Genomic DNA, 56199 nt, shown 5'->3' with positions numbered 1-56199 from the left:
GTCGGGCTGGCGCGCGCGCTGCTGCGCCCGGCCCGCCTGCTCCTGCTGGACGAGCCGACCGCCCACCTGGACGGGCCGCTGGCCGCCCGGCTGCTCGACCGGCTCGCGGCCGACGAGCGCGGGGTGCTGCTGGTCACCCACTCCGCGGACGCGCTGGGGCCGGGCTGGCGGGTGGTCCACCTCGCGACGCACCCGGCACGGGAGGCGCCCGCGGCCGGCTGAGCGCCGCCGCGGCGGTGTGGGCGTTGGCGCGCGCGCATCGGTCGGGATGGCACGCAATCCCGCGTGCCCGACCCCCGCCGTTATCCCCAACACTGTGCCGCTGACAGCGGCCGGCGACGCCCGGCAGGAAGAGCAGCGGCGACGACGGGGGACCCGATCCGCCGGGCGGGCGGCGCGCAGCCGGTGGGCCGGGGTGCGACCGGGCGGGCCCGGTCGCCGGCAGCGGCTGCGACCACCGCGTTCGGTTCGCCGGTCCCCCTGCACGCGAGCACCCCACGGCGGCCGTCCGGGCCGCTACATTGCTGCGACCGGCGCAGGACTGTGACCGAGATCTCCCCGAGGCGCGACGCCGGCGGCGCCCCGGGCAGGCGGGACCACGGGGGAGGTGTCGAGGTCCCGGCCGGACCGGTGGCGGCTCCGCCCGTCGCCCGCCGCCGCTGCCACCCGGCGCCGGCGGGGACAGGCGGCCGGCCACCGCGGGAGGCGAGACCAGCCGCTCGGACTCGGCTGGACCCGACGGCGCGGGCACGACCGGGTGGCCGCGCGACACGACTCCACGGGGAGCAGACGTGAAGACCCGCAGCGCAGTACTCCACACCCAGCCCGGCCGGTACGAGGTCACCGAGGTCGACCTCGACGAACCCCGCGAGGGCGAGCTGCTCGTCAGGATGGCCGCCGTCGGGCTGTGCCACACCGACGACCACGACGTCCCGCCCGGCAGCGCCCCGCCTCTCCGGCTGCCGCTCGCCGGTGGCCACGAGGGCGCCGGGGTCGTCGTCGGCGTGGGCCCCCACACGCCCGGCTGGGCGGAGGGCGACCACGTGGTGCTCAGCTTCGTCGCGGTCTGCGGGCGGTGCCGGATGTGCTCGACCGGGCACCAGAACCTGTGCGACCTCGGCGCGCGGCTGTTCTCCGGCGCCCGGATCGAGGACCCGACCAGCTTCCGGATGTCCTACCAGGGCAGGCCCGTGGGGCAGGCCTACGGCCTCGCCGCGCTCAGCGAGCACACCGTCGTCGACGCCCGGTCGGCGGTGAGGATCGACCCGGAGCTGCCGCTGGACAAGGCCGCGCTGGTCGCGTGCGGCGTCCCCACCGGCTGGGGATCGGTCACCAACATGTCCGACGCCCGGGCCGGGGACGTGGTCGTCGTCATGGGCATCGGCGGGGTCGGGATCAACAGCGTGCAGGCCGCCCGGGCCATCGGCGCCCGCGCGGTCATCGCCGTCGACCCGGTGGAGTTCAAGCGGGAGACGGCCAAGCAGCTGGGCGCGACCCACACCGCCGCGACCATGGCCGAGGCCGCCGAGCTCGCCCGGTCCCTGACCGACGGCCAGGGCGCCGACGCGGCCGTCGTGGCGGTCGGCGTCGTCACCGGCGACCACATCGCCGAGGCGGTGAACTCCATCCGCAAGGCCGGCACGGTCGTGGTCACCGGTACCGGGAGCATGCGGCAGGGCGGTGGCGTGCCCTTCAACCACACCATGTTCACGGTGTTCCAGAAGCGCCTGCAGGGCGCCCTCTTCGGCGGGTGCAACCCCCGCTGGGACATCCCCAGCCTGCTGGGCCAGTACACCGCCGGCACGCTCAAGCTCGACGAGCTCGTCACGCGGACCTACTCGCTGGACCAGGTCGCCGAGGGCTTCGACGACATGAAGGCCGGCCGGAACATCCGGGGGGTCGTCCTCTTCGACTGAACCCGAGCACCCCGGCCGGCCCGGCGTCGCACGCCCGGCCGGCCGGGGCGGTCAGCCCGCCGCGATCCGGCGGCAGTCGGGGCACGGGTGGGCCGAGCCCAGCCCGCGCGGCCCGGCCCAGGCGCCCCGGACGACGCCGACCGGCACGCCGCAGACCCCGAGCCAGGGCGCCGGGCCGTCGGCGATGTCGCGGGGGACGGCGTGCGCCCGCCCGGTCTCCTGGTCCCGCCCGGCCACGTGGTCGCTGCCCGCCATGGCACCAGCATGACCGGCGCGGCCGCCGGTGCGGGGCCGGCCGCGGGTGCGGCCCCGCGGATCCGGAACGGCTCAGGGGCCCCTTGATCGGCCCGCACCCCGCGGGCAGGCTGTGATGCACGACACAGCCGGGTCTCGGGAGGTCACCGTGCAGGCACGAGTAGGGGACAGGATCGTCGTCCGCTCCACCCACCAGGGGGAGCCCGAGCGCACCGGTGAGGTGCTCGAGGTCCGCGGCGACCAGGGCGGCCCGCCCTACGTCGTCCGCTGGGACCCCGACGGGCACACCGGGGTGTTCTTCCCGGCGGGCACCTGCACCGTGGTCCCCGCGCCGGCGGCGAGGGGCTGAGGCGGGTGGCCAAGGACACCGGGACGGCCCCGGCCCCGCGAGCGGCCGGCGAAGTGCGCAACGTGGCCCTGGTGGGCCACGCCGGCGCGGGCAAGACCACCCTGGCCGAGGCGCTGCTGGTGGCCACCGGCGCGCTGCCCCGCGCCGGCCGGGTGGAGGACGGCACGACCTGCCTCGACAGCGAGGAGGTGGAGATCCGCCAGCAGCGCTCGGTGTCGCTGGGGGTGGCCACCGTCGAGCACGCCGGGCACCGGCTGACCCTGCTGGACACCCCGGGCTCCCCTGACTTCGTCGGCGAGCTGCGCGCCGGGTTGCGGGCGGCCGACGCGGCGCTGTTCGTCGTCTCCGCCGTCAACGGCGTCGACGCGACGACCGTGCAGCTCTGGGAGGAGTGCGCGGCGGTCGGCATGCCCCGGGCGGTGGTCATCACCCAGCTCGACCGGCCGCGCGCGGACCTCGACGAGGCGGTGCGGTCCTGCCGCACGCAGCTGGGGGAGGGGGTGCTCCCGCTGCAGGTCCCGCAGCGGGGTGCGGACGGCGCGGTCACCGGCCTGCTGTCCCTGCTGGAGCCGCACGTCGAGGCCGGCGGGCCCGACGCCGACCGGCTCCGCGCCGAGCTGATCGAGGGGATCATCGGCGAGAGCGAGGACGAGACCCTCATGGACCGCTACCTCGCCGGCGAGGAGCTCGCCGTCGGGGACCTGGTCGCCGACCTGGAGACCGCCGTCGCCCGCGGCCACTTCCACCCGATCCTGTGCACGGCGCCGCTGACCGGCGTCGGGATCCCCGAGCTGCTCGACCTGCTGGTGGCCGCGTTCCCGTGCCCCATGGAGCACGGTTGCCCGCCGGTGACCCGGCCCGACGGGTCCCCGGCGCCGGTGCTGGCCTGCGACGCCGACGGCCCGCTGGTCGCCGAGGTCGTCAAGACCACCACCGACCCCTACCTGGGGCGGGTCTCCCTGGTGCGGGTGTTCTCCGGCACCCTCCGCCCGGACACCGCCATCCACGTCTCCGGCCACGGCATGGCCGAGCGCGGCCACCCCGACCACGACGTCGACGAGCGCATCGGCGCGGTCTCCTCCCCGCTGGGCCCCACCCTGCGCCCGGTCGCGGCCTGCCCGGCCGGCGACGTCTGCGCGGTGACCCGGCTGGCGTCGGCCGAGACCGGCGACACGCTCTCCTCGCCCGACGACCCCCGCCTGGTCCCGCCGTGGGACCTGCCCGTGCCGCAGCTGCCCGTGGCCGTCGAGGCCTCCTCCCGCGCCGACGAGGACCGGCTGGCCACCGCGCTGGGCCGCCTGGTCGCCGAGGACCCGACGGTCCGGCTCGACCGGCGGGCCGACACCGGCCAGCTGCTGCTCTGGTGCGTGGGCGAGGCCCACGCCGAGGTGCTGCTCGAGCGGCTGCGCACCCGGCACGGCGTCTCGGTCACCACCGTGCCGGTCAAGGTGCCGATGGTCGAGACCCTCGCCGCGCCGGCCCACGTCACCGGCCGGCACGTCAAGCAGTCCGGCGGCCACGGCCAGTACGCGGTCGTGGTGGTCGACGTCGAGCCCGGGGAGCCCGGCTCCGGGATCGTCTTCGAGCAGCGCATCGTCGGTGGCACCGTGCCCAGCCAGTTCCACGGCAGCGTGGAGAAGGGCGTGCGCAGCCAGGCCGCGCGCGGCATCGAGGGCGAGCGGCCGCTGGTCGACCTCAAGGTCACCCTCGTCGACGGCAAGGCGCACTCGGTCGACTCCTCCGACGCCGCCTTCCAGGCCGCGGGGGCGCTCGCCCTCCGGGAGGCCGCGGCCGCCGCCGGCACCAAGGTGCTCGAGCCCTGGTGCGAGGTGGAGGTCGTGGTGCCGGGGGAGTACGTCGGCGCGGTGATGAGCGACCTGTCGGCGCGGCGGGCCCGCGTCACCGGCAGCGAGGCCGACCCGGAGCGCGACCGGACGACGGTGCGGGCCGAGGTGCCCGAGGTGGAGCTGCTCGCCTACGCCGGTGCGCTGCGCTCGGTGTCGCACGGCACCGGCAGCTTCAGCCGCCGGGCCCTGGGCTACGAGCCGGCGCCGGCCTCGCTCACCGCGGTGCCGGCCTGAGCCCTCCACGGTGACCCACCCGGAGGGGGCGGGCGGCCGGTGCGCCGCCGGGGGAGGCCGCGGCGCGGGACACTAGCCTGCACCAGCGGTGTCCAGCGGGTGCGGAGGTGTCGTGACGTCGTCCCAGGGGTCGTCGGCGGCGGCCCGTCCCACCGCGGCGGGCAGGCCCCCGGCCGACCGCAACGACCTGCCCGACCGCGTCTGGACGCTGCCCAACGCCCTCTCGGTGCTGCGCCTGCTCGGCGTGCCGGTGTTCCTGTGGCTCCTGCTCGGCCCCGAGGCCGACGGCTGGGCGGTGGCGGTCCTGGCCGTCGCGGGCCTCACCGACTGGGCCGACGGCAAGCTGGCCCGGACGCTGGGCCAGTCCAGCCGGCTCGGGGCCCTGCTCGACCCGGCCGCCGACCGGCTCTACATCGTCGCCACGCTGCTCGCCTTCGCGCTGCGCGACGTGGTGCCGCTGTGGGTCGTCCTGGTCCTCCTCGGCCGGGAGGTCGTCCTCGGGATCGCGCTGCTGGTGCTGCGCCGGCACGGCTGGCCCCCGCTGCAGGTCCACTACCTGGGCAAGGCGGCCACGTTCATCCTGCTCTACGCCTTCCCGCTGCTGCTCCTGGCCGAGGGGGACGGGCCCGTGGTCGCCGTGGCCCAGCCGGTGGCCTGGGCGCTGACCATCTGGGGCGGGGCGCTCTACGTCCTGGCCGGCGCCTTCTACGTCGTCCAGACCGTGCGCCTCGTGCGGCCGAGCGGCGTCCGGCCGGGCGACGCGGGAGCCGCACCGTGAGGACCCTGCCGCGCGGCGGCGGCCCCCGCTCGATGGGTGCCTCGCTGCTCGACCAGGTGCTCGCCGAGACGCTCGACCCCGCCTACGAGCAGGCCGCGCGCGCCCGTGCCGAGCGGGCGGCGGCCGGCGTCCCGGAGTCACCGCGCCGGCGGTGGGCGGGGCAGGTGGCCGTCGCCCTCACCCTGGCGGTCGCCGGCCTGCTGGCCGGCGTCACCTACAACGAGGCGGCGGCCGGGGAACCGGCCCGCGCCGAGATCCGCGCGGCCCTCGTCGACGACATCATGGCGGCGACGGAGACCACCGACCGGCTGGCCGCCGACGTGGAGCAGCTGCGCGCCGACGTCGCCGCCGCGCGCGCCGAGGCGCTGGCCGCCTCGGCGGTCGGCCAGCGGGTGCTGGCGGACCTCGAGGCCGCCGAGGTGGCGGCCGCGGCCACCGCGGTGGAGGGGCCCGGGCTGCTGGTGACGCTGGCCGACGCCGAGCCCGACGCCGACAGCGACCCGGTCGGCGGCGGAGACGTCGACCCCCGCGGCCAGGTGCGCGACGGCGACCTGCAGCTGGTCGTGAACGCCCTCTGGGCCGCCGGCGCCGAGGCGGTGGCGATCAACGGGCAGCGGCTGGGGCCGACGACGGCCATCCGGTTCGCCGGGGAGGCGGTGCTGGTGGACTTCCGCCCGGTCACCAACCCCTACCTGGTGAGCGCCGTCGGCGACCCCGCGACGCTGCGCTCGGACTTCCTCGCCAGCCCGGAGGTCGCCTCCCTGGCCGTCATCTCGCAGTCCTTCGGGCTGCGCTTCGAGTTCGCCCAGGAGGACGAGCTGACCCTGCCCGCCGGGAGTCCGCCGGAGCTCCGGTCCGCCACCCCCCTCGCCGAGGAGCCGGCCGGGGGTGGCGGGTGATCCCGGTCCTCGGGCTGGCCCTGGGGATCGTCCTGGGCATCGTCTTCGACCCGACCGTCCCGCTGTGGCTGCAGCCCTACCTGCCCATCGCCGTGGTGGCCGCCCTCGACGCCGTCTTCGGCGGCGCCCGGGCCCGCCTCGACGGCATCTTCGACGCCAAGGTGTTCGTGATCTCGTTCGTGTCCAACGTGGTCGTCGCCGCGCTGATCGTCTTCCTCGGCGACCAGCTCGGGGTCGGCGCGCAGCTGTCCACCGCGGTCGTCGTCGTCCTCGGCATCCGCATCTTCGGCAACGCCGCGGCCATCCGCCGGCACCTCTTCCGCGCATGACCGGGCGACCGCGGCCCGGAGCCGCCCCCGACGACGGCGCGGAGGAGCCGGCGGCCGACGCCGTCCCGGCCGGGGGCGCCGTCCCGGAGGAGCACGCCGGTCCGGTTTCGGATGAGCACGCCGTCCCGGCTCCGGACGAGCCCGGGCGGCCGGCGCAGCACCCCGGCGGGCGGCCCTCCCGGCGCCGGCGCGACCCGCTGGCCGCGGTCCTCATCGGCGTGCTCACCCTGCTGCTGGGCTTCGCCTTCGCCGTGCAGGTGCGCAACACCGGGACCGACGAGGACCTCGCCGGCGCCCGCGAGGAGGACCTGGTCACCATCCTCGACGAGCTCGACGCCGAGGAGGCCCGGCTCTCGGCGCAGATCGCCTCCCAGCGCGCCGCCCTGCGGGAGCTCACCAGCTCCGGCGACCAGGACGCCGCCGCCCTGGCCGCCGCCCGGGAGCGGGTGGAGGCGCTGGGCATCCTCAACGGCACCGTCGCCGCCGAGGGGCCGGGGCTGCTCATGACGATCCGCGATCCCGACGGCGCGCTGCGGGTGGCCGACCTGCTCGACGCGATCCAGGAACTGCGCGGCGCCGGGGCCGAGACGATGCAGATCGACGGCGTCCGGGTGGGGGTCTCCACCCCCGTCACCGGCGAGCCCGGGGACCTCCGGGTCGACGGGCGGCCGGTGGACAGCCCCTACGAGTTCGTCGTCATCGGCTCCCCGCAGGACCTGCAGACCGCCCTGGCCATCCCCGGCGGGGTGGTCGACCGGGTCGGCCGCCAGGGCGGCAGCGTGGACACGGCCACCGCCGAGCGCGTCGTGGTGGACGCGTTGCGGCCGCTCGACGTCCCTCAATACGCTCAGCCGGCGGACGGCGAGGACTGACCCGCCCGGCGACGACAGCCCCCCGACCACCGCACCCCACGACCGACTGGAGACGACGCCGCATGGCCACCCCCGACGACCGCCGCTACACCGAGCAGCACGAGTGGGCCCAGCTGCAGGAGGGCGGGGTCGTCCGGGTCGGGATCACCGACCACGCCCAGGACGCCCTCGGCGACATCGTGTTCGTCCAGCTGCCGGAGGTCGGCGCCGACGTCGCCCCCGGCGCCCCGATCGGGGAGGTGGAGAGCACCAAGTCGGTGTCGGACGTCTACTCGCCCGTCGCCGGCGTCGTCACCGCGGTCAACGAGGCGCTGACCGACGCGCCGGAGACGATCAACGCCGACCCCTACGGCGCCGGCTGGCTGGTGGAGGTGCGCGTGGAGGACGCCGCGGACCCGACCGGGGAACTGCTCGACGCCGCGGCTTACCAGGCCCTCGTCGACGCGTCCTGACCTCCGCGGTCGGTGCTCGCCGGGGCCGCCGACCCCGCTCACTATGCTCGGGGGCGAGGCGTCGCGGCGCCCCTCCGGGGGCCCGTCCCTCACCCTGTACGTCCGGTTGACCCTCGGGTCGGCCGCTGGTTCCATGACCCACGGCCCGCCGTGCCCCGCACGGCGGCCGACCCGAGGCGGGCCGTCCGGCCCGTCGTCCGCCGGCCGCCCGCGGCTGCCCCAGCCCGCGGCGGTGCCCTTCCTGCACCGGAGGAGACAGACGTGCACTGCACTCGTTGTGGCCACAACAACCCCGAGGGCAGTCGCTTCTGCGCGCAGTGCGGCGCGGCGCTGTCCCAGGAGCGGATCGGCGAGTCCACCAGCGTGATCCCCAAGGTGGGCGGCGAGGACTCCGCCGAGACCCCGGAGGTCTCGGAATCCGACGCGCACGCCGGTGCGGTCGAGTCCCTGCCCGCGGGCTCGGCGCTGCTCGTGGTCAAGCGCGGCCCGAACGCCGGCAGCCGGTTCCTCCTGGACCAGGACGTGACGACCGCCGGCCGGCACCCCGACAGCGACATCTTCCTCGACGACGTCACCGTCAGCCGGCGGCACGTGGAGTTCCACCGCGAGGGCGGCGGCTTCTCGGTGCACGACGTCGGCAGCCTGAACGGCACCTACGTCAACCGCGAGCCGGTGGACGTCGCCAGCCTGGCCGGCGGCGACGAGGTGCAGATCGGCAAGTTCCGCCTGGTGTACCTGACCGGTCCCCGCACGGGCGAGCCCGCACCCCGCTCGTGAGCGGCACGGGCGGTACCCGTCGGGCCCCGGTGCCGACGGCGGGATGAGCGTGGTGGCCTCGCGCGCCAGCGCGTTCGGGGACGCCGACGACCAGCGCAGCCCTCGCCTGACCATCGGCGAGGTGCTCGCCGTCCTGCGGGACGACTTCCCCGACGTCACGATCAGCAAGATCCGGTATCTCGAGACCGAGGACCTCGTGCACCCGGAGCGGACGCCCTCGGGCTACCGCAAGTTCTCCGCGGCCGACGTCGCCCGGCTCCGCTACGTGCTCACCGCCCAGCGGGACCACTACCTCCCGCTGCGGGTGATCAAGGAGCACCTGGAGGCCATCGACCGGGGGGAGCCGCTGCCCGGCGCCCCGCCGGCCCCGCCGGCCGTCGAGGGCGGCGAGCAGCCGGTGGCCAGCCTGCCGCCGGACGAGTTCGCCCGGACGGCGGGCCTGGAGCCGCAGCAGCTGGCCGACTGCGTGCAGTTCGGCCTGCTGGCGACCGACGCCGACGGCCGCCACCCGGCCGCCGACCTGCCCATCGCCCGGGCCGCGGCGGGCCTGGCCCGGCACGGCATCGAGCCGCGGCACCTGCGCGTCTACCAGAACGGCGCCGAGCGGGAGGCCGGCCTGGTCGAGCAGCTCGTGGCGCCGGTGCTGCGGGCCCGCTCGGAGGAGGCGCGCACCCGGGCCACGGAGAAGCTGCGCGAGCTCGCGGCGCTGTCGGCGCAGCTGCACGGCGCGTTGCTCGAGGCGCGCCTCCGGGATCTCCTGCGCCCCTGACTCGGGCGTACCGTGGTCGGCGTCGGGTCCAGGAGGGGCCCGACCGTCCAGCAGCCGCCGCACACCGATCCGTCCGCCCACCCGGGCCGCAGCTGAGGGGGCCGCACCGTGCAGGAGCTCAGAGTCGTCGGGGTCCGGGTCGAGCTGCCCGGCAACCAGCCCATCCTGCTGCTCAAGGAGACGCAGGGGGAGCGGTACCTGCCGATCTGGATCGGCGCGGTCGAGGCCGCCGCCATCGCCTTCGAGCAGCAGGGCGTGCGCCCGGCGCGGCCGATGACCCACGACCTGCTCCGCGAGGTGGTGCGCACGCTGGGCGCCACGCTCGAGGCGGTCAACATCACCGAGATGCGCGACGGCATCTACATCGCCGAGCTGGTCTTCGGCGACGACCGGGTCGTCAGCGCCCGCCCCTCGGACGCCGTCGCGCTGGCCGTGCGCACCGGGACGCCCATCTTCGGCGCCGAGGCGCTGCTCGACGAGGTCGGCATCGAGATCCCCGACGAGCAGGAGGACGAGGTCGAGAAGTTCCGGGAGTTCCTCGACCAGATCTCCCCGGAGGACTTCGGCGCCGGATCCGGCTCGGGCGGCTGACCCCCTCCGCACCGCCCACCCCCTCCGCACCACGGGCCCGTCGGCACCGTCTCCCCGGTGCCGGCGGGCCCGTCGGCTGCCGATACCACCCCGGTGGGTGAGTGCTGCGACACGCCGCCCCGCTCAGTTGACCGGCCCAGGGGCCCGGCTTACGGTCGGCGAACAACACCGGTGTGACACCTGGGACGTCGGGTGACCCACATCGCTGGTCACCGGGGCGACCGCCGCGGGACGCAGAGGAGGACGCTGACGTGAGCGACCAGAGCAACGGCTCCCAGGGTCAGCTCTTCAGCGACGCCGCCGTGGGGGCACCGTCCTACGACGAGGTCGAGAGCGACCTCGTGGGGTACCGCGGCCCGACGGCGTGCGCCGCTGCCGGCATCACCTACCGACAGCTCGACTACTGGGCCCGTACCGGCCTGGTCGCGCCGTCCGTCCGCAGCGCCACCGGCTCGGGCACCCAGCGGCTGTACTCGTTCCGCGACATCCTCGTGCTCAAGGTCGTCAAGCGGCTGCTCGACACCGGGGTCTCGCTGCAGAACATCCGCAAGGCGGTCGACCACCTGCGCAACCGCGGGATCAAGGACCTCGCCAACGTCACGCTCTTCTCCGACGGGGCCACGGTCTACGAGTGCACCTCCGCCGAGGAGGTCGTCGACCTGCTCGCCGGCGGCCAGGGCGTGTTCGGCATCGCCGTCTCCGGCGCGCTGCGCGAGCTGTCGGGGGAGCTGGCCGAGCTGCCCGCCGAGCGGCTCGACGGCGTCACCGTGCGCCCGGCCGACGACGAGCTGTCCCGCCGGCGCCGCCGCCGCGCCGCCGTCTGAGCTGTGTGACCGGTCGGCCCGGAGCCGTCCCCGGGTGTCGATCACGGGCGTGTGGCCGGCTCGAACGGCGGGTCGGCGCGTGCCGGCTGCACGACGGCCATGATCGACAGGGCGCGAGCCGGTGATCGACACGGCGCGGGACCACCTGATCGGTGGGGTCGGGTGCACCGTCGACGGCGCCGGGACGACGTGCCGGCCGGTTGCCCACGGCACGATGGCGGGCCGCTGGTAGCGTCGCGGTAATGGTGGACCGTGTCGCTGGCCCCCTCCCCGCGCTCTCCTCGCTGGACCCCGCCGGGTCCTTCGCCGGCCGGCACATCGGCCCGCGACCCGCGGACACCGAGGCGATGCTCGCCGTCGTCGGGCACCCGTCGTTGCAGTCGCTGGTCGATGCCACCCTCCCCGAGGGCGTGCACGACCGCAGCCCCCTGGAGCTCACCCCGGCCGCCGACGAGGCCGCCGTGCTCGCCGCGCTGCGCGAGCGGGCCGAGGACAACGAGGTCTTCACCTCGATGATCGGCCTCGGCTACTCCGGCACCGTGACCCCCGCGGTGATCCGCCGCTGCATCCTCGAGAACCCCGCCTGGTACACCGCCTACACCCCGTACCAGCCCGAGATCAGCCAGGGCCGGCTCGAGGCGCTGCTCAACTTCCAGACGATGGTCGCCGACCTCACCGGGCTCCCCGTCGCGGGCGCCTCCATGCTCGACGAGGCGACCGCCGCCGCGGAGGCGATGACGCTGGTGCGCCGCGCGGGCCGGGCCCGGGCCGAGGCGGTCTTCGTCGTCGACGAGGACACGCTGCCGCAGACCCTCGCGGTGCTGCGGACCCGCGCCGAACCGCTCGGCATCCGGCTGCACGTGGCCGACCTCTCCGGCGGCTGGCCCGAGGACCTGCCCGAGGCCGGCGCCTTCGGCGTCCTGCTGTCCTACCCGGGGGCCGGCGGCGCCGTGCGCGACCACCGGGCCCTGGCCGCGGCGGCGCACGAGGCCGGCGCCGCGGTGGTCGTGGCCGCCGACCTGCTCGCCCTCACGCTGCTGGAGGCACCGGGCGAGTGGGGCGCCGACGTCGCCTGCGGCACCACCCAGCGCTTCGGCGTGCCCCTGGGCTACGGCGGGCCGCACGCCGGCTACCTGTCGGTCCGCGAGGGCCTGGCCCGGCAGCTGCCCGGCCGGCTGGTCGGCGTCTCGGTCGACGCCGACGGCGCCCCGGCCTACCGGCTGGCCCTGCAGACCCGGGAGCAGCACATCCGCCGGGAGAAGGCGACCAGCAACATCTGCACCGCGCAGGTGCTGCTGGCGGTCATGGCCGGCGCCTACGCCGTCTACCACGGCCCCGAGGGGCTCACCGCCATCGCCGCCCGGGTGCACCGCAGCGCGCAGGTGCTGGCCGGCTGGCTGCGGGCCGGCGGGGTGGAGGTCCTCCACGACCGGTTCTTCGACACCGTGCTGGCCCGGGTGCCCGGCCGCGCCGGCGAGGTGGTCGCCGCGGCCGCGCAGCGGCGCATCAACCTGCGGCTGGTGGACGACGACACCGTCGCCGTGGCCTGCGACGAGCGGACCACCCCCGCCCACCTGCGGGCGGTCGCCGAGGCCTTCGGCGTCCCGGCCGACGGCACCGGCGAGGGCCGGGCGGTCCTCGCCGACGCGGGGCCGGCCGCCTTCCCGGCCGACCTGCACCGGCGGACGCCGTTCCTCACCCACCCCGTCTTCTCGGCGCACCGCTCCGAGACCGCGCTGATGCGCTACCTGCGGGCGCTGGCCGACAAGGACCTCGCGCTCGACCGCACGATGATCCCGCTGGGCTCGTGCACGATGAAGCTCAACTCCGCCGTGGAGATGGCGGCGATCACCTGGCCGGAGTTCGCCGACATCCACCCCTTCGCCCCCGCCGAGCAGGCGCGCGGGTACCGGCGGCTGATCGACGAGCTCTGCGCGGACCTCGCGGAGGTCACCGGGTACGCGGCGGTGAGCGTGCAGCCCAACGCGGGGTCGCAGGGGGAGTTCGCCGGGCTGATGGCGATCCGCGGCTACCACCGCTCGCGCGGCGCGACCGGGCGTGACGTCTGCCTGATCCCCAGCTCGGCGCACGGGACCAACGCCGCCAGCGCCGTCATGGCCGGCATGCGCGTGGTCGTGGTCGCCTGCGACGCCGCCGGCAACGTCGACGTGGCCGACCTGCGGGCCAGGATCGACCAGCACGCCGACCGGCTGGCGGCCATCATGATCACCTACCCGTCCACCCACGGGGTCTTCGAGACCGAGATCCAGGCGATCTGCGCCGCGGTGCACGACGCCGGCGGGCAGGTCTACGTCGACGGGGCGAACCTCAACGCGATGGTGGGCCTGGCCCGCCCCGGCCGGTTCGGGTCCGACGTCAGCCACCTCAACCTGCACAAGACCTTCTGCATCCCGCACGGCGGCGGCGGGCCCGGCGTCGGCCCGGTCGGCGTCGCCGAGCACCTCGTGCCGTTCCTGCCCGGGCACCCGCTGGCCGACACCGGCAGCGGGGGCGCGCCGGTCTCCGGCGCCCCGTGGGGGTCGGCCGGCATCCTGCCCATCTCCTGGGCCTACCTGCGGCTGATGGGGCCGGACGGGCTGACCCGGGCCACCGAGCACGCCGTCCTCGCGGCCAACTACGTCGCCGCCCGGCTGCGCGACCACTACCCGGTGCTCTACACCGGCGCCGGCGGGCTGGTCGCCCACGAGTGCATCCTCGACATCCGCCCGCTCACCAAGGCCACCGGCATCACGAACGACGACATCGCCAAGCGGCTGGTCGACTACGGCTTCCACGCCCCGACGATGAGCTTCCCGGTCGCCGGGACCCTCATGGTCGAGCCGACCGAGAGCGAGGACCTGGCGGAGCTCGACCGCTTCGTCGACGCCATGGTGGCCATCCGGGCCGAGATCGAGAAGGTCGCGACGGGGGAGTTCGACCGCACCGACAACCCGCTGCGCAACGCCCCGCACACGCTGGCCATGGTGGCGGGGGAGTGGGGGCGGCCCTACAGCCGGGACGTCGCCGTCCACCCCGTCCCCGCGCTGCGGGGGCGCGGGTACCTCTCCCCGGTGCGCCGCATCGACCAGGCCTACGGGGACCGCAACCTGGTCTGCTCGTGCCCGCCGATCGAGGCCTTCGCCGAGCCGGCCGCCGGCGAGGGCGCACCCGACGGCGGCGCACCCGACGACCTCGGCACGGTCGCCGACGCGGTGCCCGCGGGCGCCCGGGCCTGAGCCCGGCCCAACCGCCGCTCCCACGACGGACCCGCCGCCGCCTGCCGGCGCCGGGCCCGTCGTCACGCCGTCCCTCGAACCGTTATCCCCAACTTGCGGCCGACATCGCGCAGCTGGTGACGACAGGTGCGGAGAAGCAGCGACGTCGGGAGGCGCCGGCGCGTCAGAGGGCGCGGCGGCCGGCCCCGGTGGCGAAGCCCAGCCAGCTGTGCCGGTTGCCGGCCCAGCACCAGCCGACCTTGGGCGCCCCGCGGCGGGCGGCGCCGTCCCGGCCGGTGCCGTTGCTCAGCCACAGCGCCGGTGTCCGGGGGTCGAGCGAGCCGTCGGGGCGCCGGCGACGGGAGCCCAGGGTCATGAAGCAGGCGTTGCGCGCCAGCACCTCCGGGCACTGCAGCAGCCAGGTCAGCCCCTCGGCGAGGGTCAGCGGGGTACGCCCGGCCGCGGCGATGCGCGGCAGCGCCTCCACCGGTCGCAGGCCGAGCAGGTCGTCGCCACGGGCCGGGTCTTCCACCAGGTAGGCCGGGCCGGCTGGCAGGGTGACGTCGGCGGCCGGGGCGAACTCGTCGACGTCGGTCATGTCGGTGACGACGAAGGCGCGGGAGCCCTCGCGCTCGACCAGCGGGGTCAGGGCGGAGGGGGCGACGGGGACGACGAGCAGGCCGGCCGGGGCGCCGGCGACGGTGGCCCGCAGCCGCTCGGCGGGGACGCCGGCGAGCTCGGCGGCACCGAGGGCGACGAGGCGCTCGGCCTGGACGGCGGGGCTGGGCAGGGTCGGCAGCACGGGACCTCCGGAGGGGGCGGAGCAGCGGCCCGTGGTCAACGCCCACCGACGCACCGTCGTTCCCTGTACCGTTATCCCTAACAATGTCTAAAACAGATCGGTTCGAGAACGTGCCATGACAGGGAAGGGGCCTCGTCAGATCTTGCGGAGCAAGACCCGCCGGACCGAGTGGTCGGCGGACTTCTGCAGCACCAGCCGGGCGCGGGAGCGGGTCGGGGCGATGTTCGACCGCAGGTTGGGGCCGTTGACCGCCGCCCAGATGGACAGCGCCGTCGCGCGGGCCTCCTCGTCGGTGAGGTCGGCGTAGCGGTGGAAGTAGGCGGTCGAGTCGCGGAAGGCGGTCCGGCGCAGGGCCAGGAACCGCTCGACGTACCACTCCCGGATGTCGGACTCGGCGGCGTCGACGTAGACGGAGAAGTCGAAGAAGTCCGAGAGGAAGACCTCCGGGGCGTGCCCGTCGGGGAGGCGGCCGGCCTGGAGGACGTTGAGCCCTTCCAGGACGAGGATGTCGGGCCGGTCGACCACCTGGCGGGCCCCGGGGACGACATCGTAGGACTGGTGGTCGTACAGCGGGGCGCTGACCTCGCCGCGGCCGGACTTGACCGCGGCGAGGAACCGCAGGAGGGCGCGGCGGTCGTAGCTCTCCGGGAAGCCCTTGCGGCCCAGCAGGCCGCGGGCCTCCAGCTCGGCGTTGGGCAGCAGGAACCCGTCGGTCGTGACGAGGTCGACGCGGGGGGCGTCCGGGCCGGCGGCCAGGAGCGTCTGCAGCAGCCGGCTGGTGGTGCTCTTGCCGACGGCGACGCTGCCGGCCACGGCGATCACGTAGGGGACCTTGGCCGTGCCGTCGCCGAGGAAGGCGCTGCGGGCCGCCCACAGCCGGCGGCTGGCCTCCACGTGCAGCCGCAGCAGCTCAGCCAGGGGCAGGTACACCGTGGCGACCTCGTCGAGGTCGATCCGGTCGCCGAGGGTGGCCAGGGCGCGCAGCTCGGCCTCGTCCAGCGGCAGGGTCGAGCCGGCCGCGAGCGCTCGCCACGAGCCGCGGTCGAAGACCGCGTAGGGCGAGACCTGGGTGCGTGTCCCTGCCGTCACGGCCCCCATCGTGCCGTCCGGGGTGCGGTGGTCACCCGGCCGGGGGCCCCGGGGCCGCCTGCCGGGCCGGGGAGCGGCCGGCGGCGTCTAGGGTGCCGGTGTGGTGCACCAGCCCGGGCTGCTCGACCGCATCGAGCGGTACTTCGCCGCCGCGCCGCTGGCCGACGCCCGGATCGAGACGGTGGGTTCCCTCGACGTCCCGGTCGGCAGCCCCGCCTGGCCCTACCCCGCGCGCCCCCGCCCCGAGGCCACGGTGACGGCGGCCGACGTGCGGGCCGCGGCCGAGCTGCAGGAGCGCGCCGGGCTCCCGGTGGCGGTGGAGTGGGTGTGCGAGTGCGCGCCCACGGCGGCCGCCGCGGTCCGGGCCGCCGGGCTGACCGTGGAGGAGGCGCCGCTGCTGGTCAGCGTGGACCCCGTCGAGCTGCTGCTCCCGGCCGGGGTGCGGCTGTACGTGATCGGCGCCGACGACCCGCAGCTGGCCCGCTACCAGCACCTGTCGGCCATCGCCTTCGCCCACCCCGGACCGGACGGGGAGGCCGACGGGGCGCTCCCCGGCCCGCCGGAGTCGGCCCGCACCGCCGCCCTGCGCGAGCGGATCGCCACCGGCCGCACCGTCCTGATGGTGGCCGTGGAGCACGGCGAGCCGGTCGCCATCGGGTCGCACCACCCCCTGGAGGTCGACGGCGGGGAGGTCAGCGAGATCGTCGGGGTGGCGACGATGCCGCGGTTCCGCGGTCGCGGGCTCGGGGCGGGGCTCGCCTCGGCCCTCGTGGCGCACGCCCGCGAGACCGCGGACCTGGTGTTCCTCGTGGCGGGGGACGACGACGTGGCCCGGGTCTACGAGCGGGTGGGGTTCGCCCGGCTGGCGACCGTCGGCCTCGCCGACCGGGCCCCCTCCGGGACCGGAGGCTGAGCGCCGCTCAGGCGCTCAGGCGCATCTCAGGTGTTCAGGTGCATCGCGGCCGCGGCGGTGTCCAGCGCGGCCCGGGCGGCGTCGTAGCCGGTGGAGCGGGGCACCTCGCTGAGCAGGACGACGACCTGCCCGTCGAACACCCCCAGCGAGTGCAGGTGCCGGGCGCCGCCCACGCAGCACATCCAGCCCTGCTTGACCGCGGGCGTCCCCGGGACGGTGCCGAAGACGCCGAACTGCTGGTCGAAGCCGTCGGCCGCCACCGGCGTGGCCGCCTGCATCCAGCCGAGCAGGGTGGCCGCGTCGTCGGGGTGGGCGACGACCGGCAGCAGCGCCATGAAGCGGGCGAGGTCGGCGGCGGTGGTGTAGGCCTCGCCCCACTGGCCGCGCACCGCGGGTGGGCCGGTGCCCAGCAGGCCGTAGCGCCGGGCGACGTCCTGCACGGCCTGCGCCCCGTCGAACTGCCCCCACACCGCGGAGGCGGCCGGGTCGTCGGAGCGGGTGATCATCCGCTCGAGGCGGGCCCGGTCGGCGTCGGTGAGGCCCACCTGGCCGGTGCGGGCCCGGTGCAGCACCTGCTCGGCCAGGAAGAGCTTGACCATGGACGCGGTGGGGAACGGCCGGCCGGCGAGGTCGTTGCCCCGGGCGGCGGCCAGCGCGCGCACGGCTCGCGCCTCCGCGGCGCGTTCCGGCAGGGCTCCGGCCGGCTGCAGCTGGGGGGCGACGACGACGGCGAGCGCTCCGATGCCGCCGTAGGCGGCGGTGATCGCGGCGACGGCGTCGGCGGGGACGAGCTCGCCGGCCGCCGCCCGCCGCTCCGGCAGCACCAGCGCGGTGGCCAGCAGCGCGGGCAGGAGCAGGGCGAGGACCACGCCGCCCCGGAGCGCAGACCGAGGACGGCGCAGCCGGTGGGCGGCCGTCATGCCCCGATGGTGCTCTGCATTGCGGGCAACACTTCCAGCGCTCAAGTGACCGCCGGGTGAACCGGCGCGTCGCTCGCGCTGCGTCGCCGTGGAGTGGCGCTGCGAGCCCGCCCGCCCTGCTCAGGGCCTGAGGATCAGCCCTGTTCGTAGGTGGCCGTCAGCGTCGCCCGGGCGAGGGTGTGGCTGAACAGGTTGAACCCCAGCACCGCCGGCGTGGTGTCGGGGGCGACGTCGAGGGCCTCGGTGTCGACGGCGTGCACGGTGACCAGGTAGCGGTGCGGCCCGTGGCCGGGCGGGGGGGCCGCGCCGACGAAGCCGTGGAAGCCGGCGTCGTTGCGCAGCTGCACCGCGCCCTCGGGCAGTCCGGCACCGCCGTCGGAGGCCGCCCCGGCGGGGAGCTCGGTGACCGAGACGGGGATGTTGGCCACCGCCCAGTGCCAGAAGCCGCTCTGCGTCGGGGCGTCCGGGTCGTAGACGGTCACCGCGAAGCTCCTCGTCCCCTCGGGGAAGCCCGACCACGACAGGTGCGGGGAGACGTCCTCGCCGCCGGCGCCCATGACCCCGCTGACCTGGGGCCGCGGCAGGGGCTGCCCGTCGCTGCAGTCCGCGCTGGTCACGGTGAAGCCGGGCACCTCCGGCAGGTAGTCGAACGGGTTCGGCGGGACGGGCCGGTCGGCCATGGCGTTCTCCTCCGGGGTCGGGGCCGCTTCTCGCCGCCGACCCTAGGGAGTCCCGCCGGGAGTGCGCAGGTCGACAGGACCGCCCCCGACCAGCACCGCCGCCCGCGCCGGGCCCCGCGCGGCGGTAGCGTCGCAGTCGTGCTCGGACTCCCCGGCGCCATCCGCGCCTGCCTGTTCGACCTCGACGGTGTGCTGACGCGCACCGCGACGGTGCACATGGCCGCCTGGAAGCGGACCTTCGACGAGTTCCTCCGCCGCTCCGACCCGGGCGCGGCCGAGTTCACCCAGCTCGACTACAACCGCTACGTCGACGGCAAACCCCGACTCGACGGCGTGCGGGACTTCCTGGCCAGCCGCGGCATCACGCTCCCGGAGGGGACGGCCGACGACCCGCCGGACGCCGCGACCGTGCACGGCGTGGGGCGGCGGAAGAACGACCTCGTGCACGCCGAGCTCGCCGAGCACGGCGTCGAGGTCTACCCCGGCTCGATGCGCTACCTGCGCGCGGTCAAGGAGGCCGGGCTGGCCACCGCCGTCGTCACCGCCTCGCGCAACGGCGGCGAGGTCATCGCGGCCGGGGGGTTCGCCGACCTGGTCGACGCGCGGGTCGACGGGGTGGTCGCCGCCGAGCAGGGGCTGCGCGGCAAGCCGGCCCCCGACACCTTCCTCGCCGGGGCCCGGGCGCTGGGGGTCGAGCCGGCCGCGGCCGCGGTGTTCGAGGACGCCCTCGCCGGGGTCGCCGCGGGGCGCGCCGGTGACTTCGGGCTGGTGGTGGGCGTCGACCGGGTGGGGCAGGCCGAGGGCCTGCGGTCCTCCGGCGCCGACGTCGTCGTCACCGACCTCGACCAGCTCCTGGACGGCGGCGAGCGGCCGTGACCGAGGGGCGGGCGAGCTTCCCCGTCGAGCCCTGGGCGCTGACCGAGACCGGTCTGGACCACGCCTCGCTGGGGGTCAACGAGTCGGTGTTCGCGCTGGCCAACGGGCACATCGGCATGCGCGGCTCGTTCGAGGAGGGCGAGCCGGTCGTCGTCGCCGGCACCTACCTCAACGGCTTCTTCGAGGAGCGGCCGCTGCCCTACGCCGAGGCGGGCTACGGCTTCCCCGAGCAGGGGCAGACCGTCGTCAACGTGACCGACGGCAAGCTGATCCGGCTGCTGGTCGGCGACACCCCGCTGGACCTCGACTACGGCGAGGTCGTCGAGCACCGCCGCACGCTGGACCTGCGCCGGGGGGTGCTCCGGCGGCGCACCGAGTGGCGCTCGCCCAACGGCCGGGAGGTCGTCGTCACCAGCACCCGGCTGGTGTCGCTGCGGCGCCGGTCGATCGCGGCCATCGAGTACACGGTCGAGTGCACCGACGGGCGCGGCGACCTCTACATCGCGCTGCAGTCGGACCTGCTGGCCAACGAGCCGGTCGACAGCGGCACGGAGTCCGAGGACCCGCGGGCCGCCGCGGCGCTGGCCCGGCCGCTGGTGTCGGAGATGGCGGTGGGCCGGGGCCGGCGGGCGGTCCTCGTGCACCGCACCAAGCGCAGCCGGCTGCGCATGGCGGCGGGCATGGACCACGTCGTGGACGTGCCCGACTCGGCCGAGGAGGACATCGAGGCCGGTCAGGACCTCGCCCGCTTCACCCTGGCCGCCCGGCTGCCGCAGGGCTCGGCGGTGAAGATGGTCAAGTACCTCGCCTACGGGTGGTCCTCCCGCCGGTCGTCGGCCGCGCTCCGCGACCAGGTCGAGGGCGCGCTGGCCACGGCCAAGCTGGCCGGCTTCGAGCGGCTGCTGCGCGAGCAGAAGGAGGTGCTCGACGAGCACTGGGCGCACGCCGACGTGGAGATCGAGGGCGATGACGAGCTGCAGCAGGCGGTCCGGGTCGGCATCTTCCACGTCCTGCAGGCCGGGCTGCGCGCCGAGCGCCAGCCCATCCCGGCCAAGGGCCTGACCGGGCCGGGCTACGACGGGCACACCTTCTGGGACACCGAGACCTACGTGCTGCCGGTGCTCACCTACACCGCCCCGGACGCCGCCCGCGACGCGCTGCGCTGGCGGCACTCCACCCTCGAACTGGCCCGGGCCCGGGCCCAGGAGCTGGGCCGGCGCGGCGCGGCCTTCCCGTGGCGGACGATCCGCGGCGAGGAGACCTCGGGCTACTGGCCGGCCGGGACGGCGGCCTTCCACATCAACGCCGACATCGCCGACGCCGTCGTCCGCTACCACCACGCGACGCTGGACGAGGAGTTCGACCGGGACCACGGCGCCGAGCTGCTCATCGAGACCGCCCGGCTGTGGGCCTCCCTCGGCCACTTCGACGCCGAGGACGGGTTCCGGATCGACGGGGTGACCGGCCCGGACGAGTACACGGCGGTCGTCGACAACAACGTCTACACCAACCTCATGGCGCAGCGGAACCTCATCGAGGCGGTGGCGGCCGCGCGGCGCCAGCCCGACGTCGCCGGCCGGCTGGACGTCACCGACGAGGAGCTGGAGACCTGGACCCGCGCGGCCAAGATGATGCGGGTGCCGTGGGACCCCCGCCTGGGCGTGCACATGCAGTCCGAGGGGTTCACCCACCACGAGGAGTGGGACTTCGCCGGGACCCCGGAGGAGGACTACCCCCTGCTGCTGCACTACCCCTACTACGAGCTCTACCGCCGGCAGGTGGTCAAGCAGGCCGACCTGGTCATGGCGCTGCACCTGCGCGGTGACGCCTTCACCCAGGAGGAGAAGGCCGCCGACTTCGCCTACTACGAGGCGCGCACCGTCCGGGACTCCTCGCTGTCGGCCGCGCAGCAGGCGGTGGTGGCCGCCGAGACCGGCCACGTCGGGCTGGCCTACGACTACTGGGCCGAGGCGACGCTCACCGACCTGCACAACCTGCACGGCAACTCCGGGCACGGGCTGCACATCGCCTCGCTGGCCGGGGGCTGGACGGTCGCCGTCGCCGGCTTCGGCGGCATGCGCGACCACGAGGGGCACCTGCTGTTCTCCCCGCGGCTGCCGGAGCCGATCACCCGGCTGCGCTTCCGGGTGCGCTACCAGGGCCGCTGCCTGCTGGTGACGGTGCTGCCCACGACGGCCACCTACCGCCTCGTGGAGGGCGAGCCGCTCGACGTCCACCACCACGGCCGGCGGATCACCGTGGACGAGGAGGAGACCGAGGTGCCGATCCCCGCGCTGGGTCAGGTCGACCCGGTGCGGCAGCCGCCCGGGCTGGCCCCGCGGCGGCGGGCGCGCGGCTGAGGCCGGGCCCGGTCAGCCGGGCAGCCAGCCCTCGCCGAGCAGCCACCAGCCGCCCAGCAGCAGCGCGCCGCCGTCCAGGAGCAGGAACAGCCCCACCCACAGCAGCGCGGGCAGGCCGGTGAGCCGCGCCAGCTGGTCCGCGTCGGAGTCCGGTGCGGCCCGGCGGCGGCGGGCCCGCTGCAGCTCGACGACGGCCTTCGGGGCGGCCAGCAGCAGGAACCAGGTGCCGGCGGCGGCGAACGCGGCCTGCGCCGCGGGCGGCAGCCACCAGGTGACGGCGAGCACCACCGCGGCGGTGGCCAGCACCGCCCACAGGCCGTACCAGTTGCGGATCTGCACCAGCAGCAGGGCCAGCAGGGCCAGCAGCGCCCACAGCAGCCCGGCCGCGTGCCCGGTGGTCAGCAGCGCCGCCGCGCCCAGCCCGGCCAGCGCCGGGCCCGGGTAGCCCGCCGCGCAGGTCAGGACCATGCCGGCGCCGGTGGGGCGGCCGGCGGACACGGTGAGCCCCGAGGTGTCCGAGTGCAGCCGGATCCCCGCCAGGCGGCGTCCGGCGACCAGCGCCGCCAGGCCGTGGGCGCCCTCGTGCGCGATGGTGACCACGGTGCGGGCCGGCCGCCACAGCGCCGGGGTCAGCACCACGACGACCGCTCCGGCCAGCGCGGCGAGGACGACGGCGGTCGGCAGGTCGGGCACCGCGGTGGTGACCCGGGTCCAGAACCGCTGCACGACGTCCACGGGCGGCAGTCAACCCCACCGACCCGGCCGGACCCGGGACCCGCCCCGGTGACCCCGGGGGCGTGCCGCCGCCACAACCCGCTCGACCGGCCGGGCACCGGCTGCCAGCATCCCGGCGTGGACCTCCTCGGCACCCTGCCCGCCTTCGTGCCGGCGGTGCTGCTCATCTCCGCCTCGCCCGGCCCGGCGATGGCGCTCATCGTGCGGCGGGCCGCGCTGCGCGGGCTGGCCGGCGCGGTTCCCACGGTGCTCGGGCTCGAGCTGGGCCTGTACCTGTGGGCGCTGGCCGCCGGTGCCGGGTTCGCCGCGCTGGTGGCCGCCTCCGAGGTCGCCTACGTGGTGCTCCGGGTGGTCGGCGCGTCGGTGCTGCTGTGGCTGGGGCTGCGGGCCTGGCGGGCGGCGTGGCGCGACCGCGGGGAGGAGGTGCCGGCCCCGGTCGCGGCCCCGGGCGCCCGGCGCTGGTGGACGGCGTTCGGCGAGGGGCTGCTGGTGCAGCTGGCCAACCCGAAGGCCGCGGTCTTCATGCTCGCCTTCTACCCGCAGTTCGTCCCCGCCGACGGGCCGGTGTTCGCCACCACCGCCGTCCTGGCGCTGCTCCAGGTCACCCTGGAGACCGCGCTCTACCTGGGCCTGGCGGCCGCGGTCGCCCGGGCCGGGGCGTGGTTCCGCCGGCCCCGGGTGCGGCGGCGGCTGGAGGCGGTCAGCGGCACGGTGCTGGTGGCCCTCGGCGTGCGGGTGGCGGTCACCGCCCGCTGACGACCTGCGAGCGGTGGTGGCGATCACGGGACGAGATCCCGGGACGTTGGCCACTGCCCACCCCGTCGCGGGAGGAACGATCCTCCCATTGTGGTGACACGCCCGCAGCCCGATCCGGCCCCACCCGGCGCCGCTGAGGGTGCCCTGCGGGACGTCGACAGCGCGGCCCTGGTCCTCGCGGGCCTCGCCGGATCGGTGGTGCTGTTCACCGGCGAGGGCGACTGGGATGCATTCGGCACCGTCGTGGGGTGCCTGATAGTCCTGGTGGTGCTGGCGTTCCACCGTCCTGTGCGAGCTGCCCGCGCAGCACGACGAACGCTGCTCCGCCTGGCCTTCGGCGCGGTCGTGGCGGTGGGCGTGGCAGCGGCCGTCGCCTGGCCGGTGCAGGAGTGGATGACCCACGACGCCGCCCGTGCCACCGATGCGGTCGCGTGGACCATCGGCCCGCTGGCAGTCGTCCTCGCCGCACTGGAGCCGCAGACGTCCCGATGGCTGGGCCCGGAGTGAGCAGGACGGACTGCGGGGCGGTGGTGCACACCGGGGACCTCAGCGCCGCCAGCCCGGGTCCCGGCCGGAGAGACGCAGGGCGCGCTCCAGGGTGGCCGCCCCCGCCGGGACCGGCAGCGCACCGGCGAAGCCGCCGTGCTCCCGGAACAGCGCGCCGTGCTCGACGACCAGGTCGAGCACGAGGCGGGCCGTCCCCTCGGGCACGGCGATCTCCTGTCCGGTCGCGCGGGCGACGTCCCAGCCGTGCAGCACCAGCTCCTTGACCAGCATCCCGGCCACGTCGACCGCCGGCACCCGCATGCCGCCGAGGTCGATCTCGCCCTCCCACGCCGCCGGGTCGCGCCAGGCGGCCAGCGCGCGGTCCAGCTGCGCGGCGTAGCGGTCCGCCCAGTCCGGCTCCCCGGCGAAGTCGCGGCCGGTGAGCTCCTCGGTCAGCGGCTCCCGGCGGGCCCGCCGCTCCAGGCCGTGCGCGCTGTAGAGGACCCAGTGGTCGACCAGCGCCCGCAGGTCCCAGCCGGCGTCCGGCGTGGGGGAGTCCAGCGGCGCGCGGGCCGCGCCCCGGGCGATCCGGGCGGCCTCCGCGGCCGCCTCGGCGAGCCGGTCGTAGGTGGCCGGGAGCGTGCTCGTCGTCATGCCCCGACGCTAGGGAGCGCGCCCGCCGGCGGTCTTGGAGGAACGCGACTGCCGGGCGTACCGGGCCGGGGGCGTGCCCACCGCGGCGGTGAAGTCCCGGACCAGGTGCGCCTGGTCGCTGTACCCGAGCTCGGCGGCCACCGCGGCCCAGTCGACGTCCCCGGTCAGGGCCCGCTCGGCGACCTCCCGCAGCCGCGCGTGCCGGACGACCAGCTTCACCGGCAGCCCGACCTGGTCGGTGAACAGCCGCTGCAGGGCCCGCACGCCGTAGCCGGTGCGCTCGGCGAGCCGGTCGACGCGGGTGATCGTGCGGTCGGCCTCCACCAGGGCGACGGCCGCCTCGGCGTCCTCGCGGGCCGGGTCGGGCCGGCGGGGCAGGCCGCCCAGCCACGGCTCCAGCACGTCCCGCGCCCCCTGCAGGCCGGCCGCGGCGCGCACCCGCGCGGCGAGGTCCCCGGGCAGGGGCAGCAGGTCGGCGGCCGGGACCACCCGGTCGCGCAGCCGGCTCACCGGGCCGTCGACCAGGGACCGGAAGCCGGCCGCCCGGAAGCGGACCGCCCGCACCGTCGCCGCACCCCGGAGCGGCCGCCGGTAGGTGCCCGAGACCGGTCCGGTCACCCAGACGCCGTCGGGCTCGACGGACAGGTTCACCGCCGGGAAGGACAGCACCAGCGACTCGTGCACCGCGCCGGGCGGCAGGTCCCACTGCACCTGCCAGAAGACGGCCACCAGGTCCGCCGTCGCCGACGTCGGCGGCCGCCGGTCGAGGGTGAAGACGTCCGGGATCGCCGCCGGGTGCAGGATGCCGCGGGTGCCGTCCGGCCGTCCGGTCAGCGGCGGCCGGCCGGCGGGGGCGCCCGGACTCATCGCCGTCCCGGCGCGCGGGGGCGCAGCCCCTCGCCCAGCAGCACGCACCCCAGGACGGCGGCGACCAGGAACAGCCCCGGGAAGACCAGCAGGTGCGGCGCCTCCAGCACCCGCTCCTGGGCCTGCTGCAGCTGGATGCCCCACGACTGCGCCGGCCGCTGCAGCCCGACGCCGGCGAAGGTCAGGATGGCCTCGGTGGAGATGAGCACCCCGGCGTAGCCGCTGGCGAAGACCGCGAGCGGCCGCAGGGCCGCGGGCAGCACGTGCCGGCGGACCAGCCGCAGCCGGCCCACCCCGAGCGCCCGGGCGGCTGTGACGAAATCCAGCTCCTTGGCCTGCTGGGTGGCCGCGCGCATCACCCGCACCATCGGGGGCCAGCTGAACACGGTGAGGACGACGACCACCTGCACCAGCCCGCGTTCCTGGGTGACGCTGAGCAGCACCAGCCCGCCGAGCACGATCGGGATCCCCGACCACACGTCGGTCACCCGGGAGACCAGCGCGTCGACGACGCCGCCGGCGTACCCGGCCAGCGTCCCGAGCACGACGGCCGGCAGCGTGGTGCCGGCGACCACGGCGGCGGCCAGGAGCAGCGAGGTCCGCGTGCCGTGGATGGTCCGCGCCGCGTAGTCGCAGCCGAAGAGGTCGAAGCCGAACGGGTGCTCCCGGCTCGGCGGGCGCAGCGAGTTCGACAGGCTGCAGTCGCGGGGGTCGGCGTCGGTGAAGGCGTCGGGGACCAGCGCCATCGCGGTCAGCGTGCCCAGCAGCAGGAGGGCGAGCAGCAGCGGCACGTTGACCGGGCGCCGGGCCGGACGCGGGAGCACCGGGGGAGTGTGCCGTACCGAGTCGCCGCCGTCTCGCCGCCGTCTCGCCGCAGCCTCCTCCCGGCCTCCGCCGCTGCCAGGATGTTCCGGTGAGCGCCTTCGTCGCCCGCCGGGCCGTGCAGATGGTGGCCAGCCTGTGGGCGGCGCTGACCCTGGTCTTCGTCGCGGTCACCCTGCTGCCCGGCGACCCGGTGCGGGGCCTGTTCGGGGACCGGCCGCCGCCGGAGGAGGTCTACGACGCGGTCACCGCCCAGTACCACCTCGACGAGCCGTTGCCGGTGCAGTACCTGCTGTGGCTGGGGGACGTCCTCACCGGGGACCTGGGCCGGGGCTTCCCGGTGGACGCCTGGGGCGACCCCGGTGGCGGGCCCGCGGTGACCGCGGTCGTGGCGGCGACGGCCCCGGTGAGCGCGGTCATCCTCCTCGGCGCCCTGGTGGTGCAGTCGGTGGTGGGCGTGGTCGCCGGTGCGCTGGCGGCGGGTAGCCGGCGCGGCGGTACCGGTGTCTACGCGGTCGCGCTGCTGCTGGTCGGCACCCCGGTGCTGGTGGCGGCGTCCGCGCTGCGGGTCGTGTTCGGCTCCGAGCTCGACTGGCTGCCGCTCAACGGGGCGTCGGGGGAGCCGGACACCTACGTGCTGCCCGTCCTGGCCCTCGCGGCGCTGTCGACCGGCTACGTCGCCCTGCTGACCCGCGCCGAGCTCTCCGACGCGCTCTCCTCGCCGTACGTGCACGCCGCCCGCAGCCGCGGGTTGCGGCCGGTCCGCGTCGTCGGCGTGCACGCGCTGCGGCCGGCGCTGACCGCGGTGGTGACCTTCGTGGCCGCGACCGTGGGCCAGCTGTTCGTCGGGCTGATCGTGGTCGAGCAGGTGTTCGGCATGCCCGGGCTGGGCGCCGCGCTCGTCGAGGCGATCCGCGACCGGGACCGGGCGCTGCTGCTCGGGCTCACCGCGGTGGTCATGGCGGTGGCCATCGTGGCCAACGCCCTCGCCGACGTCGCGGTGGCCGCCCTCGACCCGCGGGTCCGCCTGGCGCGGACGGGGTGAGGTCCGGGTCGCCGGCTTGACCTAGTCCGACTTAGCCAAGGACACTGGACGGCATGGCGCGGACGGTGAACGTGCACGAGGCGAAGACGCACCTGTCCCGGCTGCTGGAGGCGGTCGAGGCGGGGGAGGACGTCGTCATCGCCCGCTCCGGCAAGCCGGTCGCCCGGCTCGTCCCGGCCGGTACCCGGACGCAGCCGCGGACCCCCGGCTCGTGGCGCGGTCGCGTGGTCCTCGCCGACGACTTCGACGAGACGCCCCCCGAGCTCGTCGCGGCGTTCCACGGCGACCCCGCCCCGTGACGCTGCTGCTGGACACGCACGTCCTGCTCTGGTGGCTGGCGGACGACCCGCGCCTCAGCCCGGCCATGCGGGAGGCCATCGCGGAGCCGTCGACGGCGGTCATGGTCTCGGCGGCATCGGCGTGGGAGGTGGCGATCAAGGCCGCGATCGGCAAGCTCTCGGTACCCGCCGGGCTCCAGCAGGAGCTCGAGCGGCACGGCTTCGACGAACTGCCGGTCACCGTCGAGGACGGCCTGGCGGCCGGCGCGCTGCCGCGCCACCACGACGACCCGTTCGACCGCATGCTGATCGCCCAGGCGGTGCGCCGGCGCCTGGTCCTCGTCACGGCCGACCGGCGGCTGGCCGACTACGACGTCCTCACGCTGGCCTGAGCCGCTGCGGGGGAGGTCGCCGGGCAGCGGTCCCGCCCGTGCTGGTTGACATAATGTGCATTATCGGCGGTTGCTCGGCGGGTGTGGGACGGGGCTCGTCCGGCGGTCCGACCGGCCCGCCGGTGCTCGGCCGGGTGCGCGGTGACGGTCCGCCCGTCCGACCCCTGCGGGTCCGACGCCGTGGTCGAGCCTGCCCGACCTGACGGCGGCCCGTCGCCCGCGTCCCGGCGCCCGGCCTCGTCCCGGACGTCCCTGCCCGGGACGGGGCTCGCGTGCCCGGCCTCGTCCCGGACGTCGCCGGCCGCCCGCGGCCCGACCGCCCGGATCGCACCCGGCGCCGCGGCGGGCCCGACCGGTCGCCCCGCGACGGCCGCCGGGACCTCCGGGACCTCCCTGCCCGCCCGGGACCGCCTCCCGGGAACGGTCGGTCCGGCTCCCCCCGGGTCCGCTGACCCACCCCCAGTTACGTCACAGTGACGCAATAATCCCGGTGTCGGGCTCGACGGGCGCGCATGCCGTCGGCTTCGTAGGGTCGATGTCATGCAACTCAGACGCCCGCTCGCCACGCTGGTGACCGCTCTGGCCCTGTTCGGTGGTGGGGCGACGGTGACGGCCTGCGGCTCACCGAACACCCCCGACGAGGGCACCACCGAGGACACCGGCTCAGACCAGACGCTCTCGCCGGAGGAGGCCGACCGGGAGAACCTGCCCAACATCCACGACGCCGAGGAGGGCAACGACGACGACACCCACGACCCGGACTGACCGGCGCGGCGCGGGTGGTCAGCGGCGCTCGGTGACCCAGAGCCGGTCGAGCCGGCCGGTGGAGCGCACGAGGTCGGCCAGGGAGCGCTCCAGCTCGGCCTTGGTCGGCCGCTCGGACAGCAGGGTCTCCACGTCCTCGAGCGCGCAGCGCAGCTGGTAGAGCCGGTCCTGCAGGCCGTCGAGCTCGGCGCGGCTGACCAGGACGACGTCACCGGAGAGCCCGGCCTTGGCGGTGGCCGAGCGCTGCTCGTAGGCCCGCTGCCGGCAGGCCTGCCCGCAGTACTGCCGCGGCCGGCCCACCGAGCCGGTCTGGGGCAGCACCCGACGGCACCAGCCGCAGCGCCGCTCGCCGGTGCCGTCGGTGCGGGGCGTGGGGAGACCGTTCGTCGCCTCCTCCGCGGTCGTCTGCCGGACCTGCTGATCTGCCACGGTGGGCACCGTAGACCCCACCGGTGACCGAACCGGTGGACACGCCCGACCGGGCGGTGTAACGGCGGGAGCACGATCCGCCGGGGAGGAGGAGCGGTGGCCGCGGACCCGACGGCGCACTTCGACGCGCTGACCGCCGAGGCGCTGCGCGCCGCGGGCAGCCTCAAGTGGAGCCGGCACGACCCGCCGGCGCTCGGGGCGTGGGTCGCCGAGATGGACTTCGGCACCGCGCCGGAGGTCACCCGGGCCCTGCACGAGGCCGTGGACGCCGCCCGCTTCGGCTACCTGACCCCCGGCGCGGCCGAGGCCATGGCCCGGGCCTGCGCCCGCTGGTACGCCGAGCGCTACCGCTGGGAGGTGCCGGCGCGGTGGATCAGCCCGCTGGCCGACGTGGTGGCCGGGCTGCGGGCGGCGATCGACCACTTCACCCCGCCGGGCAGCCCCGTCGTCCTGCCCACCCCGGCCTACATGCCGTTCCTCACCCTGCCCGGGCTGCTCGGCCGCCCGCTGCTGCAGGTGCCCCTGCTGAGCGGGGACGACGGCCGGTACCGCTACGACCTGGAGGGCATCGCCCGCGCCTTCGCCGCCGGCGGGACGCTGCTGGTGCACACCAACCCGCACAACCCGCTGGGCCGGGTGTTCACCGCCGCCGAGCAGCGGGCCCTGGCCGAGGTCGTCGAGGACGCCGGGGCCCGGGTGTTCGCCGACGAGATCCACGCGCCGCTGGTGTACCCGGGGGCGCAGCACGTCCCCTACGCCTCCCTCTCCCCCGCCACCGCGGCCCACACGATCACCGCGACCTCGGCCTCCAAGGCCTGGAACCTGCCCGGGCTGAAGACCGCGCAGCTGATCCTGTCGAACGAGGAGGACGCACGGCGGTGGGCCGAGGTGGCGTTCCTCTTCGGCCACGGCGCCTCCACCCCCGGGGTCCTGGCCGCCACCGTGGCCTACACCGAGGGCGGGCCCTGGCTGGCCGACGTGCTGGCCTACCTGGACGGCAACCGGCGGCGGCTCGGGGAGCTGCTGGCCGAGCGGCTGCCGGCGGTGCGGTGGACCCCGCCGGAGGGCACCTACCTGGCCTGGCTGGACTGCCGCGACCTCGCGCTGCCCACGTCGGCGGGGGCCTTCTTCCTCGAGGCGGCCGGCGTCGGGCTGGTCGACGGGCCCGAGTGCGGCGCCCCCGGCGGCGGGCACGTCCGGCTCAACCTGGCCACCCCGCGTCCGGTGCTGGAGGACATCGTCACCCGGATGGCGGCCGCGGTGGCCCGGGGACGGTGACCGGGGCCGGGTGGTGACCGGCCCGGCGACCTGCGGCGTTAGCGTGTCGCCCGTGGTCGCCGCCCGGTACGCCTTCCTCGAGGGGCCCCTGCCCATCGCGATGGCCCACCGCGGGGGTGCCATCGAGCACCTGGAGAACACCGCACCGGCCTTCGAGGCGTGCGTGCGGCTCGGGTACCGCTACCTGGAGACCGACGTCCGGGTGACCGCCGACGGGGTGCCGGTCGCGTTCCACGACCCGACGCTGGACCGGGTGACCGACCGCACGGGGCGGATCGACCAGCTGCCGTGGGCGGAGGTCGCCACGGCGCGCATCGGCGGCCGGGAGCCGCTGCTGCGGCTGGAGGACCTGCTGGCCGCCTGGCCGGACGTCCGCTTCAACCTCGACGTCAAGGCGGCCGGGGTGCTGGCCCCCCTCGCCCGGCTGGTGCGGCGCATGGGCGTCGCCGACCGGCTCTGCCTGGCCTCGTTCTCCGACGCCCGGCTGGCCGCCGTGCGCCGCATCTTCGGCCCCTCGATGTGCACCTCGCTGGGGCCACGCGGGGTGGCGGCGCTGCGGCTGTCGTCCTACTCGCCGCGGGCGGCCGGGCTGGTGCGCATCCCGGCCGGGTGCGCGCAGGTGCCGCTGCAGCTCGGGGGGCGTGCGCTGGTCGACGAGCGGTTCGTCGCCGCGGCCCACGCCCGCGGGCTGCAGGTGCACGTGTGGACGGTGGACACCGAGGCGGAGGTGACGGCGCTGCTCGACCTGGGCGTGGACGGCATCATGACCGACCGGCCGGCGATGCTGCGCGAGGTCCTGGAGAAGCGCGGGCAGTGGAACGCCCGCTGAACCGCCGGTACCCGCAGCGGCGGGCGCCCCTGCGTGCCGGGTGGACCGGCGTCCTCCCGGCTGCCACCCTGCGCCGGTGACGAGCAGCGCCACCGTGCCCGCCGACCGGGCCCTGCGCCGTGAACGGTTCGGCTGGTACTCCTACGACTGGGCGATGTCGGTGTTCAACACCAGCGTCACCACGGTCTTCCTCGGCCCCTACCTGACCTCCGTGGCCGAGGACGGCGCCGGCCCGGACGGGCGGCTGGACCTGCTGGGGCTGTCCATCCCCCCGGGTAGCTGGTTCTCCTACGTGCTCTCGGCCTCGGTGCTGCTGCAGGTCCTGGTGCTCCCGCTGACCGGAGCGGTGGCCGACCGCACCGGCCGCAAGCGGGAGATGCTGGCCGGGGCCACCCTGCTGGGCGCGCTGGCCACCACCGGGCTGTTCTTCGTGGCCGACGGGCGGTGGCTGCTCGGCGCGGTGCTGTTCGCGCTGGCCAACATCGCCTTCGGCGCGGCCACCGTCGTCTACTACTCCTGGCTGCCCGACCTCGCCGGCCCCGACGAGAGGGACCTGGTCTCCAGCCGCGGGTGGGCCTTCGGCTACGTCGGCGGCGCGCTGCTGCTGGCGGTGCACCTGGGCCTGGTGCTCGGCGCGCCGTCGCTGGGGCTGACCACCGGGGAGGCGGTGCGGATCTGCCTGGCCACCGCCGGCCTGTGGTGGGGCGGGTTCACCGTGTTCACGGTCTCCCGGCTGCGCAACCGGCCGGTCCGCGACGTCGACGCCGTCCGGTCGCGCACCGGCTTCCGGCAGCTGGCCACCACGCTGCGGGAGATGCGGGCCTTCCCGCTCACGCTGTGGTTCCTCGGCGCCTACCTGCTGTTCAACGACGGCGTGCAGACGGTGATCTCGCTGTCGGCGACCTACGCCGTCGAGGAGCTGGGCCTGGCGCAGTCGGTGCTCACCGGCGCGATCCTCATGGTGCAGGTGGTGGCGATCGCCGGGGCCCTGGCCCTGGGCCGGCTGGCCACCCGGTACGGCGCCAAGCGGGTCGTCCTCGGCAGCCTCCTGGCCTGGATCGGCGTGCTGGTCGCCGCGTTCTTCCTCGAGGCCGGGGCGGTCGGGCAGTTCTACGCCCTCGCCGCGGTCATCGGGCTGGTGCAGGGCGGCACGCAGGCGCTGTCCCGGTCGCTGTTCAGCCAGCTCATCCCGCTGGGCAAGGAGGCCGAGTACTACGGCTTCTACGAGATCAGCGACCGCGGCACCAGCTGGCTGGGGCCGCTGGCCTTCGGGCTGACCTACCAGCTGACCGGCTCCTACCGGTACGCCATCGTGAGCCTCGTCGTCTTCTTCGTGGCCGGCTTCGTCGCCCTGGCCGCGCTGCCGATCCGCCGCGCCGTCCTGGCCGCGGGCAACACCCCACCGGAGCGCCTGTGACCTCCCCGCTCGACGTCGACGTCGACGCCGCCGGCGGCCGGGTGCTCTCCGCGGTGCCGGTGGCCGGCGACCGGCGCCGCCACCCCGCCCCGGCGCACCTGCGCTTCTTCCACGGGCCCATGGACTGCGGCAAGTCCACGCTGGCCCTCCAGGTCGACCACAACCAGAGCCGGCAGGGCCGCCGCGGGATCCTGCTCACCCAGGGCGACCGCTCGGCGCAGCCGCGGATCTCCTCCCGGGTGGGGCTGTGCCGCGAGGCCGTCCAGGTCGCCCCGGACACCGACCTGAGGCTGCTGGTGCGCGCCTCCTGGGCCGAGGGCGAGCGGGTCGACTACCTGATCGTCGACGAGGCCCAGTTCCTCACCCCCGCCCAGGTCGACCAGCTCGCCGAGCTCGTCGACGAGTCGCACGTCGACGTCTACGCCTTCGGCCTGACCACCGACTTCCGGACCCGGCTCTTCCCCGGCACGCAGCGGCTGCTCGAGGTCGCCGACGACGTGCAGCGGGTGCAGGTCGAGGTGCTGTGCTGGTGCGGGCTGCCCGGGCTGCTCAACGCCCGGGTCGAGGCCGGCGTGCTCGTCCGGGAGGGGGAGACGGTCGTGGTCGCAGACACCGCGCCCACCTCGGCGCCGGGCGAGGACGCCGACGTCCACTACCAGGTGCTGTGCCGGCGTCACCACGTGATCGGCCAGCTCGGCCCGACCGCGGCCGGCCCGGGTCAGCTGGCGCTCCCCTGACCCGTCCGGGGGTCGCCGACACCACCGATACCACCCCATGAGATGATCCGTAACCGTCTCTGCGGAATCTCTCCGCGAATTCTGTCGTTGGTCCTGTCGACTCTCCCGTCCGGCGGGTATCACCCGCCTGCGACGTCGAGGACCGACCGACACCACTTGCACGAGAGGACGGTGTGCCATGGGCGAGCGTTCCCTGCGGGGCAGCCGACTGGGCAGCGTGAGCTACGAGACCGAGCGGAACACCGCGCCGATCGAGCGGCAGTACGCGGAGTACCGGTGCCCTTCGGGTCACCTCTTCACGGTGCCCTTCGCCGACGACGCCGAGCTCCCCGACACCTGGGAGTGCAAGTTCGACGGCTCGGCCGCCCGGCTGGTCGGCGGCGCCGAGCCGACCCCCAAGAAGGTCAAGCCGCCGCGCACGCACTGGGACATGCTGCTCGAGCGCCGCTCGGTCGAGGACCTCGAGGAGGTCCTGGCCGAGCGCCTCGAGGTGCTGCGCGGCCGGCGCACCCGCGCCAGCTGAGCTCCGGGCCGCTCCGGCCCCCGTCGACGGCCCCGGTGGGATCCCCCACCGGGGCCGTCGCGCGTCCCGGGCCGTGCGGGTCGAGGGCCCCGGCCGGCCACCGGCCACGCGCGCCCGGCCGGCCACCGGCCACGGGTGCTACGGACGTCCGGCCGGGTCCTCGCGCTGCCCCCCGGGGACGACCTCCCCCTCGATGACCCGCGGCCGCGCCGCCCGCGGCTGCGGGCCGGGCCGCCAGACCTCCTGCACCTCGACCTCCTCCACCCGGTCGCTGCGCACCCGCACCGGGCCGCGCAGCGCCACCGGGATGCGGTCGGCGAGCACCCGGGCGACCAGCCCGCGCACGAGGAACCGGGTGGGGGGCAACAGGCACAGCAGGCCGAGCAGGTCGCCCACGAACCCGGGCAGCACCATCAGCAGGCCGCCGACGGCGATCAGCCCGGCGTCCCCCAGGGCCCGGCCCGGCGCGCGCCCCGAGCGGGCGCGCTCCCGCAGGTCGGCCAGCGCCCGGGTGCCCTGGCGGGCCAGGAGGGCCCAGCCGAGCGCGCTGGTGGCGAGCATGGCCAGCAGGGTCCAGCCGATGCCGATCCAGCCGGCCACCAGCACGACCACGGCCACCTCGACGGCGGCGGCCAGCGCGACGGCGACCCGGATGCGGCTGCCCACGCGGTGGGTACGGTCCACGGCACTCCCCGGCCCGTCCCGGCGGTGCGGACCGGCCCGCCTATCGGACCGCGCTCGACCGCCCGCCGTCGCGGACCCGTCCCGGTACGGGGCGGCGGACCCGGCCCGGCAGCCGATCGGCCAGCCGGTCCAGCAGGCCCCACGCGGTGACCCGTACCAATGCCTCTCCAACGATCGAGGGCGTCATCTTGCTCCGCCCCCGGGCGCGTTCGGTGAACGTGATCGGCACCTCGACCACCCGGGCCCCGGCGCGGACCGCCCGCCAGGCCCAGTCGACCTGGAAGCAGTACCCCTGGCTGGCCACCTCCTCGAACGGCAACCGGTCGACCAGCTCCCCCCGGACGGCGCGGAACCCGCCGGTGGCGTCGGCCAGCGGCAGGCGCAGCGACCACCGGGTCCACACGTTGCCCGCCCGGGACAGCAGCAGCCGGTGGGCCGGCCAGTCCTCGACCCGCCCGCCCGGCACGTACCGGGAGCCCAGGGCCAGGTCGGCGCCGCCGTCCAGGGCGACCAGCAGGGCCGGCAGCTGCTCGGGGTGGTGCGAGCCGTCGGCGTCCATCTCGACCAGCACCGGGTAGCCGCGGGCGCGGGCCCAGCGGAACCCGGCCACGTAGGCCGGTCCGAGCCCCTGCTTGGCCGGCCGGCGCAGCACGTGCACCCGGGGGTCGGCGGCGGCCAGCCGCTCGGCCAGCTCGCCGGTGCCGTCGGGCGAGGCGTCGTCCACCACCAGGGCGTGCGCGTCGGGCAGCGCCGCGTGCAGCCGGGCCAGGACGGGCTCGAGGTTGTCCCGCTCGTCGTAGGTGGGGACGACGACCAGCACCCGGGTCACGCGGCCGCCCGGCGGCGCCCCAGCGCCGGCCCGGCGGCGGCGAGCACCGCCCCGGCGCCCAGCGCGGTGAGCAGCCACTCCGGCCCCGCGCCGACCCGCTCGGCGACGGTGGCCGCGTCGCGCTGGGCGATCTCCTCGACGAACACCGCCGAGGTGTAGAGCCCCGAGGCGTGCACCAGGGACCCATCGGGGGCGATGACCGCCGAGATGCCGCTGGTGGAGGCCAGCGCGACCGAGCGGCCGAACTCCACCGCCCGCACCTGCGCGGCCGCGACCTGCTGGGCGCTCTCGTCGGTGTAGCCGAAGGTGGCGTTGTTGGTCTGGACGACGAGCATCCCCGCCCCGGCGCGCACCGCGTCGCGCACCAGCCCGTCGTAGACGACCTCGAAGCAGATGACGTCGGCGATCCGCGTGCCGCCGATCTCGAGGACCCCCGTCTCGGTGCCGGCGGCGAAGTCGCGCCGCACCAGGTCGACCTTGTCGCTGAACACGCGGAAGAACGAGCGGAAGGGCACGTACTCGGCGAAGGGCACCGGGTGCTGCTTGACGTAGGTGTCGCCGGGCCCGTCCTCGGGGTCCCAGACGATCGCGGTGTTGCTGATGAACTCCCCCGGCCCGTCGACGACCGCGCCGACCAGCACCGGGGCGTCGACCGCCGCGGCGGCGCGGCTGATGGCGCGGGCGGCGTCGGCGTTGGCGAAGGGGTCGATGTCGGAGCTGTTCTCCGGCCAGATGACCAGGTCCGGCCGGGGCCGCTCCCCCGCCGCGACCGCCTCGGCCAGCCGCATGGTCTGCTCGACGTGGTTGTCCAGCACCGCCCGGCGGCGGGCGTTGAAGTCCAGGCCCGGCTCGGGCACGCCGCCCTGGACCACCGCGACGGTGACGGTGGGGCCGCCGGCGGTGAGCGAGGGCCCGGCCAGCGGGGCCCAGGCGGCCCAGCCGGCCAGTGGCACGGCCACCGCCCCGGCGAGCGCGGCCGCGCCGGCGCGCCTGCGGGAGCGTGCCCCGGCCAGCACCGCGGCGGCCAGCAGGGTCCCGGTCAGCGCCACGGCGAACCCCACCAGCGGCACCCCGCCGTAGCCGGCCAGCGACAGGAAGGGCCCCTCGGTCTGGCTCAGGCCCAGCCGGCCCCACGCGAAGCCGCCGAACGGCCACCGCCCGCGCAGCGCCTCCTGGGCCACCCACAGCGCCGCCGCCCACAGCGGCCAGGCCGGCAGCCGGCTCGCCACGGCCGTGCCCGCGCCCAGCGCCGCGACGTAGGCGGCCTGCGACCCGGCCAGGGCCAGCCACGGGACGGCGCCGACGAAGACCCCGCTCCACGACAGCAGCGGGACGAACCAGGTCAGCCCCAGCACCAGCCCGAGCCAGGCGCCGGTGCGGGCCCGCTGCCCGTGCGCGGCCAGCGCCAGGGCGGCCGGGCCGAGCGGCGCCAGCCACCACAGGGACCACCCGGGGAAGGCCAGCAGCAGCAGCGCTCCACCGGCCGCGGCCAGCGCGGTCCGGCCCAGCCACGCCGGCAGCCCGCGGCCGGGCCGGGTGGCCGGCTCACGGCCGGGCGGGGGCGCCAGGGTGCCGGTGGTCTCGCTGGCGAGCACCCGCACCTCCCGTCCGCGGCGCCGGGCGGTTCCCGGCGCGGTGGGTCCCGTACCGCCGCGGGACGGGACGGCGGCCACCGGCGTCCCCGCCCGTGGCCGTCCTCCAGCATCCCACCCGCGCCGGACCCCCCGGGGGCACGCCGGCCGGGGCGTCCCCCGCGATCCCCCGTGATCATGGCACCGGGACCACCGGGAACGCGGGGCCGCGGGTCAGGGGACGACGAGCGTGGCCGTGGCCTCGACGACCACCAGCGGCGGGTCCAGCACCGCGGCGGCCGAGGACCCGCGCTCCGGCTCGGCCCGCGCGACCACCCGGGCGGTGCACCGGAGCTCCCGGCTGCGCCGCCCGACCCGCACCACCTCGGCGGTCGCCTCCAGCACGTCGCCGGCCCGGACCGGCGCCAGGAAGCGGACGTCGGTGTAGCCGGCCAGCAGCCCCTCGTCCCCGTCGGCCACGATGGCCACCTCGGTGGCGACGTCGCCGAACAGGCCGAGGGTGTAGGCCCCGTCGACGAGGTCCCCGCCGTAGTGGGCGTGGGCGTAGGGCACGTAGCGGCGGTGGGTGACGGTCAGCCCGAGCCGCGGGTCGGCGCCTGCGGGAGCCGCGGGGGCCGGCGCGGGGGCGCCGTGGGGCGGGGTCATGGGTCCTCCGGGGCGGGGGCGTCGGGTCGGCGCGAGGTGATCAGGGCGTGCACCAGGTAGCTGGCCACCTCGCCGGGCGTCGTGCCGCGGCCGAAGACCCGGTCCACGCCGAGCTCGGCGGCCATCGCCGGGTCGAAGCGGGGGCCGCCGACGACGAGCAGGGGGCGGGCCTCGCCCATCGCCTCGCGGAAGGCCGCGGCCAGCTCGCGGGTGTTGCGCAGGTGGGCGTCGCGCTGGGTGACGACCTGGGAGACCAGGACGGCGTCGGCCCGCTCGGCCCGGGCGCGGGCGACCAGCTCCGGCACGGTCACCTGGGCGCCGAGGTTGGCCACCCGCATCTCCCGGTGGTACTCCAGGCCCTTCTCCCCCGCGAAGCCCTTGATGTTGAGGATCGCGTCGATGCCCACGGTGTGCGCGTCGGTGCCGATGCAGGCGCCCAGGACCACCAGCTGGCGGTGCAGCCCGGCCCGGATGGCGGCGTCGACCTCGCCGGGCGACAGCAGCGGGTAGGCGCGCTCCTCCACCTGCACGGCGTCGAGGTCGACCAGGTGGCGCACCGAGCCGTAGACGACGAAGAAGGTGAAGGCCGCCGCGCCGCCGCCCCCGCCGATCCCGTGGCTGTGCACCACCATCGCCGGCGCGATGCCCATCTTCCCGGCCAGCTGCAGCGCCGCCCCCTCGGCCCGCGGCCCCGGCGGCACGGGGAGGGTGAACGACAGCTGCACCATGCCGTCACCGGTGGTGTCCCCGTAGGGGCGGACGACGCCCATCCCGTCAGGCACGGACCGCCTCCAGCAGTTCCAGGGCCGGGTTGTAGGCCTCCGGGGCCAGCGCGACCACGCCGTCGAGCCCCTTGCCGCCGTCCGGGGGGCGCCGGGTGATGCCGAACGTGCCGTCGGCGATCGCCTGGATGAGCCCCTGGGGGTGGTCGGCGATCCGCTCGAGCAGGGCGACCGCCTCGCGCAGCACGGTGTCGGCGCGGCGGTCGATGAACCCGCCCCGCGGCGGGGCGAAGTCCTCGACCAGGCCCCCGGCGGCGTCGAGCACGTAGCGGACGTTGCGCAGGGCCAGGTCCCGGTCGGACAGCCACGGGGTGACCACGGCCTCGGTCATCATCCCGACCAGCAGGATGCCCTGGCCGGTGAGCGCACCGGCGAGGTTGAAGAAGCCGTCGAGCAGGTAGCCGCGGAACACGTCGCCGGTCATGTGCTTGGTCGGGGGCATCCACTTCAGCGGGGCCTCGGGGAACAGCGAGCGGGCCAGCAGCGCGTGCGCCAGCTCCAGCCGGAAGGACTCGGGCAGGTCGGGGTCGATCTCGAAGGCGTGCCCGAGGCCCAGCTGCCAGTCCTCGAGGCCGGCCTCCCGCGCCAGGGTCTCGTTGAGCAGCTGGCTGACGGTGACGGTGTGGGCCTCCTCCACCGCGTCGGCGGTGGTGAGGTAGTTGTCCTCGCCGGTGTTGATGACGATGCCGGCGCGGGCGTGGACCATCCGGCTGAACCGCTGGTCGACGAAGGTGCGCCGCGGGTTGATGTCACGGAAGAGGATCCCGTACATCGCGTCGTTGAGCATCATGTCCAGCCGCTCCAGGCCGGCCAGGACGGCGATCTCCGGCATGCACAGCCCCGAGGCGTAGTTGGTCAGCCGGACGTAGCGGCCCAGCTCGGCGCCGACGTCGTCCAGCGCGGCCCGCATGAGCCGGAAGTTCTCCTGGGTGGCGTAGGTGCCGGCGTAGCCGGTGCGGGTGGCGCCCTCGGGCACGTAGTCCAGCAGCGACTGCCCGGTGGAGCGGATGACGGCGATGACGTCGGCCCCGGCGCGCGCGGCGGCCTGGGCCTGCGGGATGTCCTCGTGGATGTCGCCGGTGGCCACGATCAGGTAGACCCACGGCCGCCGCGGCGGGTCCCCCAGGCGGGCGACGAGCTCCGCGCGGCGGGCCCGGTTGGCGTCCACGCGGGCCAGGCCTCCGGCGACGGCGGCGCGGGCGGCGTCCCGGGCGCGCTCGGCGTCGGCGCCGGCGGGGACGGCGAAGCGCGCCGTCCCCGCGCCCACCTGCTCGGCCACCGCCTGCAGGTCCGGGGCGGCGCCGGAGGCGATGGCGTGCCACACCGGCAGCGCGACGCCGCACTCCAGGCCCACCTGGTCGCGGACGGCGTCGACCACCCGGTTGACCCACGGCACCCGGTCGGTGGCCGCACCGTCGCCCCCGGTGACCGGGTCGGTGCCGGTCAGCCCGGCCAGCCGGAGCACCGCGCGCTCCACCGAGACGGTGGTGTGCGCCCGGGCCAGGTCGACGACCGGCTGCGCGGCGCGCGCGGCCAGCTCGCGGGCGCGGGTGACCAGCACGGGGTCCAGGTCGAGGCGGGCGGTCACGGAACTCCTCCCCCGGCGACGAGCAGCTGCCGGCAGGCGGGGCGGGCCCGGCCGGCCAGGACGGCGGAGAGCGTCTCGGCGGTCTCCCACAGGACGAGGTCGGCCGGCGCCCCGACGGCCAGGGGGCCGGCGGGGTGCTCGGCGCGGGCGGCGTGCCACCCGCCGTGGGTGGCCGCGTCGAAGGCGTCGAAGGGCCGCAGCCCCGCGCCCGGCGTGCGGTGGTCGACCGCGGCGTGCACCCCGCCCCACGGGTCCAGCGGGGTGACCGGGGCGTCGCTGCCCAGCGCGAGGGCGACCCCGGCGTCGGCGAGCTCGGCGAACGGGTTGGTCGCCAGGGCCCGCTCGACGCCCAGCCGCTCGGCGTACATGCCCGCCGTGCCGCCCCAGGCCGCGTCGAAGGCCGGCTGCACGCTGGCGACCACGCCCCACCGGGCCAGCCGATCCGCGGCGTCCGGGCCGACCATCTCCACGTGCTCGAGCCGGTGCCGGCAGGCGCGCACGGCGGCGTCCCCGAGCTCGGCGGCGACCTCGCCCACCGCGGCCAGCACCTGCGCGAGCGCGGCGTCGCCGATGACGTGGAACCCGGCCTGGACGCCGGCGAGGGTGCAGGCGCGCACGTGCGCGACGAGGTCGCCGGTGTCGAAGCGCAGGTCCCCGCTGGTGCCCGGCCGGTCGGCGTAGGGCGCCGTCAGGGCGGCGGTGTGCGAGCCGAACGCGCCGTCGCAGAACAGGTCGCCCCCGGCCCCGGCCAGGCCGAGCTCGCCGACCACGGCCAGCCCGCCGCGACCGGCCAGCTCCCCCCAGTAGCCGAGCACCCGCGGCCCGGGCCGCTCGCCGGCCAGCGCCAGCAGCCCGGCGAGGTCCTCGGCGCCGGAGACCTCGGGGCCGGCCATCTCGTGCACGGTGCCGATGCCCAGCGCCGCGGCGGCGTCCAGCGCCGCGCGCTGGGCGGTCCGCCGCTGCACGGGGTCGACGGCGCCGTAGGCCGCCTGCCGGACGGCGTGGTGGGCGTCGAGCCGCAGCTGCCCCTCCGGGGACCAGCCGGGCAGGCCGGTGACGCCGGGCACCCGGTCCAGCAGCGCGGTGGACACCACGGCCGAGTGCACGTCGACGCGGGCCAGGTAGGCGGGCCGGTCGCCGACGACGGCGTCGAGGTCCGCTCGGGTCAGCCCGCGCCCCTCGGGCCAGCCGGTCTCGTCCCACCCGGTGCCCAGCACGATGCCGCGGCTGGCGGCGACGTGCCCGGCGACGGTCTCGACCGCCTGGCGCAGGCTCACGCTCGAGTGCAGGTCGAGACCGGTGAGGGCCAGCCCGGTCGCCGTGGCGTGCACGTGCGCGTCGACGAAGGCCGGGGTGAGCAGCGCCCCCCCGCCCGCCAGCACCCGGTCGGAGCGCGGGGCGTCGGCGGCGTCACCGAGCCAGGCGATCCGACCGTCCGCGACCTGGACGGCGCGGCCGGGGCGGTCGCCGACGGTGACGTCGGTGAGCAGGAGCGTCATGCCGGCACGCGCGGGTCGATGAGAGCCCGGACCCCGGCCGACCGGCGGTACAGCGTGAGCGCCGTCTCCGCGTGCCCCGGTGTGTAGCCGTTGCCGATGAGCATCGTCACGTCCGCTGCCATCCCCTCCGCGCCGAGCGCCGCCTGGGCGAACGAGGTCGCCATGGAGAAGAAGACCACGGTGCCGCCCTGCGCCGTCGCCAGGACCGCCCCGTGCTCGGCGCCCGGGGCGTCGACGCACACGACCGTGACCGCGGCGGGCTCCCCCACCGCCGCGGCGACGGCCAGCGGGTCGGTGGCATCGGCGACGACCACGCGGTCGGCCAGGCCGGCCGCGTGCAGGGCGGCGGCCTCCCGCTCGTCGCGGACCAGCCCGGTCAGGGCCGTGGCCCCCGCCGCCCGCGCCGCGGCCAGCGACAGGCACCCCGACTTCCCCGCCGCCCCCAGCACGAGCACCGAGCGGGCCCCCGTCCGCCGGACCACCCGGTCGGTGGCCGCCGGCGCCCCGCAGACGTCGAGGACGGCGAGGGCGACCGCCTCGGGCAGGTCGTCGGGCAGGACGGCGGCGAGGGAGCGGGCGAACAGCACCGCCGTCCCCTCCGCGGGGACCTGCTCGGAGCGGCCGTCCCAGCGGGCCAGGCCGTCGGTGATCCGCAGCGGGGTCAGCGTCAGGGAGACCAGCGTGGCCACCCGGTCCCCGACCCGCAGGCCCAGCGGCGACTCCGCCCCGACCGCCGCGACGACCCCGATGAGCATCCCGCCCGAGCCGGTGACCGGGTTCTGCATCTTGCCGCGCGTGGCGACGATGTCGAGCACCGCGGCCCGCACCGCCGCGCCGTCCCCGCCGCAGGACTCCGAGAGCTGCCGGAAGGAGGCGGCGTCGAGGTTCAGCCGCTGCACCGACACGCGGACCTCGTCGGGGCCGATCGCCGGGTCGGGGTCGAGCCGGAGGGCCGCCTGGGGCAGCACCCCGGGCGGTTCCAGCACCCGGTGCACCCCGAGCGCCCTCACTGCCGCATCCACCGATCCTCCTGTCTCACCCCGTCGAGGGAGGAGAACGTATCGCGATCGTCACAGGAATGTGGACATCTTCCCGTAAGGTGCCGCATCGAGGGAGAACCGCCCCCCGGAAGAGGTGCCCGCCGTGCTGGAACAGCCCTACGAGTACGTCGCCCGGCCGCTGGTCGAGCCCGACTGGCGGCGGCTGCCCGGGTTCGCCGACGTGACCGAGCAGGAGTGGCGCAGCGCCCAGTGGCAGCGCGCCCACTGCGTCAAGAACCTGCGCCAGCTGCGCGGGGTCTACGGCGACCTGCTCGACGAGGCCTTCTACGAGGACGTCGCCGCCGACCAGGCCGGCCGGGCGACGATGTCGCTGCTGCTGCCCCCGCAGATGCTCAGCACGATGGTCCCCGACCGCGTGCCCGACCCCGCCGCGATGCGCGCCGACCCGGTACGCCGCTACATGCTCCCGCTGGCCTCCGACCGGCTGCCGGGCGCGCTGGCCAGCCACCCCTACGCGGCGCGGGACTCGCTGCACGAGCACGAGATGTGGGCCGTCGAGGGGCTCACCCACCGCTACCCCACCAAGGTGCTCGCCGAGCTGCTGTCCACCTGCCCGCAGTACTGCGGGCACTGCACCCGGATGGACCTCGTCGGGAACTCGACCCCCGCGGTGGACAAGCTGCGCTTCGCGCTCAAGCCGGTCGACCGGCAGGCCGCGATGCTCGAGTACCTGCGGGCCACCCCCGGCGTCCGGGACGTCGTGGTCTCCGGCGGGGACGTCGCCAACCTGCCGTTCAGGAACCTCGAGGCGTTCGTCGCCGGGCTGCTGGAGATCGAGTCGGTGCGCGACATCCGGCTGGCCTCCAAGGCGCTCATGGGCCTGCCGCAGCACTGGCTGCAGGACGACGTCGTCGCGGGCATGTCCCGGCTGGCGACGACGGCCCGGGAGCGCGGGGTGTCCCTGGCCGTGCACACCCACGTCAACACCGCCGCCCAGGTCACCCCGCTGGTGGCCGAGGCGGCCGGGGCGCTGCTGGCCGCCGGGGTGCGCGACGTGCGCAACCAGGGCGTGCTGCTGCGCGGGGTGAACGCGACCGCCCCCGCCCTGCTCGACCTGTGCTTCGCGCTGCTCGACGGCGCCGGGATCACGCCCTACTACTTCTACATGTGCGACATGATCCCCAGCGCCGAGCACTGGCGGGTGTCGCTGGCCGAGGCCCAGACCCTGCAGCACGACCTCATGGGGTACCTGCCCGGCTTCGCCACCCCGCGGATCGTCTGCGACGTCCCCTACGTCGGCAAGCGCTGGGTGCACCAGGTCGCCGAGTACGACCGCGAGCGCGGCATCAGCTACTGGACCAAGAACTACCGCACCGGCATCGAGCGGGACGACGACGGCGCCCTCGACCGCCGCTACACCTACTACGACCCGGTGCACACCCTGCCCGAGGCCGGGCAGGCGTGGTGGCGGGCCCGCGGCGCCGATCCGGTCTCCGCCGACCTGGCCGCGGCCGCCTCCCGGCAGGCCTCCCTGGTCGACTGACCCAAGAAGGACCCCCGGAAGGACCCCGTGCTCCTCACCGCTCGCAGGCTCGCGGCGAGCCTCGGGACGGGGCCGCCGGGCCGCGTGTCCCGGAGCCCGCCGGGCGGGTAGGGGCGCCCCATGGCGGCCGGGGCCGGGGTGCTGCACACCGGACGGTTGCGCCTGCGCCCGTGGACCACGGGGCGCGACGACCTCGCCCGACTGGCCGACATCTACGGCCGTCCCGCGGTCACCCGCTGGCTGGGCGGACCCCCGGCGCTGACCCCGGTGGAGCTCGTCGGCCGCTGGAGCGAGGTCCGCGCCGGCTCCGACCGCTACGGCGTGTGGGCGGTGGAGGAGGCCGCCACCGGCACCGTGGTGGGCACCGTGCTGCTCAAGCCCCTGCCGGACGGTGTCGGCGAGGTCGAGGTCGGCTGGCACCTGCACCCGGACGCCTGGGGGCGGGGGTACGCCACCGAGGCCGCCCGGGCGGTGGTGCGGAAGGCCTTCGACGGCGGTCTGCCCGAGGTCTACGCCGTCGTGCGTCCCGGCAACGAGGCGTCGATGGCGGTCTGCCGGCGGCTCGGGATGGCCCACCTGGGCCGGATGCGCCGCTGGTACGACGCCGAGCTCGAGGTGTTCCGCCTGGTGGCGCCCCCGGTGGTGGACTAGCGCCGGGCCCGGTCGCCCGGTGCCGGCTCCCTCCTCAGCGCCGCCCGCGCCGGCCGGCCAGGCGGCGCAGCCGCGCCACCGGGTGCGGGCGCGGCAGGCGCCGCCGCGTCCCCCGGGCGTCCGGGTGGTCGCGGGCCTCGGCCTGCTGCAGGGTCGGCGCCGTCCCGCCCAGGTGCGCCGGCTGCCACCACAGCTCCTCCGGGCCGGAGGGCGGCTGGGGGTAGCTGCGCTGGGCCTCGTCGACCAGCGCCTCCATCGCCGTGCGGATGCGCCCCAGCAGGACCGGGGCGGTCTCCCCCGGCTCCGGCACGATCGGCTCCCCCAGCACGACGGTCACGGCCACGCCGCGCCGCAGGTCCACCGGGTGGTGCTTGGTGGTGATGCGCTGCCCGCCCCACACCGCCGCGGGCAGCACCGGGGCGCCGGAGTCGATGGCCATGCGGGCGGCGCCGGCCTTGAGGTCCTTGAGCACGAAGCTGCTGCTGATCGTCGCCTCGGGGAACACCCCGACGACGTGCCCGTCCTCGAGCGCCCGCACCGCGGCGTCGAAGGCGGCGGCGCCGGCCCGGCGGTCCACCGGGATGTGCCGCATCGCGCGCATCAGCGGCCCCGAGACGCGGTGGCGGAAGACCGACTCCTTGGCCATGAACCGCACCAGCCGGCGCCGGGGCAGCGCCGCCAGGCCGAGGAAGGTGAAGTCCAGGTAGCTGACGTGGTTGCTGCACACCACCGCCGGCCCGGACGCCGGGACGTGCTCGGCGCCGCGCACGTCGAAGCGCAGCCCCAGCAGCCGGAAGACCACCAGCACGAGTCGGATCACCAGCCGGTAGGGCCGGTCGCGGGGGTCGGGCCGGGGCCCGAAGAGGTCCCGGCGGACGACGTCGCGCCAGCGAGCGGTCTCCATGGCGGGACGATAACCGGCGCTCCTCGGCGGCCGCGTCAGGCCCGTGTGGCCGTCACCGCCGCCCGCACCACAGCGGTGAGCTCACCGGTCTCCCGGTGCACCCGCCGCTGGAGGGCCGCACCGGTGCCGCCGCCCACCAGCTCGGCCACACCGGCGCGCACCCGGGCCTCGTCGCCGCACTCGACGAGCACCTCCCCCACGTGGTCGAGCAGCGCCGCCACGACCGTGGCGGCGGGGGTCGGCCGGCCGGAGACCGGGTGGACCAGGTCGCCGTCCAGACCCGAGCGGCTGGCCCGCCAGCCGGCCACCCGCAGCAGCTCGCTGCGCACCTGCGGCGCCGGGTGACCGGCCCGCCACTCCCGGGCCGCGGTCTCGACCAGGCCGCGCACCAGGCCGGCGAGGACGACGGCGTGCTCGACGTGCAGCAGCACGTCGGCGGTGCGCACCTCGACGGTCGGCCACCGCTCGGAGAGCCGGGCGTCGAAGTAGACCATCCCCGGGTCGACGATCGTCCCGGACGCCAGGAGCTGCTCGACCACCCGGTGGTAGCCGGCGGCGGACCCGAACGGCTCGGTGGGACCGGCCGAGGGCCAGCGCCCCCACGCCTGCGCGCGGTAGCTGGCGTGCCCGCTGTCGCGGCCCAGCCAGAAGGGCGAGTTCACCGACAGCGCGGTGAGCACCGGCAACCACACCCGGATCCGGTCGAGGACGGCGACCCCCTCCTCGTCGTCGTCCACCGACACGTGCACGTGGCACCCGCAGGTGAGCTGCTCGAGGGCCGTGAGGCCGAACGTCTCGGTCATGAGCGCGTAGCGCTCCCCCGGCGTGGTCACCGGGTCCACCGCCACCGGGGAGCTGGCCAGGGCCGCCACCCGGGCACCGACCGCTCGCGCCGCCGCGTCGGCCCGTTCGCGCCAGTGCCGCACCTCGGCGGCCACCTCGTCGAGCTGCTCGCACACCCGGGTGCCGAACTCCACCTGCTGGGCCTTGAGCTCCGGGACCAGCCGCGCCCCGGCGGCGTCGTCCGCACCGCCGTCCTCCGCGCCCCGGTGGTCGTGCTCGCTCACCGTCTCCCCCTCCCCCCGGGAGGCGGCGACCCGCAGCGCGGCCGGCCCCCGCGGGGTCGGCCGCCCCTCGGCGTCGACCACCAGCAGCTCTTCCTCGACCCCGACCGTGCGCACCGGGTGATCCTCCGGGGCCCTGCCCGATCGCGCGCGCCGGCGTCCGGGAACGGCGGTTGCGGTTGGCGCTCCTGCGCCGGAGGCGCGGCTGGTACCTGCGGGCGAACCACATCGTTCTTGGGTCGGAGGTTGGGGATAACGGGTATGGTGGGAGGATGAGCGGACCGTGGCAGACCCCGTTGCCGGAGATGCCGAGCCCCCCGGCGGCGCGCGCCTGGGCGCGGCTGGCCGCTCCGGAGGGCTACGAGGCCCAGTGGCGGCGGCTCGTGGACGCCGCGCTGGAGCTGGGCATGGGCCCCGACCAGCTCAGCGAGGAGGGCCTCTCCCCCGTCGCCGCCGCCCGCGAGTGGAAGCCGGCCACGATCGCCCTGTACAGCAAGGTCGCCCGCTACGGCGGGCTGGCGCTGCCCGGCGTCCCCACCCCGGAACCGGACCCGGTGACCCTCGAGCTCCGGCCGCTCACCGAGGTGCGCGGTAGCGACCCCGAGCACCTGCGCGCCGTCGCCTGGTGCGCACTGGCGCTGGGCTGGCCGGGGACGGTGGGCCAGTTCCGCTCGCTGCGCCGGGAGCAGGTGCACCCCTCGACGCGCCGACTGCTCGTGCACACCGACGACGGCCGCTGGTCGGTGCCCGGCGCGCTCACCGCCTGGCACGCCTGGGAGGCGGCCCGCAACCGGTACCCGGCCCTCGCCGCCAGCCCGTGGGTGCTGCCCGCGCTCCGCAAGGGTCCCGGCTTCGGCTCGGCGGTCGGCGGCCGGCTCTCGACCCAGGCGCTGCAGGTCACCTTCGCCAAGCACGCCGCCCGCACGGCCGGGTACCTGCGGGAGACCGCTCCCCCGTCCCGGCGCGAGGAGGTGGAGGCCCTGGCGGCGCGCTACGGGGAGCTGTCCTACGACTCCTTCCGCCGGCTGGCCCTGGCCGCCGGGGCGGCACCGGTCGCCGCCCGCGGCGCGGTGCGGGCCGAGCGGGTGGTGGCGCGCAAGGCCCGGGCCGCGCGGGCCGAGCGGCTGGCCGGCCCCGCCGGCTAGGTACGGCTAGGCCCGCGGCGCGTACATGATGACGGTCACGCCGAGCAGGCACACCAGCGCGCCGAGGACGTCGAAGCGGTCGGGCCGGAAGCCGTCCACCAGCACGCCCCAGGCCAGGGACCCGGCGACGAACACGCCGCCGTAGGCGGCCAGGACCCGGCCGAAGTGGGCCTCGGGCTGCAGCGTCGCGACGAACCCGTACGCCCCCAGCGCCAGCACACCCACCCCGGCCCAGAGCCAGCCGCGGTGCTCGCGGACCCCCTGCCACACCAGCCACGCCCCGCCGATCTCGGCCAGCGCGGCCAGGCCGAACAGCAGCAGCGAGCGCACGACCGTCATGCCCGCGATGCTGTCAGCCGGGCCCCGCACCGCCCGGCCGGACCCTCACAGCAGGGTGAGCTGCTCGGCCCCGGGGGCGGCGTCCGGGGCCCCCGCGGGGGCGGCGCCGGGGAGGCTGCCGGCCGGGAAGCCCGCCTCCGCGTCACCGGGCACCCCGCGGGCCGCTCCCCCCGCCTGCCGGTCCAGGCCGTACCGGGCGAGCAGCGGCGCGACCCGCTCACCCAGCCAGCGGCGGTACTCCGGCGCCACGGAGGACCCGCGGTACAGCTGCCGGTAGCGCGGGACCAGCCGCGGTTGCTCCCGCGCGAGCCAGGCGGAGAACCACTCCCGCGCCCCCGGCCGCAGGTGCAGGGGGACGACGGTGACCCCCGTGGCCCCGGCGTCGGCGAGGGCCGCCAGCGTCGCCTCGAGGTCGGCCAGGCGGTCGGTGAGCCCGGGCAGCACCGGGGCGAGGAAGACCCCGCAGGGCAGGCCGGCGTCGGTGACGGCGCGGACGAGGTCCAGCCGCGCCCGGGGGCTGGGCACGCCCGGCTCCAGGGCCGCGTGCAGGTCGTGGTCCAGGATCGCGATGGACACGCCCAGGCCCACGGGCACCTCCCCGGCGGCCGAGGCCAGCAGCGGCAGGTCGCGGCGCAGCAGCGTGCCCTTCGTGAGCACCGAGAACGGCGTGCCGGACCCGGCCAGCGCCCGGATCACCCCGGGCATCAACCGGTAGCGCCCCTCGGCCCGCTGGTACGGGTCGGTGTTGGTACCCAGCGCCACGTGCTCGCGGGACCAGGACGGGCGGGCCAGCTCCCGGCGCAGCACCTCCACGAGGTTGGTCTTCACCACGACCTGGGTGTCGAAGTCCCGGCCGGCGTCCAGCTCCAGCCACTCGTGGGTGCCGCGTGCGTAGCAGTAGAGACAGGCATGGGTGCAGCCCCGGTAGGGGTTGATCGTCCAGCGGAACGGCAGCGGCGAGGCGGCCGGCACGGGGTTGAGCGCGCTGCGGCCGGCGACCTCGTGGAACGTCACCCCCGGGAACTCGGGCACCTCCACGCTGCGCAGCAGCCCGCGCCGGGTCGGCATCCCGGGCAACGCGCCGGCGTCCTCGGCGTCCAGCCGCTGGGCATCCCACCGCACCCGCCCATCCGAACACACGTTCGACGCGGTGTCGAGCCGGCGTCCCCGTGCTGTGCGCACCGGGCGGCGCGGCACGAGGAGGCCGGCTCGAGGCTGACGGTGACCGGGCTCGGCTCAGGTGAGGTCGGCGCGGACCATGACGACCTCCCGCACGACGTCCCGTGGGGCGTCCCGCCGGGAGCCGGTCCGGCCCGGCAGCCCCACGGCACGCCCGGCGGCCGGCACGGCGGTCAGGTAGGTCGCCAGCCCGGCGGCGCACTCCTGCGGCCGCTGGGCGCCCACGACGGCCTCCGCCCGGGCCCGGTACGACCGCCCGGCCAGCCGCAGCTCGACGTCGGCGGGCTCGCGCAGGTTGCGCCACCAGGTCTTGGCGCCCGGCGCCCCGACCAGGATCCACACCGAGCCGCCGTCGCGCACGTACCGGGCGACCAGCTCGTGGGCGGTGCCCGTGCGCCGGCCGGTGTACCGGACCACCGCCAGCCGCCGGCCCGGGCGGGGGCCGAGGCGGGAGCGCAGCACCCGGCGCAGCACCGGGTTGGCCACCCGGTTGGTCAGGACGTGGCCACCGGTCACCGGTGCAGGCTAGAGCGGCGGGCGGTCCTCGTAGAAGGTGGAGAGCACCACGGTGGTGCGGGTGGTCACGTTGGCCGCCGCCCGGATCTTCTGCAGCAGCGCCTCCAGCGCGTCCGGCGAGGACACCCGCACCTTGAGGATGTAGCTCTCCATGCCGGCGACCGAGTGGCAGGCCTCGATCTCGGGCAGGTGCGCCAGCCGGGCGGGCGCGTCGTCGGGCTGGGCCACGTCGATCGGGGTGATGGACACGAACGCGGTCAGGCCCAGTCCCAGCGACCGCGCGTCGATCTTGGCGTGGTAACCGGTGATCAGGCCGCGCTGCTCGAGGCGGCGCACCCGCTGGTGCACCGCCGACACCGACAGCCCGACCCGCTCGGCGAGGTCGGTGTAGCTGGCCCGCCCGTCGCGGGCCAGGGCGGCGAGCAGCGCGCGGTCGACGTCGCCGGAGGTGGCCGGGACGCCGCCCGCCGGCTCACCCGGGGAGGACGACGAGGTCACGCGGACCCCCGTTGACGCTCCGCACGCCGTCCTCGGTGCAGACGACGATGTCCTCGATGCGAGCCCCGCACCGGCCGGCCAGGTAGATCCCCGGCTCGACGGAGAAGGCCATGCCCGGCTCCAGCGGCAGGCCGTTGCCGGCGACGATGTAGGGCGCCTCGTGGGTGTCCAGGCCGATCCCGTGCCCGGTCCGGTGGATGAAGTGCTCCCCCCACCCCGCCGCGGTGATCACGTCGCGGGCGGCGGCGTCCACCGCCTCCGCGGTGACCCCCGGCCGGACGGCGGCGGTCGCGGCGGCCTGCGCCTCCTGCAGCACCGCGTACCACTCGGCGGTCCCCGCGTCGGGGGCCCGGCCGACGGCGTAGGTGCGGGTGCAGTCCGAGCGGTAGCCGGTGGCGGTCTCCCCGCCGATGTCGACCACCACCAGGTCGCCCTCGGCCACCACCCGGTCGGAGAGCTCGTGGTGCGGGCTGGCCCCGTTCGGGCCGGACCCGACGATGGTGAAGTCGACCGCCACGTGGCCCTCCTCGAGGATCGCGGCGGCGATGTCCGCGCCGACCTGGGCCTCCGTGCGGCCGACCCGCAGCCACTCCCCCATCCGCGCGTGCACCCGGTCGATGGCCGCCCCCGCGGCCGCGAGCTCGGCCACCTCGGCCGGCGTCTTCACCATGCGCAGCCGGTCCACGGCCGGGGCGGCCAGCTCCAGCGCCGCCCCGCCCAGGGCCCGCTGGACCCCCAGCGCGTGCTCGGCCCAGGTGCGCGACCCCACGGCGACCCGGCCCGGCTCGCCGCCGAGGCGGGCGCGCACCGCCCCGGCGAGCAGGGCGAACGGGTCGTCGGTCTCGTCCCAGGCGAGCACCTCCAGGCCCAGGCCGCCGGCCGGGCTCGCGTCGACCATCGGCGCCTCGAGCCGCGGGACGACGAGGAAGGGCTCCCCGGACCGGGGGACGACGAGCGCGGTGAGCCGTTCCATCGCGTGGGCGTGGTAGCCGCACAGGTACCGCAGGTCCGACCCGGGGGTGAGCACCAGGACGTCGAGGCCGCTGCCGGCGGCGGCCTCGCGGGCGCGGCGCAGTCGGTCTCCGGTCACCAGCGCTCCGGCGGGGGTGGGGGAAGGCACGACCGGAGACTATCCACGCCCCCTGCGCGACGACCCCGGCCGTTACCGTCCCGGGACGTGACCACCATGCTGCTGGACGCGGCCAGCCTCTACTTCCGGGCCTTCTACGGCGTGCCCACCAGCGTCACCTCACCCGACGGCCGGCCGGTCAACGCCGTCCGCGGTTTCCTGGACATGACCGCCCGGCTGGTCACCGCGCACGGCCCCGACCGGCTGGTGGCCTGCTGGGACGACGACTGGCGCCCGGCCTTCCGGGTCGCGGCGCTGCCGTCCTACAAGGCGCACCGGCTGGCCCCCGACGGCGGGGAGGAGACGCCCCACGAGCTCGGCCCGCAGGTGCCCGTGCTCGTCGAGGTGCTCGCCGCCGCGGGGGTGGCCCGCGTCGGCGCGCCCGGCTACGAGGCCGACGACGTCATCGGCACGCTCGCCACCCGCGCCGCGGGCCCGGTGGACGTGGTGACCGGCGACCGCGACCTGTTCCAGCTGGTGGACGACGACCGCGGCGTCCGGGTCCTCTACACCGCCCGCGGCATCACCGACATCGAGGTCGTCGACGAGGCCGCGGTGACGGCCAGGTACGGCATCCCGGGGCGGGCCTACGCCGACTTCGCCGTCCTCCGCGGGGACCCCAGCGACGGGCTGCCCGGCGTGGCCGGCATCGGTGCCAAGACGGCGGCCGCGCTGGTCACCGAGTTCGGCGACCTGGCCGGGATCCGCGCGGCCGCGGCGCGCACCGTCATCCCCTCCGCGCCGCTGACCGCGGCGGTGCTGCGCAAGCTGCACGCCGGCGCCGGGTACCTCGACGCCGCACCGGTGGTCGTGGCCGTCGCCCGCGACGTGGACCTCCCGCCGCTCGACGACGCCCTCCCCCGCCGTCCTGCCGACCCCGGGCGGCTGGCCGCCCTCGCCGAGCAGCACGGCATCGCCTCGTCGGTGCGCCGGCTGGGTGCGGCGCTGGGCTGGCCGGCCGACGCCGTGGCCTGATCGAGGGCGCTGCCCGGCCCCGCCGGCGGGTGACGGGGGCAGGCGGCCCCGTCCAGGGCACCGCCCCGAGCGGGCGAGGGGCGGGGAGGACGGGTCCTCCGTCAGACCTCCTGCCAGGTGTAGGCGGCGGTCCCGGGGTCGGTGATGGCGATCTGGATGGTGACGTCCTCGCCGTCCGCGGTCGTGCCGGTGCACCGGTAGGTGGCGCCGGCCTCGACGGTCATCTCGTCGGCGCAGCTGAGGTCGATGCCGACGCCGTTGGCCTCCTCGAACTGCGCGGCCACGTCCTCCTCCACCGCGCCGCGGTCGAGCACCTCGTCGCCGAGCACGAGGGGCAGGACGATCGCCGCGGCGATGACCAGCAGGGCGAGCACCGCCAGGCCCACGACCAGCCCGGTGCGCGACCTGCCCGGCGGTCGACCGTAGCCGGGCTGCGGCCCGTACCCGGGCTGGGCGTACGGCTGGCCGTACTGGGCGGGCTGCGGCCCGTACTGGCCGGGCGGGGCATAGCCGGGCTGGCCGTACGGCCCCGGCTGGCCGTAGCCGGGCTGGCCGTAGCCGGGCTGGCCGTACGAGCCCGGCTGGCCGTGGCCGGGCTGCTGCGGGTGGGCGGGAGCCTGCTGACCCTGGCCGGGCTGCCCGTACGGCCCCGGGTGGCCGTAGGCCGGCTGCTGGCCGTACCCCGGCTGCCCGTGCGGGCCCGGCTGCGCACCACCGTGCGGCGGGTTGGTCATCGTCGTGCTCCCGATCGGCTGGCGGACCCCCGTGACCGCCTGTCACGACGGCGGGGTGGATTGTGCACCACGAGCGGCGTCGCGACGGGCAACCGGCGCGGCGTCCGGTCAGCCGCCCACGGCGACGGCCACGACGCCGCGGCGGACCCGCTCGACCGCGCGCCGCGCGGTGGCGGCCACCGGCTCGTCGGCGACCTTCGCCAGCTGGTCGAGCAGGTCGACCAGCTGGCGGGCCCAGCGCACGAAGTCCCCGCCGGAGAGCTCGGTGCCGGCCTGCTCGGCGCCGGCCAGCACCCGGTCCAGGCCCTGCCCGTCGGCCCACCGGTAGGCCGCCCAGGCGAAACCCAGGTCCAGGTCGCGGCTGCCGGGGACGCCGTGGTCGAGCTCGACGTCCTGCAGCCGCGCGCGGATCCGGCGCATCTCGCCGATCGCCGCGGCGACCTTGCCGGAGGGGACGGCCGGCTGGCCCGGGGTCTCCCGGCGGGCCTCGAACACCAGCGTGGAGACCGCCGCCGCGAGCTCGGCGGCGCCCAGCCCCCGCCACGCCCCCGCACGCAGGCACTCGGCGACCAGCAGGTCGGCCTCCGACCACACCCGGGCCAGCCGCCGGCCGTCCTCGGTCACCAGGGGCGCCCGGTCGGCCACCTCGGCCCCGACGACGTCCCCGTCGTCCCGCGGCGGTGCGTCGGGGTCGGGCAGGAGGTAGCCCAGCTCCTCCAGCACGTCGCAGGTGCGGTCGAACTGCCGGGTCAGCGAGCCGGTCCGCTCGGCCATCCGCCGGTGGGTGCTCTCCGCCTCCCGGGTGGCCCGCCACCACCGCTCGGCGGCCCGCACCCGCTCCTCCCGGTCGGGCACGGAGTGCACGGGGTGGGCGCGCAGGGCCCGGCGCAGGTCGTGCAGGACCGGGTCGTCGGCGGCGGCCGAGCGCTGCCTGACCCGCCGGGCGCCGAGCTCGTGCTCGACGCGGGCGTTGCGCAGCGTCGCGGCGAGGTCCCGGCGGGCGTGCGGGCTGCGGTGGTTGAAGTTCTTCGGCACCCGGACCCGCGCCAGCGCCGACACCGGCGAGGGGAAGTCGACCGCGCCCAGCCGGCCGGCCCACTTGTCCTCGGTGAGCACCAGCGGGCGCGGCTCGGCCAGGTCGGTCACGCCCGGGTCCAGGACGACGGCCAGCCCCTGCCGCCGGCCCGAGGGGACCCGGATGACGTCGCCGGGGCGCAGCGCCGCGAGCGCGTCCGCGGCCTCGATGCGGCGCTTGGCCGCCGAGTCGCGGGAGAGCTCCTTCTCCCGGTCGGCGATGTCGCGGCGCAGCTGCGCGTACCCGGCCACGTCGCCGTGCTCGGAGTGCATCTCGGCCGCCCAGCGCTCGGCGTCGGCCTCGTGCCGGGCCGCGGCCCGGGCCAGCCCCACCACCGAGCGGTCGGCCTGGAACTGGGCGAAGGAGGAGGCCAGCAGCTCCCGGGCGCGGGCCCGGCCGAAGGAGCTGACCAGGTTGACCGCCATGTTGTAGCTGGGCCGGAACGACGAGCGCAGCGGGTAGGTGCGGGTGCTGGCCAGCCCGGCGACCACCGAGGGGTCCATGCCCGGCGCCCAGACGACCACGGCGTGGCCCTCGACGTCGATGCCGCGGCGCCCGGCGCGGCCGGTGAGCTGGGTGTACTCCCCCGGCGTGACGTCGACGTGCGCCTCGCCGTTCCACTTGACCAGCCGCTCGAGCACCACCGTCCGGGCCGGCATGTTGATGCCCAGGGCGAGGGTCTCGGTGGCGAAGACCGCCTTGACCAGGCCCTGGACGAAGCACTCCTCGACGGTCTCCTTGAACGCCGGCACGAGGCCCGCGTGGTGCGCGGCCAGACCGGCCAGCAGCCCCTCCCGCCACTCCCAGAAGCCGAGGACGTGCAGGTCCTCCTCCGGCAGCGAGCCGGTGCGCTCGTCGATGATCCGGGCGATCTCGGCGCGCTCCCACTCGTCGGTCAGCCGCAGCCCCGCGCGCAGGCACTGGTCCACCGCCGCGTCGCAGCCGTTGCGGCTGAACACGAACGTGATGGCCGGGAGCAGGCCGGCGCGGTCGAGCCGCTCCACCACGTCCGGGCGGGCCGGCGGGCGGTAGCGCGGCTTGTGCGAGTAGCCGCGCCGGGGCCCGCCGTCCCAGCCCTCGATGCGCCGCTCGTACTCGCGCACGTAGCGGACCAGCTCGGGGTCGACCACGCTGGCGCCGCGGTCCCGGGCGGAGCGCCCCCGCGGGGTGTCCTCGGAGTCGGCGGCGTGGGCGGCCGGGCGCAGGCTGAACAGGTCGAACACCCGGTTGCCCACCAGCATGTGCTGCCAGAGCGGGATCGGCCGGACCTCGCTGACCACGACCGCGGTGTCCCCGCGCACCGTGACCAGCCAGTCGGCGAACTCCTCGGCGTTGCTCACCGTCGCCGACAGCGACACCAGCGTCACCGACGGCGGGAGGTGGATGATCACCTCCTCCCACACCGCGCCGCGGAACCGGTCGGCGAGGTAGTGCACCTCGTCCATGACCACGTACCCGAGGCCGGCGATCGCCGGCGACTCGGCGTAGAGCATGTTCCGCAGCACCTCGGTGGTCATCACCACCACGGGCGCGTCCCCGTTGACGGCGTTGTCGCCGGTGAGCAGGCCGACCCGGTCGGCGCCGTACCGCTCGACGAGATCGTTGTACTTCTGGTTGGACAGGGCCTTGATCGGCGTGGTGTAGAAGGCCTTGCGCCCCTCGGACAGCGCCTTGTGGACGGCGAACTCGCCCACCACGGTCTTGCCGGCCCCCGTGGGCGCGCACACCAGGACGCCGGCCCCGCGCTCCAGCGCCTCGCACGCCTCCACCTGGAACGGGTCCAGGGAGAAGGACAGGTCCGCCGTGAAGTCGGCCAGGACGGGGTGGGCGCTGCGCCGCCGGGCAGCCGCGTACCGCTCAGCGGGGCTGGACATGGTGTCCACGGTAGGCGCGGTCCCCGCTCCCGGCGCGGCCGACTCCCGTCGGCGACAATGTTGGGGATAACGGATCTGCGACCGCCCGAGGCGGCTGGTGATCAGCCGGGCTGATCGTTGGCGGGGGGGGGGGGGGGGCGGGGGGGGGGGGGGGGGGGGGGGGGGGGGGGGGGGGGGGGGGGGGGGGGGGGGG

Annotated in this window: 59 protein-coding genes (1 of these 59 only partly in view); 32 read left to right on the top strand and 27 right to left on the bottom strand. The window is 76.5% G+C overall.

The window, feature by feature from the left end; translation table 11 throughout:
- On the top strand, positions 1-222 hold the end of the coding sequence (gene cydC, locus ACI8AC_RS12235; RefSeq protein WP_456898053.1) for a thiol reductant ABC exporter subunit CydC. 1422 nt of this gene lie to the left of the window's left edge; only the last 222 of its 1644 coding nucleotides appear in the window; its start codon lies beyond the left edge, outside the window; the stop codon is at positions 220-222.
- Positions 223-791: 569 nt separating this feature from the next.
- Positions 792-1916 (top strand): NDMA-dependent alcohol dehydrogenase, encoded by a 1125-nt coding sequence (locus ACI8AC_RS12230; protein ID WP_456898052.1) that lies wholly within the window; start codon positions 792-794, stop codon positions 1914-1916.
- A gap of 51 nt (positions 1917-1967) precedes the next feature.
- Here ACI8AC_RS12230 and ACI8AC_RS12225 read toward each other — a convergent pair whose 3' ends face one another.
- Complete coding sequence (locus ACI8AC_RS12225) at positions 1968-2171, bottom strand: hypothetical protein (protein WP_456898051.1); 204 nt, start codon at positions 2169-2171, stop codon at positions 1968-1970.
- 148 nt (positions 2172-2319) lie between these two features.
- Here ACI8AC_RS12225 and ACI8AC_RS12220 point away from each other — a divergent pair, with 148 nt between their 5' ends.
- The 12 genes from ACI8AC_RS12220 to gcvP all read left to right on the top strand — a co-directional run bounded on the left by ACI8AC_RS12220 (position 2320) and on the right by gcvP (position 14128).
- Entirely contained in the window at positions 2320-2520 is a 201-nt protein-coding gene (locus tag ACI8AC_RS12220; protein WP_456898050.1) for a DUF1918 domain-containing protein, read from the top strand.
- Positions 2521-2525: 5 nt separating this feature from the next.
- A complete protein-coding gene (locus ACI8AC_RS12215; protein ID WP_456898049.1) occupies positions 2526-4601 on the top strand; it encodes an elongation factor G-like protein EF-G2 in 2076 nt (691 codons plus the stop codon).
- Between the two features lie 112 nt (positions 4602-4713).
- On the top strand, positions 4714-5379 hold the full coding sequence (locus ACI8AC_RS12210; protein WP_456898048.1) for a CDP-alcohol phosphatidyltransferase family protein: 666 nt from the start codon (positions 4714-4716) through the stop codon (positions 5377-5379).
- Positions 5376-6278, top strand: coding sequence for a DUF881 domain-containing protein (locus ACI8AC_RS12205; protein WP_456898047.1), 903 nt, complete (start codon positions 5376-5378; stop codon positions 6276-6278). The genes ACI8AC_RS12210 and ACI8AC_RS12205 overlap by 4 nt, the downstream gene beginning before the upstream one ends.
- On the top strand, positions 6275-6607 hold the full coding sequence (locus ACI8AC_RS12200) for a small basic family protein (protein ID WP_456898046.1): 333 nt from the start codon (positions 6275-6277) through the stop codon (positions 6605-6607). The genes ACI8AC_RS12205 and ACI8AC_RS12200 overlap by 4 nt, the downstream gene beginning before the upstream one ends.
- A complete protein-coding gene (locus ACI8AC_RS12195) occupies positions 6604-7479 on the top strand; it encodes a DUF881 domain-containing protein (RefSeq protein ID WP_456898045.1) in 876 nt (291 codons plus the stop codon). The genes ACI8AC_RS12200 and ACI8AC_RS12195 overlap by 4 nt, the downstream gene beginning before the upstream one ends.
- A gap of 62 nt (positions 7480-7541) precedes the next feature.
- Positions 7542-7931 carry a glycine cleavage system protein GcvH gene (gene gcvH, locus ACI8AC_RS12190; RefSeq protein WP_456898044.1) on the top strand — a complete coding sequence of 130 codons (390 nt, stop codon included), beginning with the start codon at positions 7542-7544 and terminating at the stop codon, positions 7929-7931.
- Positions 7932-8192: 261 nt separating this feature from the next.
- Complete coding sequence (gene odhI / locus ACI8AC_RS12185; protein WP_456898043.1) at positions 8193-8708, top strand: oxoglutarate dehydrogenase inhibitor Odhl; 516 nt, start codon at positions 8193-8195, stop codon at positions 8706-8708.
- A gap of 43 nt (positions 8709-8751) precedes the next feature.
- Positions 8752-9477 (top strand): transcriptional regulator FtsR, encoded by a 726-nt coding sequence (gene ftsR / locus ACI8AC_RS12180; protein ID WP_456898042.1) that lies wholly within the window; start codon positions 8752-8754, stop codon positions 9475-9477.
- Positions 9478-9585: 108 nt separating this feature from the next.
- Positions 9586-10068, top strand: coding sequence for a bifunctional nuclease family protein (locus ACI8AC_RS12175; RefSeq protein WP_456898041.1), 483 nt, complete (start codon positions 9586-9588; stop codon positions 10066-10068).
- A 251-nt stretch (positions 10069-10319) separates the two neighbouring features.
- Entirely contained in the window at positions 10320-10892 is a 573-nt protein-coding gene (locus tag ACI8AC_RS12170; RefSeq protein ID WP_456898040.1) for a MerR family transcriptional regulator, read from the top strand.
- Between the two features lie 242 nt (positions 10893-11134).
- Positions 11135-14128 (top strand): aminomethyl-transferring glycine dehydrogenase, encoded by a 2994-nt coding sequence (gcvP, locus tag ACI8AC_RS12165; RefSeq protein ID WP_456898039.1) that lies wholly within the window; start codon positions 11135-11137, stop codon positions 14126-14128.
- A gap of 163 nt (positions 14129-14291) precedes the next feature.
- On the opposite strand, the gene ACI8AC_RS12160 is transcribed toward gcvP, so the two are convergent.
- Together ACI8AC_RS12160 and coaA are read right to left on the bottom strand one after the other, a co-directional pair.
- A complete protein-coding gene (locus ACI8AC_RS12160; RefSeq protein WP_456898038.1) occupies positions 14292-14909 on the bottom strand; it encodes a DUF5701 family protein in 618 nt (205 codons plus the stop codon).
- Positions 14910-15044: 135 nt separating this feature from the next.
- Positions 15045-16007, bottom strand: a complete 963-nt coding sequence (gene coaA / locus ACI8AC_RS12155) for a type I pantothenate kinase (protein ID WP_456898037.1) — start codon at positions 16005-16007, stop codon at positions 15045-15047.
- Between the two features lie 91 nt (positions 16008-16098).
- Between coaA and ACI8AC_RS12150 the strand changes: the two genes are divergently transcribed.
- Complete coding sequence (locus ACI8AC_RS12150; protein WP_456898036.1) at positions 16099-16911, top strand: GNAT family N-acetyltransferase; 813 nt, start codon at positions 16099-16101, stop codon at positions 16909-16911.
- Between the two features lie 26 nt (positions 16912-16937).
- Here ACI8AC_RS12150 and ACI8AC_RS12145 read toward each other — a convergent pair whose 3' ends face one another.
- Together ACI8AC_RS12145 and ACI8AC_RS12140 are read right to left on the bottom strand one after the other, a co-directional pair.
- Positions 16938-17831, bottom strand: coding sequence for a serine hydrolase (locus ACI8AC_RS12145; RefSeq protein ID WP_456898035.1), 894 nt, complete (start codon positions 17829-17831; stop codon positions 16938-16940).
- Positions 17832-17965: 134 nt separating this feature from the next.
- On the bottom strand, positions 17966-18511 hold the full coding sequence (locus tag ACI8AC_RS12140; RefSeq protein WP_456898033.1) for a YbhB/YbcL family Raf kinase inhibitor-like protein: 546 nt from the start codon (positions 18509-18511) through the stop codon (positions 17966-17968).
- A gap of 138 nt (positions 18512-18649) precedes the next feature.
- Between ACI8AC_RS12140 and ACI8AC_RS12135 the strand changes: the two genes are divergently transcribed.
- The gene (locus ACI8AC_RS12135; protein WP_456898031.1) at positions 18650-19387 is read left to right on the top strand and encodes a beta-phosphoglucomutase family hydrolase; all 738 of its coding nucleotides are present in this window, start codon (positions 18650-18652) and stop codon (positions 19385-19387) included.
- Entirely contained in the window at positions 19384-21747 is a 2364-nt protein-coding gene (locus ACI8AC_RS12130; RefSeq protein WP_456898029.1) for a glycoside hydrolase family 65 protein, read from the top strand. Before ACI8AC_RS12135 ends, ACI8AC_RS12130 begins: the two co-directional genes overlap by 4 nt.
- A 12-nt stretch (positions 21748-21759) precedes the next feature.
- Here the strand turns inward: ACI8AC_RS12130 and ACI8AC_RS12125 are convergent, their stop codons facing one another.
- Positions 21760-22482 carry a M50 family metallopeptidase gene (locus ACI8AC_RS12125; RefSeq protein WP_456898027.1) on the bottom strand — a complete coding sequence of 241 codons (723 nt, stop codon included), beginning with the start codon at positions 22480-22482 and terminating at the stop codon, positions 21760-21762.
- 117 nt (positions 22483-22599) lie between these two features.
- On the opposite strand from ACI8AC_RS12125, the gene ACI8AC_RS12120 reads away from it, so the two are divergent.
- On the top strand, positions 22600-23238 hold the full coding sequence (locus ACI8AC_RS12120) for a LysE family translocator (RefSeq protein ID WP_456898026.1): 639 nt from the start codon (positions 22600-22602) through the stop codon (positions 23236-23238).
- A 90-nt stretch (positions 23239-23328) separates the two neighbouring features.
- A complete protein-coding gene (locus tag ACI8AC_RS12115; protein WP_456898025.1) occupies positions 23329-23745 on the top strand; it encodes a hypothetical protein in 417 nt (138 codons plus the stop codon).
- A 39-nt stretch (positions 23746-23784) separates the two neighbouring features.
- Here the strand turns inward: ACI8AC_RS12115 and ACI8AC_RS12110 are convergent, their stop codons facing one another.
- From ACI8AC_RS12110 to ACI8AC_RS12100, 3 genes are read right to left on the bottom strand one after another with little or no spacing between them, the layout of a single operon-like run.
- Positions 23785-24378, bottom strand: coding sequence for a TIGR03086 family metal-binding protein (locus tag ACI8AC_RS12110; RefSeq protein WP_456898024.1), 594 nt, complete (start codon positions 24376-24378; stop codon positions 23785-23787).
- A 9-nt stretch (positions 24379-24387) separates the two neighbouring features.
- On the bottom strand, positions 24388-25245 hold the full coding sequence (locus tag ACI8AC_RS12105; protein ID WP_456898022.1) for a helix-turn-helix domain-containing protein: 858 nt from the start codon (positions 25243-25245) through the stop codon (positions 24388-24390).
- Positions 25242-26069 (bottom strand): ABC transporter permease, encoded by an 828-nt coding sequence (locus ACI8AC_RS12100; RefSeq protein WP_456898021.1) that lies wholly within the window; start codon positions 26067-26069, stop codon positions 25242-25244. The genes ACI8AC_RS12105 and ACI8AC_RS12100 overlap by 4 nt, the downstream gene beginning before the upstream one ends.
- 89 nt (positions 26070-26158) lie before the next feature.
- Here ACI8AC_RS12100 and ACI8AC_RS12095 point away from each other — a divergent pair, with 89 nt between their 5' ends.
- The 4 genes from ACI8AC_RS12095 (at position 26159) to ACI8AC_RS12080 (ending at position 28547) form a co-directional block, all read left to right on the top strand.
- Positions 26159-27112 carry an ABC transporter permease gene (locus tag ACI8AC_RS12095; protein WP_456898020.1) on the top strand — a complete coding sequence of 318 codons (954 nt, stop codon included), beginning with the start codon at positions 26159-26161 and terminating at the stop codon, positions 27110-27112.
- A gap of 53 nt (positions 27113-27165) precedes the next feature.
- The gene (locus ACI8AC_RS12090) at positions 27166-27411 is read left to right on the top strand and encodes a type II toxin-antitoxin system Phd/YefM family antitoxin (RefSeq protein ID WP_456898018.1); all 246 of its coding nucleotides are present in this window, start codon (positions 27166-27168) and stop codon (positions 27409-27411) included.
- Positions 27408-27782: a type II toxin-antitoxin system VapC family toxin gene (locus tag ACI8AC_RS12085; protein WP_456898016.1), complete on the top strand. Its 375-nt coding sequence runs from the start codon at positions 27408-27410 to the stop codon at positions 27780-27782. Before ACI8AC_RS12090 ends, ACI8AC_RS12085 begins: the two co-directional genes overlap by 4 nt.
- Positions 27783-28322: 540 nt before the next feature.
- Positions 28323-28547 (top strand): hypothetical protein, encoded by a 225-nt coding sequence (locus ACI8AC_RS12080; RefSeq protein ID WP_456898014.1) that lies wholly within the window; start codon positions 28323-28325, stop codon positions 28545-28547.
- 18 nt (positions 28548-28565) lie between these two features.
- Here the strand turns inward: ACI8AC_RS12080 and ACI8AC_RS12075 are convergent, their stop codons facing one another.
- Positions 28566-28976, bottom strand: a complete 411-nt coding sequence (locus ACI8AC_RS12075; protein WP_456898013.1) for a hypothetical protein — start codon at positions 28974-28976, stop codon at positions 28566-28568.
- Between the two features lie 96 nt (positions 28977-29072).
- On the opposite strand from ACI8AC_RS12075, the gene ACI8AC_RS12070 reads away from it, so the two are divergent.
- From ACI8AC_RS12070 to ACI8AC_RS12050, 5 genes are all read left to right on the top strand, one after another.
- Positions 29073-30254 carry a MalY/PatB family protein gene (locus ACI8AC_RS12070; RefSeq protein WP_456898012.1) on the top strand — a complete coding sequence of 394 codons (1182 nt, stop codon included), beginning with the start codon at positions 29073-29075 and terminating at the stop codon, positions 30252-30254.
- Positions 30255-30306: 52 nt separating this feature from the next.
- On the top strand, positions 30307-31083 hold the full coding sequence (locus tag ACI8AC_RS12065) for a glycerophosphodiester phosphodiesterase (RefSeq protein ID WP_456898011.1): 777 nt from the start codon (positions 30307-30309) through the stop codon (positions 31081-31083).
- A 76-nt stretch (positions 31084-31159) separates the two neighbouring features.
- On the top strand, positions 31160-32500 hold the full coding sequence (locus ACI8AC_RS12060; RefSeq protein ID WP_456898010.1) for an MFS transporter: 1341 nt from the start codon (positions 31160-31162) through the stop codon (positions 32498-32500).
- Positions 32497-33237 carry a thymidine kinase gene (locus tag ACI8AC_RS12055; RefSeq protein WP_456898008.1) on the top strand — a complete coding sequence of 247 codons (741 nt, stop codon included), beginning with the start codon at positions 32497-32499 and terminating at the stop codon, positions 33235-33237. Before ACI8AC_RS12060 ends, ACI8AC_RS12055 begins: the two co-directional genes overlap by 4 nt.
- A gap of 178 nt (positions 33238-33415) precedes the next feature.
- The gene (locus ACI8AC_RS12050) at positions 33416-33760 is read left to right on the top strand and encodes an RNA polymerase-binding protein RbpA (protein WP_117378139.1); all 345 of its coding nucleotides are present in this window, start codon (positions 33416-33418) and stop codon (positions 33758-33760) included.
- A 138-nt stretch (positions 33761-33898) separates the two neighbouring features.
- Here the strand turns inward: ACI8AC_RS12050 and ACI8AC_RS12045 are convergent, their stop codons facing one another.
- The 8 genes from ACI8AC_RS12045 to kdd form a co-directional block, all read right to left on the bottom strand.
- Positions 33899-34444 (bottom strand): FxsA family protein, encoded by a 546-nt coding sequence (locus ACI8AC_RS12045; protein WP_456898006.1) that lies wholly within the window; start codon positions 34442-34444, stop codon positions 33899-33901.
- Between the two features lie 40 nt (positions 34445-34484).
- Positions 34485-35273 (bottom strand): polyprenol monophosphomannose synthase, encoded by a 789-nt coding sequence (locus ACI8AC_RS12040; RefSeq protein ID WP_456898005.1) that lies wholly within the window; start codon positions 35271-35273, stop codon positions 34485-34487.
- Entirely contained in the window at positions 35270-36868 is a 1599-nt protein-coding gene (gene lnt / locus ACI8AC_RS12035; RefSeq protein ID WP_456898004.1) for an apolipoprotein N-acyltransferase, read from the bottom strand. Before lnt ends, ACI8AC_RS12040 begins: the two co-directional genes overlap by 4 nt.
- Before the next feature lie 210 nt (positions 36869-37078).
- Positions 37079-37510 (bottom strand): 3-aminobutyryl-CoA ammonia lyase, encoded by a 432-nt coding sequence (gene kal, locus ACI8AC_RS12030; protein ID WP_456898003.1) that lies wholly within the window; start codon positions 37508-37510, stop codon positions 37079-37081.
- A complete protein-coding gene (gene kamE, locus ACI8AC_RS12025) occupies positions 37507-38292 on the bottom strand; it encodes a lysine 5,6-aminomutase subunit beta (RefSeq protein ID WP_456898001.1) in 786 nt (261 codons plus the stop codon). The genes kal and kamE overlap by 4 nt, the downstream gene beginning before the upstream one ends.
- A complete protein-coding gene (gene kamD, locus ACI8AC_RS12020; protein WP_456898000.1) occupies positions 38285-39880 on the bottom strand; it encodes a lysine 5,6-aminomutase subunit alpha in 1596 nt (531 codons plus the stop codon). The genes kamE and kamD overlap by 8 nt, the downstream gene beginning before the upstream one ends.
- Positions 39877-41379 carry an amidohydrolase gene (locus ACI8AC_RS12015; protein ID WP_456897998.1) on the bottom strand — a complete coding sequence of 501 codons (1503 nt, stop codon included), beginning with the start codon at positions 41377-41379 and terminating at the stop codon, positions 39877-39879. The genes kamD and ACI8AC_RS12015 overlap by 4 nt, the downstream gene beginning before the upstream one ends.
- The gene (gene kdd, locus ACI8AC_RS12010; protein WP_456897997.1) at positions 41376-42401 is read right to left on the bottom strand and encodes an L-erythro-3,5-diaminohexanoate dehydrogenase; all 1026 of its coding nucleotides are present in this window, start codon (positions 42399-42401) and stop codon (positions 41376-41378) included. Before kdd ends, ACI8AC_RS12015 begins: the two co-directional genes overlap by 4 nt.
- A 121-nt stretch (positions 42402-42522) precedes the next feature.
- Here kdd and ACI8AC_RS12005 point away from each other — a divergent pair, with 121 nt between their 5' ends.
- Both ACI8AC_RS12005 and ACI8AC_RS12000 read left to right on the top strand, forming a co-directional pair.
- Positions 42523-43923 (top strand): KamA family radical SAM protein, encoded by a 1401-nt coding sequence (locus tag ACI8AC_RS12005; RefSeq protein ID WP_456897996.1) that lies wholly within the window; start codon positions 42523-42525, stop codon positions 43921-43923.
- Between the two features lie 120 nt (positions 43924-44043).
- Positions 44044-44574 carry a GNAT family N-acetyltransferase gene (locus ACI8AC_RS12000; protein ID WP_456897995.1) on the top strand — a complete coding sequence of 177 codons (531 nt, stop codon included), beginning with the start codon at positions 44044-44046 and terminating at the stop codon, positions 44572-44574.
- Between the two features lie 34 nt (positions 44575-44608).
- Here ACI8AC_RS12000 and ACI8AC_RS11995 read toward each other — a convergent pair whose 3' ends face one another.
- Together ACI8AC_RS11995 and ACI8AC_RS11990 are read right to left on the bottom strand one after the other, a co-directional pair.
- On the bottom strand, positions 44609-45478 hold the full coding sequence (locus tag ACI8AC_RS11995) for a lysophospholipid acyltransferase family protein (RefSeq protein WP_456897994.1): 870 nt from the start codon (positions 45476-45478) through the stop codon (positions 44609-44611).
- A 35-nt stretch (positions 45479-45513) separates the two neighbouring features.
- Complete coding sequence (locus tag ACI8AC_RS11990) at positions 45514-46659, bottom strand: glutamate--cysteine ligase (RefSeq protein ID WP_456897993.1); 1146 nt, start codon at positions 46657-46659, stop codon at positions 45514-45516.
- A gap of 155 nt (positions 46660-46814) precedes the next feature.
- Here ACI8AC_RS11990 and ACI8AC_RS11985 point away from each other — a divergent pair, with 155 nt between their 5' ends.
- On the top strand, positions 46815-47687 hold the full coding sequence (locus ACI8AC_RS11985) for a hypothetical protein (RefSeq protein WP_456897992.1): 873 nt from the start codon (positions 46815-46817) through the stop codon (positions 47685-47687).
- Positions 47688-47693: 6 nt separating this feature from the next.
- Here the strand turns inward: ACI8AC_RS11985 and ACI8AC_RS11980 are convergent, their stop codons facing one another.
- The 5 genes from ACI8AC_RS11980 to ACI8AC_RS11960 all read right to left on the bottom strand — a co-directional run bounded on the left by ACI8AC_RS11980 (position 47694) and on the right by ACI8AC_RS11960 (position 51309).
- A complete protein-coding gene (locus tag ACI8AC_RS11980) occupies positions 47694-48026 on the bottom strand; it encodes a YnfA family protein (protein ID WP_456897991.1) in 333 nt (110 codons plus the stop codon).
- Between the two features lie 45 nt (positions 48027-48071).
- Positions 48072-49148, bottom strand: a complete 1077-nt coding sequence (locus ACI8AC_RS11975) for an Rv2578c family radical SAM protein (protein WP_456897990.1) — start codon at positions 49146-49148, stop codon at positions 48072-48074.
- Positions 49149-49262: 114 nt separating this feature from the next.
- Positions 49263-49721: a nitroreductase/quinone reductase family protein gene (locus tag ACI8AC_RS11970; protein ID WP_456897989.1), complete on the bottom strand. Its 459-nt coding sequence runs from the start codon at positions 49719-49721 to the stop codon at positions 49263-49265.
- Positions 49722-49730: 9 nt separating this feature from the next.
- Positions 49731-50219, bottom strand: coding sequence for an Lrp/AsnC family transcriptional regulator (locus tag ACI8AC_RS11965; RefSeq protein ID WP_456897988.1), 489 nt, complete (start codon positions 50217-50219; stop codon positions 49731-49733).
- Positions 50194-51309: a M24 family metallopeptidase gene (locus ACI8AC_RS11960; RefSeq protein WP_456897987.1), complete on the bottom strand. Its 1116-nt coding sequence runs from the start codon at positions 51307-51309 to the stop codon at positions 50194-50196. The genes ACI8AC_RS11965 and ACI8AC_RS11960 overlap by 26 nt, the downstream gene beginning before the upstream one ends.
- A gap of 96 nt (positions 51310-51405) precedes the next feature.
- Here ACI8AC_RS11960 and ACI8AC_RS11955 point away from each other — a divergent pair, with 96 nt between their 5' ends.
- Positions 51406-52323 (top strand): 5'-3' exonuclease, encoded by a 918-nt coding sequence (locus ACI8AC_RS11955; RefSeq protein WP_456898131.1) that lies wholly within the window; start codon positions 51406-51408, stop codon positions 52321-52323.
- A 101-nt stretch (positions 52324-52424) separates the two neighbouring features.
- Here the strand turns inward: ACI8AC_RS11955 and ACI8AC_RS11950 are convergent, their stop codons facing one another.
- Positions 52425-53057 carry a DUF4333 domain-containing protein gene (locus tag ACI8AC_RS11950; protein ID WP_456897986.1) on the bottom strand — a complete coding sequence of 211 codons (633 nt, stop codon included), beginning with the start codon at positions 53055-53057 and terminating at the stop codon, positions 52425-52427.
- Between the two features lie 108 nt (positions 53058-53165).
- Positions 53166-56006 (bottom strand): DEAD/DEAH box helicase, encoded by a 2841-nt coding sequence (locus ACI8AC_RS11945; protein WP_456897985.1) that lies wholly within the window; start codon positions 56004-56006, stop codon positions 53166-53168.
- Positions 56007-56199: the final 193 nt, after the last annotated feature.

This window comes from Geodermatophilus sp. SYSU D00758 (assembly GCF_054049955.1).
Note: the sequence above shows the minus strand (reverse complement) of the source record. Positions and strands in the feature narration are given on the sequence as shown.

Excerpts from the sequence above, each read along its gene's own strand:
- ACI8AC_RS12225 (WP_456898051.1), bottom strand. The coding sequence starts at position 2,171 with ATGGCGGGCAGCGACCACGTGGCCGGGCGGGACCAGGAGACCGGGCGG.
- ACI8AC_RS12195 (WP_456898045.1), top strand. The coding sequence starts at position 6,604 with ATGACCGGGCGACCGCGGCCCGGAGCCGCCCCCGACGACGGCGCGGAG.
- gcvH (WP_456898044.1), top strand. The coding sequence starts at position 7,542 with ATGGCCACCCCCGACGACCGCCGCTACACCGAGCAGCACGAGTGGGCC.
- ftsR (WP_456898042.1), top strand. The coding sequence starts at position 8,752 with ATGAGCGTGGTGGCCTCGCGCGCCAGCGCGTTCGGGGACGCCGACGAC.
- gcvP (WP_456898039.1), top strand. The coding sequence starts at position 11,135 with ATGGTGGACCGTGTCGCTGGCCCCCTCCCCGCGCTCTCCTCGCTGGAC.
- coaA (WP_456898037.1), bottom strand. The coding sequence starts at position 16,007 with ATGGGGGCCGTGACGGCAGGGACACGCACCCAGGTCTCGCCCTACGCG.
- ACI8AC_RS12145 (WP_456898035.1), bottom strand. The coding sequence starts at position 17,831 with ATGACGGCCGCCCACCGGCTGCGCCGTCCTCGGTCTGCGCTCCGGGGC.
- ACI8AC_RS12140 (WP_456898033.1), bottom strand. The coding sequence starts at position 18,511 with ATGGCCGACCGGCCCGTCCCGCCGAACCCGTTCGACTACCTGCCGGAG.
- ACI8AC_RS12110 (WP_456898024.1), bottom strand. The coding sequence starts at position 24,378 with ATGACGACGAGCACGCTCCCGGCCACCTACGACCGGCTCGCCGAGGCG.
- ACI8AC_RS12105 (WP_456898022.1), bottom strand. The coding sequence starts at position 25,245 with ATGAGTCCGGGCGCCCCCGCCGGCCGGCCGCCGCTGACCGGACGGCCG.
- ACI8AC_RS12090 (WP_456898018.1), top strand. The coding sequence starts at position 27,166 with ATGGCGCGGACGGTGAACGTGCACGAGGCGAAGACGCACCTGTCCCGG.
- ACI8AC_RS12080 (WP_456898014.1), top strand. The coding sequence starts at position 28,323 with ATGCAACTCAGACGCCCGCTCGCCACGCTGGTGACCGCTCTGGCCCTG.
- ACI8AC_RS12050 (WP_117378139.1), top strand. The coding sequence starts at position 33,416 with ATGGGCGAGCGTTCCCTGCGGGGCAGCCGACTGGGCAGCGTGAGCTAC.
- kal (WP_456898003.1), bottom strand. The coding sequence starts at position 37,510 with ATGACCCCGCCCCACGGCGCCCCCGCGCCGGCCCCCGCGGCTCCCGCA.
- ACI8AC_RS12015 (WP_456897998.1), bottom strand. The coding sequence starts at position 41,379 with ATGACGCTCCTGCTCACCGACGTCACCGTCGGCGACCGCCCCGGCCGC.
- ACI8AC_RS12000 (WP_456897995.1), top strand. The coding sequence starts at position 44,044 with ATGGCGGCCGGGGCCGGGGTGCTGCACACCGGACGGTTGCGCCTGCGC.
- ACI8AC_RS11995 (WP_456897994.1), bottom strand. The coding sequence starts at position 45,478 with ATGGAGACCGCTCGCTGGCGCGACGTCGTCCGCCGGGACCTCTTCGGG.
- ACI8AC_RS11985 (WP_456897992.1), top strand. The coding sequence starts at position 46,815 with ATGAGCGGACCGTGGCAGACCCCGTTGCCGGAGATGCCGAGCCCCCCG.
- ACI8AC_RS11980 (WP_456897991.1), bottom strand. The coding sequence starts at position 48,026 with ATGACGGTCGTGCGCTCGCTGCTGCTGTTCGGCCTGGCCGCGCTGGCC.
- ACI8AC_RS11955 (WP_456898131.1), top strand. The coding sequence starts at position 51,406 with ATGCTGCTGGACGCGGCCAGCCTCTACTTCCGGGCCTTCTACGGCGTG.
- ACI8AC_RS11950 (WP_456897986.1), bottom strand. The coding sequence starts at position 53,057 with ATGACCAACCCGCCGCACGGTGGTGCGCAGCCGGGCCCGCACGGGCAG.
- ACI8AC_RS11945 (WP_456897985.1), bottom strand. The coding sequence starts at position 56,006 with ATGTCCAGCCCCGCTGAGCGGTACGCGGCTGCCCGGCGGCGCAGCGCC.